The organism is Curtobacterium sp. P97 (assembly GCF_023712445.1).
GTDB lineage: Bacteria > Actinomycetota > Actinomycetes > Actinomycetales > Microbacteriaceae > Curtobacterium.
Genome location: NZ_JAMAYF010000017.1, coordinates 1 through 57,489, shown reverse-complemented (window position 1 = coordinate 57,489; position 57,489 = coordinate 1). Strand labels below are relative to the sequence as shown.

Below are 57,489 nucleotides of genomic sequence, written 5' to 3'. Positions count from 1 at the left end.
CCTGCGTGTCGAACAGGATCGCGGTGTGGAAGAGCCCGGCCTCGTGCGGAGCGGCGTGCCGCATCGCGGGGGCGTGCTCGAGGACGACGATCGGCGTCGACCCACGACCGAGCACGGCGGTCCCGCCCGCGTTCGTCAGCACCGTCAGGCCGACGCCGTCGCGGTAGTAGGCGACCATCGTGTCGAGGTCGGCGACCCGGAGCGTGACGGCGCCCATCCCGGTGTCCGCGGCGAGGAGGTCCTGCGTGTGCATGGCACCAGTGTGCGCCGATTTGGTTGACGCGTCAACCAAATCGGTCCGCGCGCTACTTCGCGCTGAACCCGCCGTCCGTCTTGAGCAACTGGCCGTTCACCCACCCGCCGTCCGGCCCGAGCAGGAACCCGACGAGCGCCGCGGTGTCGGTCGGCATCGACGGGCGCCCGAGCGGGGTCTGCGCGACGGCGGCCCGGCGGATCTCGTCGGTCATCCACCCGGTGTCGTTCGGGCCCGGGTTCACCAGGTTCGCACTCACCCGCACGTCACCGAGCTCGAGGGCAGCCCCGACGATCAACCGGTCGAGTGCGCCCTTGCTCGTGCCGTACGGCAGGTTGAACCCGACGTGGTCGCTCGTCAGCGCGACGATGCGACGGCGGTCCTCCGGTACGGCTGCACCCTCGCGGAGCCGCCGCGCGTACGCCTGCACGACGAGGAACGGCGCGCGCACGTTCACCGCCAGGTGCCGGTCGAACGACTCCACCGTCGTGGTCGCGAAGTCCGAGTCGACCGACTCGCAGTGCGACATCACCACGGCGGTCACCGGCACGCCGGCCTCTGCCTCGGCGCGGCCGACGAGCGCGGCCGCCTGCTCGGGGTCGGCCAGGTCGACCGGGAGGCGCGTCACCCGTGCCCCCGCACGCTCGGCCTCCGCGACCACCGCGTCCACCCCGTCGGGGTCGGCCGCGCCGTGCACGCGCGCGTCGTACGGCCCCCACCACGAGAGGGCGAGGTCCCAACCGTCGGCGGCGAGCCGCGTCGCGATCGCGGCACCGATCCCGGCGCGGCGGCCGACGCCCGTCACCAGGGCGAGCGGTCTGCTGGTGAGCGGTCCGTGGGTCATGGGTCGTGCCTCCCGTCCGGGCGACGCGTCGGTGCGTCGCCCGACCAGGATGGCATCGCACACGGGATCCCGTCGGCCCGGCGCGGCGCGGCAGGGCCAGGATGGGAGCATGCCGCCCTCCCGCCGACCCGACCTGGCGACCTTCCCGGTCGACCGTCTGCGCGACCGCATGTCGTCGTACATCTACGGCAACATCACCGTGCTCGCGGTCGCGATCGCGGTGGGGCCGGAGCAGATCGAGCACGGGGCAGCGGTGCTCACGGTGCTCGCGACGGCGGTGCTGACGTACCTGGCGCACGTGCTGTCCCACCTCGTGGCGCACACCATCGGCGACACCGGTGACGACGCCGAGCACCGGGAGACGATCGGGGCGATCCTGCGCGACGCGAACCCGATCGCGACCTCCGGCCTCATCCCCGCGGTGCTCTACGCCGTCGCGTGGGCGGACTGGCTGCCGGCGCAGTGGGCGCAGACCGCGGCGATCGTCATCCTCGTCGTCCGCATCGGGATGGTCGGGGTGTTCCTGCAGCGGTTCAGCGGACGGCGTCCGACGTTCCTCGGGCTCTGGGGTGGCATCGTGCTCGCCGCGGTGGCCTTCGTGATCGGCCTGGTGAAGGTGGTGGTGACGCATTGAGCGAGCAGACCGACGAGTCGCGTGCCGGACGACCGGTGCGGTCCGGGTGGCGCTTCGTCCGCGACCTGGCGGTCATCGTGGTCGTCGCGCTGCTGGCGTCCTTCCTGGTGAAGGCCTACCTGGTGCGGGCGTTCTCGATCCCGTCGGGCTCGATGGAGCGCACGCTGCTGATCGGGGACAACGTGCTGGTGAACGAGCTCGTGCCGGGCGTCGCGCCGCTCCGCCGGGGCGACGTCGTGGTCTTCCGCGACCCGGGCGACTGGCTGACCAGCGAGCAGGGCGACGACCTCATCAAGCGGGTGATCGGGCTGCCGGGCGACCGGGTGTCGTGCTGCGATGCCCAGGGACGGCTGTCCGTGAACGGCCACGCGGTCGACGAGCCGTACGTGGTCCGGCCGTCCGACGTGGACCGTGTCTCGGCGGAGGACTTCGACGTCACCGTGCCCGCGGGGCGGATCTGGGTGATGGGCGACAACCGGTACGAGTCGGCCGACTCGCGCATCCACGGGACGGTGCCGACGGCCGACGTCGTGGGCCGGGCGTTCGTCGTGACCTGGCCGGTCACGCGGTGGAGCGTGCTCGGCCGGTACGGCGAGGAGTGGGACGCGGTGCCCGACCCGCGGTGAGGGATCCCGCGCAGCGCGGTGGACGGGCCTGCAGCCGGGTCGGCCGGACGCGGTGGCCGGTCAGCAGCCGGGTCGTGCTGAGCGTGACCCGCGTGACGTCGTCGCCCGACACCATCGTCCGGACGGAGCACAGGTCGCCGGCCCGCACCGTGACGTCGCCGAGCGGGACCCCGGCGAAGTCCGCGGTGCCTCCCGGGAACACCCGCTGGTGCTCGGACAGCTTGCCGGTCGCGGCGAAGACCTTCACCTCGTAGGGGCGATCCGCAGCGTTCGACGACACGGTCACCGAGATCTGCCCGGTCGAGTCGTGGGCGCCGCACCCCGTCAGCGAGAGCGCGGCGGCAGCGCCGAGGGCGAGCACGAGCGGAGCACGACGGATCACCGTGCCGAGGGTACGCGCGTCCGACGGAGGCGCGTGTCCGGCGGATCCGGTCGCGCGCTCCCGGGTCCACCGTTCTGGGGAGGGGCGCTCCCACGGCGGACCAGTAGCGTGGAGGGCATGCACCAGGGGACCTCACCGACCTCCGCCGGATCATCGCCCGACGCCGTCCGCCGCGCGGCCCTCGTCGCCGCGCTCGACGTCGTCGACGGCGGGCCCGAGGAACGCTTCGAGCGCATCACGCGGATCGCCCGCGAGGCGTTCGGTGTCTCGGGCTCCTTCCTCAACCTCGCCGCCACCGAGGTCCTCACCATCAAGTCGCAGCAGAGCGACGCCGTGTTCGGGCCGACCATCCCGCTCCGAGACACGTTCTGCGGCCGCACGCTCGACCAGGCCGGTCCGATCGTCGTACCGGATGCCCGCGCCGACGACCGGTACGCCGACATGCCGATGGTCGTCGAGGACCCCAACGTGCGTTTCTACGCCGGTGTGCCGCTCCGCGTCGGCGACGACCACGTCAAGGTCGGCACGCTCTGCCTGGTCGACCCGCAGCCCCGGACGCTGGAGCCCGACGACCTGGCGCTGCTCGAGGAGCTCGGCGTGTGGGCGGAGCGCGAGCTCGCGGCCGGCGCGGACGAGGACCGCCTCCGGAACGTCCTCGCCGGGCTGCAGCCCACGCCGGTCACGGTGCCGGGGTACCGGATCGGCGGCATGTCGGTCCCGCACGGGGTGGTCTCCGGCGACCTGCACGAGTGGCACCTCGCCGGTGACGCCCTGCACCTGACGGTCGCGGACGTGATGGGCAAGGGCATGTCCGCCGGGCTGCTGGCGGCGACGATCCGCGGAGCGCTCCTCGCGCGGCCGGACGAGGAGCCCGGGCGGGCGATCGCCGCCCTGGACGAGCAGGTCGCGCCGGACCTCGGCCGTGCCGAGTCGTTCGCCACCATGTTCCACGGCCGGCTCGATCCGACCAGCGGGCGGATGGACTTCGTCGACGCCGGGCACGGCCTCGTCCTGCAGATGCGTGCGGACGGCCGTGAACGGACGCTCCTGTCGAACGACCTGCCGATCGGCCTGCACCCGGCCGGGCTCACCCGGTCGTCGGGGTCGCTCGTGCTCGAGCAGGGTGACGTCCTCGTGCTCGTCAGCGACGGTGCGCTCGAACTCTGGGACTCGACGCTGCAGTCGCTGTCCCGGCTCGGGGCCCTGTGGCGCGAGGAGCCCGAGATCGACGCGTTCCTGGGTCGGGTCCGCGCCCGCGCGCTCGAGCACGACCCAGGTGACGACCTGACGGTCGTCGTGCTCGTCCGCGACTGAGCCACGGCGACCGGCGACCGGCGGTCGTCGGTCGTCGGTCGTCATGTGGTCGGACGGGAGGCGCGCGGCGGCCCCGCCACGCGCCTCCCGGCCGGCACCCGGTCACGTCGCGCTCCGCTGCGGACGACACACCCTGCTGTGGCGGGGCGCGACGTCCGTGCGAGGGCGCGACGTCCGTGCCGGGGCGCGATCCGTGATCGGCGGACGCGTGGCGGGACGCACCCGGCCGGGCCGCGACGCCGGCCCGGCGGTCAGGCGCCGAGGCGCTCGATGAGCTCCGCGTAGCGGGCGGCCGTGCGGTCCACGATCTCCGCCGGCAGCACCGGCGGGGTGCCCTGACGGTCCCAGTTCGCGCTGAGCCAGTCGCGCACGATCTGCTTGTCGAACGAGTCCGTGCGGCTGCCGGAGCGGGCGTCCCAGTAGCGGCTGGAGTCGCTGGTCAGGACCTCGTCCGCGATCCGGATCGTGCCGTCGGTGTCGCGGCCGAACTCGAACTTCGTGTCGGCGATCACGACGTCGTGCTCGAGGGCGATCGCCGCCGCCTCACCGTAGACGCGCAGCGACAGGTCGCGGAGGGCCTCGGCGTCCTCGCGCCCGACGAGCTCGACGGTCTGCTCGAAGGAGATGTTCTCGTCGTGCTCGCCCTGCGGCGCCTTGTAGGCCGGGGTGTAGATCGGCTCTGGCAGGCGGTCGCCCTCGGACAGCCCCGCGGGCAGGGGGACACCGCACACGCTCTGCGTCTCGCGGTACTCCGCCCAACCGCTGCCGACCAGGTACCCCCGGACGACGCACTCGACCGGGAACATGGCGAGCGGCAGCACGTGCATGGACCTGGCGGCCACGGACTCCGGCACCGGGGTCCCGCCGGCACCGGGGTCGACCAGGTGGTTCGGGACGTCCGCGATGCGGTCGAACCAGAAGCGCGACAGCCGTGTCAGGAGCTCGCCCTTGCCGGGGATCGGGGGTTCGAGTGCGAAGTCGTAGGCGCTGACCCGGTCCGAGGCGACGAGCAGCAGCTCCGACGCGCTCGCGACGTCGTCGACGCCCGCGGGCACGTAGAGCTCGCGGACCTTGCCCGACGAGACGTGCCGCCAGCCGGGCAGCTCGGACACGGCCGTCACCGTGCGACCTTCGCGGCGATGTCGGTGCGGTACTGCGCCCCCTGGAGCGCGATGTCGCCGAGTCCGGCGTAGGCGCGCTCCCGGGCCTGTGCGAAGTCGGTGCCCGTCGCGACGACGCTCAGCACCCGGCCGCCGGTGGCGACGAGGTCGTCGTCGAGCACGGCGGTCGCGGCGTGCGCCACGGACACGCCCTCGCGCGCCTCGGCAGCGTCGATGCCGGTGATGACCCGACCGGTGTGCGGGTTCTCCGGGTAGCCCTCGCTCGCGAGCACCACCGTGACCGCGACGTCGGTGCTGAACGCCGGTTGCGGAGCCGACGCGAGCTGTCCGGTCGCGGCCGCCGTCAGCAGGGCGCTGAGCGGCGTGGTCAGGCGGGGGAGCACGACCTGGGTCTCCGGGTCGCCGAAGCGGGCGTTGAACTCGATGACGCGGACGCCCTGTTCGGTCACGATGAGCCCGCAGTAGAGCAGGCCGATGAACGGCGTCCCCTCGTGCTCGAGTCGACGGACGGTGGGGAGCGCCACGAGCTCGGTGACCTCGGCGACGAACGCCTGCTCGGACTCCCACCGCTCGGCGAGCCACGGGAGCGGGGAGTAGGCGCCCATGCCGCCGGTGTTCGGACCGGTGTCCCCGTCGCCCAGGCGCTTGTGGTCCTGTGCGGGGCTGAGTGCCCGGACGTCGTGCCCGTCGCTCAGGAAGAACAGCGAGACCTCTTCGCCGTCGAGGAACTCCTCGACCACCACGCGGCCGTGCTGCAGCCAGTACGTGGCGTGGTCGACGGCCGCCTGCCGGTCCTCGGTCACCAGGACGCCCTTGCCCGCGGCGAGCCCGTCGGCCTTGACCACGTACGGTGCCCCGAGCTCGTCGATCGCGGCCACGGCCTCGTCCACCGTGCCGGCGTACACGGGGCGTCCGGTCGGGACCCCGGCCTCGGCCATGATGCGCTTCGCGAACGCCTTCGACCCCTCGAGCTGGGCGGCCGCACGGCTCGGGCCGAACACCGGGATGCCCCGGGTCCGGAGCGGGTCGGCGACCCCGGCGATCAACGGCGCCTCGGGCCCGACGACCACGAGCTCCACGCCGTTCTCGATCGCGTACTCGGCGATCAGCTCGCCGTTCGTGGGGTCGAGCGACACGGTCTCGACGTCGGCGGCGATGCCGGCGTTGCCGGGGGCCACCGTGATGACGTGTCCGGCCCGCTCTGCGAGGAGGGCCGTGATGATCGCGTGCTCGCGGGCACCGGAACCGAGGACGAGGATTCGCACGCGGCAAGCCTACCGAGCGCGACACGCCGTCCGCGATGCGACGGCTAGCCTGTGGACATGCCGCCGAAGAGGATCGAGGACGCCGCAGGACGCTCCGCGCTCGCCGCCGTGCGCGCGGGTTCGACCGTCCGGTCGGACGTCGCGACCGCGGTGCGGTGGACCCTGCAGCGCCTGGCCGACGACGTCCCCGGCAACAGCGTCGAGGTCCGCGTCCCGCCCTTCGCCGCGGTGCAGGCGGTCCCCGGTCCACGGCACACACGGGGGACCCCGCCGAACGTGGTGGAGACCGACGCCACGACCTGGCTGGCCCTGGCGCTGGGCGAGCTGCGGTGGGACGAGGCCCTGGCGGCGTCGCGGGTCAGCGCGTCCGGCTCCCGGGCCGACCTGACGGCGTTCCTGCCGGTCCGTACCGCGGTCTGACGCCGGTCGCGCCGCTGCGGTCGCGCGGCCGGGTGACCCGGCAGCCGGGGCGCTCGGCCGGGTCGTACAGCCTGACTCACCGACTTAGGTAGGTCCTACCGATGTGACCGACAGGACCACCCGCGTAACGTCGAAGTCGCCGGGATTCGGACCCGACCCGAACGGGTCCGAACCCGGCGACAGGGTTCAAGGTACGCGACATGCTGCCTTCGTTGTCAACCGGTACGGCGAGTCGTGCTGCAAACCGCAACGATCGCGGTCCCATCGGGGACCTTTCCTGACCCTGCGTCAGCTTCCGAGGCGGTTCAGGACGCCGCCGGACGACCATCAGGACGCCGACGCGTGGTCAGCGGGCGCCGAGCAGCTCCACCAGCTCCGACCGCGCGTGCACGTCCCACTTCGCGAAGATCCGCGACATGTGCGCGTCGATCGTCCGCACGCTCAGGCTCAGCGTCTCCGCGATCCGCCGGTTGCTCAGGCCCTGCGCCGCGAGTTCCGCGACCTCGTACTCCCGGTTCGTCAGCGGTGGGCGGACCAGACCGGCGGACACGGCCATCCCGTGCGCGGCGAGGACCCCCTGCGCCGCCACGACCCGCGTCCGGTCGCCGGCGAGCTCGGCGTCCGCGTACTCGACGACCGCGCGGGCGAGGGGACCGTCGACGCGCGCTGCGGCTTCGCGCATGCGGGCGAGCGACGCGGTGGTGTCCCGCCCGGACGTCATGTCGTGCGTGTAGTGCTGCGTCACCGCGTACATCACGTGCAGCCACGACCCGTCACGGGTGCTGCGCTCGATGATCTCGTCCGCGTGTCGGAGTCCGGCCGGGTTGCCGAGCACCGTCTCGGTCCAGGCGATCGACACCGCCACCTGCTCGCCGGTGATCCGCATCGCGCGGCCCGGTGTGGTGCGGGCGCGCTCGAGCGCCGCCGCTGCGCGCTCGGTGTCGCCGGCGTACGCGTACGCCATGGCCAGTCGTGCCCAGGGGTAGGCAGCGAACCCGCCGTGGTCGGCCACGTCGTAGCGCTCGCACGCCGCCGAGAACGCGGCGATCGCGTCGTCCCACCGTCGCTGGCCGATCGCGTGGTTGCCCAGGCCGATCAGCTCGAGCGTGAAGTCGTACTTCAGGAACGGGCTGCCGCGTCGGACCGGGATCTCGGTGACCAGGTCGGCCATGTCCCCGCGCCAGACCTGCACCTGGTGCAGCACCGAGACGTTCTCGCCGACGCCCCACGGGGCGGCCTCGACGTGCTCGACGGCGGTGGCGATCGCCCGACGCGCGAACGCGGCGGCCTCCTCGAGCCGGCCCTCGGTCGCGAGTGCCATGGTGACGCACGGCGCGAGGCACAGGAGCGACACGGGCACGGTCGGCTGCTGGAGGATGCGCGACCGCTCGATCTCCGCCCGGACCTCGGCGAACCGACCGCCCCAACCCAGGTGGGCGAGCCGGAGCAGCCGGACGTGCTCGGCCGTCTCCGGACCGACGAGGGGCGCCAGGGCCTCGGAGAGTGCCACGGCGGCGTCGACGTCGTCGTCGTGGAACTGCCGGATGTTCGCCAGTGTCTCGCACGCCTCGACCACGACGGCGTCGTCGATCTCGCCGGCGCGCTTCCGGGCGAGGTCCCACGCGGCCTCCGCGTCGGCGCGACCGGCCTCACGACCCGTGCTGTACGAGTGCGCGATGGACCGCAGGCAGAGGGCGGTGACCCGCTCGGTGGCCGTGAGCGCGGTGCGCAGTGCGGCCGAGGCCAGGGCGACGGCGCTCTCGTGCTCCTGCAGCCGGACGGCGACCTGGGTGGCGTCGATGAGCTGGCCGACCGACGGCAGCACACCGCACTCGAGCGACCAGAGCGCGGCGCGGAGCCGGGCGGCGGGCGGCGCTCCCTCCGGCCGGGCGGTCCGGAAGGCGTTGGCGCGCGCGAACAGTGCCGTGCGCCGCGCGACCGGCACGAGGCCACGGACGACCTCGCCCACGAGCGGGTGGGACGACCGGACGATGCTCGTGCCGTCCTCGGCGGAGTCGACGGCGACCAGGCCCAGCGCGACGACCCGGTCGACATCGCCGCCGGACACCATCCCGAGCAGTCGGACGAGCGGGATCGGGTCGGCGAGCGCGACGATGTCGACGACGTCACGGAGGTCCTCGGGCAGCGCGCCGAGCTCGGTGCGGTACATGTCCGCCAGGCTGTTCGACGCGGTGACCCGGCCGCGCCAGTACCAGCCCGTCGCGGTCTGGTCGAGTGCCCCGGACGTCAGTGCCGCGCGGACGACCTCGCGCAGGTACAGCGGGTTGCCGGCGGTCGCCCGGTGCACGCGCTCGGTCGAGGCGGTCTCGAGCTGCGCGCCGAGTGCCTGTGCGACGACCTCGCCGGTCTCGTGCAGGTCGAGCGGGGCGAGGTCGATGCGCTCGAGCAGGTCGTCCTGCCACAGTGCGCGGAGCGGCTCCGACAGTGCGGTGAAGTCGCGGCACGTCAGCACGAGCCGCGCACCCTGGTCGCGGACGAGCCAGGCGACGTACCGAGCCGAGATGGCGTCGAGGTGGTCGGCGTCGTCGACGCGCAGCACGACGTCGCGGTCGGCCAGGTCGTCGGTCTCGCGCAAGCGGCGTGCGGCCGAGGCGTCGTCGACCAGGTCCGCCAGGGCCGCCGGCAGCTCACCGAAGCGGTCCGCCACGGCACCGAACGGCATCGAGCGACCGGCTTCGACCGCGGTGATCGGCACGACGACCGTGCGACCGGTGGGGTCACGGCGAGCGACGCGGTCGGTCACACGGGCGGCGGTGGAGGTCTTGCCGAGCCCCGGTGCGCCGACGATCGCGACGCTCCAGCGGTGCTCGGCGACGACGGAGACCGCGCGGTCCTCCTCGCGGCGCTGCACGATCGGCCACGGGACACGTCCGGGCGTGCGGGGGCGGCGACGCCCACGGACGGACTGTTCGTGCACCCCGTCACCTCCCGTTCCTGGTCGTCCGCCTGCTCCCCCCGGCTCACGGATCCCGTTCCCGGGCTCCGACATCGTCCTCGACCGGGTGGTCGGTGTCCGACGGACTGCGTTCCGTGGATACCGACCGGTAGGGACATCATGCCCTGGATCGGTCGACGCGCAACAGGCCGACGGACGTCCCACAGTGGGGGACAATGGTCGGGTGAGCGACACCGACCGACCCGAAGACCGCCCGGCAGCGCCGGCCGCGACGCCGGCTCCGAGCGCCGTCAGCTCGGCGGACGAGGTCACCATCCGCCGCGCACCGAAGTTCGGCGTGTTCATCGTCGGCGGCGCGGTGCTCGGCTTCCTCGCGACCCTGCTGGTCGTGACGCTCACCATGGACATCGACCGCGGCGACCAGCAGGACGCCGACTTCGGCACGCTGGTCGGCTACTTCTCGCTCTGGGGTGTCACGATCGGCGCCTTCGTCGGGGCCGTCGTGGCGATCGTCCTCGACCGCGTGTTCGCCCGCCGCGCCGCCCGCCTGACGGCGGAGCGCGTCGAGGTCGAGCCGGCCGAGGAGACCGTCGACGGCGAGGTCGAGGAGCACGGTGACGCGGGCGGACCCGCGGAACGTACCGACCACTGACGGTCTGCACCGCACGACGGACGGGAGGCTCCCCACCAGCTGGTGGGGAGCCTCCCGTCCGTTCCGTGGTCGCCGTGGCGACGCGACTCAGCTGAGCTGGTTCGCCTCCACCCACGACAGGTACTCCGGGCTCACCGTGCCGGTGACGTACTCACCGGTGAAGCAGCTCATCTCGAGGTCGGTGACGTCCGAGCCCTCGATGATCGCGTCACGCATGTCCGCGACCTCCTGGTAGATGAGGTGGTCGCTGCCGAGCACGCGGTTGATCTCCGGGATCTTCCGGTCGTGCGCGATCAGCTCGGCGCGGGTCGGCATGTTGATGCCGTACACGTGCGGGTACCGGACCGGGGGAGCGGCGCTCGTGAACGTGACCTCGTTCGCACCGGCTGCTCGCGCCATCTCGACGATCTCGCGGCTCGTGGTGCCGCGGACGATCGAGTCGTCGACGATCAGGATGTTCTTGCCCTTGAACTCGGACGACATCGCGTTGAGCTTCTGGCGCACCGAACGCTTGCGCTCCGCCTGCCCGGGCATGATGAACGTGCGGCCGACGTAGCGGTTCTTGAAGAAGCCCTCGCGGTAGTCGATGCCGAGCTTCTGCGCGACCTGCATGGCCGCGGGTCGGGACGAGTCCGGGATCGGCATGACCACGTCGATGTCCCCGGTCGGGGCGTACTGCGCGATCGTGTCGGCCAGGCGGTTGCCGAGACGGAGGCGGGCGTCGTACACCGAGATGCCGTTCATGACGGAGTCGGGACGCGCGAGGTAGACGTACTCGAACGAGCACGGCACCAGGCGCGGGTCCTTCGCGCACTGGCGGGCGTGCATCTGGCCGTTCATCTCGATGAACACGGCCTCGCCCGGAGCGATGTCGCGGACGACCTCGTAGCCGCCGGACTCGAGCACGAGGGACTCGCTCGCGACGACCCACTCCGGCTGCCCGGCCTCGTCGAACTTGTGGCCGAGGATCAGCGGTCGGATGCCGTACGGGTCGCGGAACGCCAGCAGGCCGTGTCCGGCGATCGTGGCGATCGTGGCGTAGGAGCCCTCGACGCGCTCGTGCACGCGCTCGACCGCGTCGAACACCTGACCGGCGTCGAGCTCGCTGCCGCGGACCTGGCCCTGGAGCTCGTGCGCCAGGACGTTGACCAACAGCTCGGTGTCGCTCGTCGTGTTGAGGTGACGGCGGTCGATGTCGAACAGCTCGCGGGTGAGCTCGCGGGTGTTCGTCAGGTTGCCGTTGTGCACGAGCACGATGCCGTAGGGCGCGTTCACGTAGAACGGCTGGGCCTCTTCCTCGTTGCTCGCGACGCCCTTCGTGGCGTACCGGACGTGTCCGAGGCCCATCGTGCCGAGCAGGGCACGCATGTCGCGGGTGCGGAATGCTTCACGGACGTGCCCACGCGTCTTGTGCATGTGGTGGACGCGACCCTCGACCGTGGCGATGCCCGTCGAGTCCTGGCCCCGGTGCTGCAGGAGCAGCAGGGCGTCGTAGATGGATTGGTTGACGGGCCCCTGCGCAACGAGGCCGACGATGCCGCACATTCGCGGAGTGCTCCAGACCGTAGGATCGGGTGGTACCGAACAAGTCTGCCATGCTCCGCGGAGGACCACGCATGCCGAACCCGTACGCTGCCGCCGGTGTCGACACCGCCGCCGGTGACCTGGCCGTCGAACTCATGAAGTCCGCCGTCTCGGCGACCCACAACCCATCGGTGCTCGGTGGTGTCGGCGGGTTCGCCGGGCTCTACGACGTCTCGTTCCTCAAGGACTACGAGCGTCCGCTGCTCGCGACGTCGACCGACGGCGTCGGCACGAAGGTCGCCATCGCGCAGGCGATCGACAAGCACGACACGATCGGCCAGGACCTCGTCGGCATGGTCGTCGACGACATCGTCGTGGTCGGCGCGAAGCCGCTCTTCATGACGGACTACATCGCCTGCGGCCGGGTCGTGCCGAACCGCATCGCCGACATCGTCGCCGGCATCGCCCGCGGCTGCTCGGCGACCGGGACCGCCCTGGTCGGCGGCGAGACGGCGGAGCACCCGGGGCTGCTCGGGCCGGACGACTACGACGTGGCGGGTGCCGCGACCGGTGTCGTCGAGGCCGGACGCCAGCTCGGCGCGCACCTCGTCGAGGACGGCGACGTCGTCGTGGCGATCGAGTCCTCCGGGCTGCACTCGAACGGGTACTCGCTCGTCCGGCACATCCTGTCCGGCAAGGGCATCGGCTACACCGACCAGCTGCCGGAGTTCGGAGCGGGGGTCTCGGTGGGCGAGGCCCTGCTCGAGCCCACCCGGCTGTACACCGCGCAGCTGCTCGACCTGCTCGACGCCCGACCCGGCGTCGTCCACTCGCTGTCCCACGTCACCGGTGGTGGCATCGCCGCGAACCTCGCGCGGGTGCTGCCCGTCGGCACCTGGGTCGAGGTCGAGCGCTCGACGTGGACGCCCCCGACGGTGTTCCGGGTGCTCGCGGACATGGCGGGGACACCGGTGGAGGACACCGAGGGCACCTGGAACCTCGGCATCGGGATGTTCGCGGTCGTCGCGGCGTCCTCGGCATCGGCGGTGCTCGACGACCTGCGGGCCGCAGGGCTGCCCGCGTGGACGGTCGGCACGGTGTCGACCTCGGCGCGGGACCTGGACGGGTTCGAGCAGGGCGCCAAGGGCGTCGACGGGGGAGCGGTCCGGCTCGTCGGTTCCTACGCGGGCTGAGGCGCACCGCCCCGACCTCGTCGGCCGCGCGGCGTCGTACGGTCGCGCCGAGCTGACGGCGTCGTGCGGTCGCGCGGCGTCACCGTCTGCGCCGAGCTGACGGCGTCGGCGATGTTCCACCGGTACCGGAGCGGCCGTCCTGGTCGCACGACCTGCCGCGTGCGGTCGTTCCGGTCGCGCGAACTGCCGCTCATGTCGAAGGTGAGCGGCAAGTCCTGCGACCGAAGCTCGCCGCCGCGTGCGGTGGTGCGGCGAGGTCGACCCGCTCGGGCCGGCGTCGGCGATGTTCCACCGGTGCCGGCGCGGCCGTCCTGGTCGCACGACCTGCCGCGTGCGATCGTTCGGGTCGCGCGAACTGCCGCTCATGTCGAAGGTGAGTGGCAAGTCGTGCGACCAGGGCTCGAGCCCAGCGAGCTGGACGTGCCCGCCGACCGCCGGAGCCCGCGCACACGACGACGCCGCGCGACCCCGGAGGGTGCGCGGCGTCGACGGTCCGGGTCAGGCGGACTTGTCCTGGTCCTGCTGGGGCTCGAACTCGTCCTCGTCGTCGCCCGGTTCCTCACCGTACTGGTCAGCCCAGCGGTCGACGTAGGAGTTCTCGTCCGAGTGTTGCCCGGCGGAGAGCTCTCGCTCGAGCGCACCGTAGTTCGTGTCCGGACTGAAGTACTTCAGCTCCCGGGCGACCTTGGTGTGCTTTGCCTTCTGACGGCCGCGCCCCATGCGTGACCCCCTCGTGATCGGCTCTGGTCCGGTCCTGGCGGGTGCATGGTTGCCACCCGGGGAACCGAACGGTTCGTGGTTTGAAATCTGCCGATCACTCTACCATGTACCCCGTTCCCCACCTGCCCATCGGCGTCCCCCGTCGGCCGGTCGGAGAGGTGACCAGGGCTCACGCCGCGAGCGGCTCCGGCACGCCCCGCTTCCGCCGTGCCGAGCGCAGGACGAGGGCGTCGAGCGAGAACTGCCCGGGCCCGGTCAGGGCGATCGCGAGCGAGGCGACGGCGAGCACGAGCACGTACTCGAAGCCGCCGTCCTGGGCGAAGAACCCCGCGGTCGCGTGGGCGAGCAGGCCCGCGACGACCATGTCGACCGCGAGCAGCAGTCCGACGACCCGAGTCGCGACGCCGACCACGAGCAGGATCCCGCCGACGAGCTCGAGGCCGGCGACGAGGGGTGCCGCGACCTCGGCGAGCGGGACGCCCATGCCCGAGAAGCCCTGCGCGACGCCGGGGATCCCCTGCGCGAACTTCTGGGCGCCGTGCGCGGTGAACACCACGCCGAGGACGATGCGGAGCGCGGTCAGGCCGATGGAGGTCGATGTCGTTCGCATGGCGACGACGCTATGCGGTGACGTGTCATCGACCCGAGGCCCTCGGGGGATTGTCCGCACTCGGCCAGGGGTCACCCAGACGTCGGTCCGCCGAATCGGGGACCGACGCTCAGGAACGACCGACGCCGGTCCACCACAGCGGGGACCGGCGTCGGGCGACAGGGTGTCGCGTCAGGAGTCCGCGCCGCGCCCGGTCTGCTGCTGCAGGCGGTCGATGTGCTCGGACGCCTCGGCCTTGCTGAGGTCCGCGGGGAGCTCCTCGCCGGCCTCGCGGGCGAGGGTGTCGAGGTAGCTGCGCTGTGGTCCGGTCATGGGCTCGTCGCCGGTCACCCACTGCTCCGGGTCCTTGCTCGCGGTCGTCGAGGGGTCGGGACGCTCGCCGCCCAGGGTCTCGCCCTGGTGCGACTCGTCGGGGGTCTGGTCTGCTGCGTCGGTCATGGCGCTGAACCTACGCGCGACGCCGGACACGACACGCAGCGAGGGCGTCCCCCAGGGGACGTGCGCCGGCACGCGGACCGGGCTCCCGACCAGGCGGACGGCGGCGCTCAGACCGGCGTCGCCGTGTAGCGCACCAGGTCCGGTCCGACGCCGCTCGTCGCGATCGGCACCTCGTCGCCGCCCTGCTCGATCCAGATCGTCGCCGCCCGCTCGTCGATCCGGACGACCTCGTGCAACGACCCGTCGATGAGCACCGCCGCCCGCACGGACACCTGCCCGGTGGACGCCCGGGGCGGCAGCCCGACCACCTCGGCGTCGTACGCGGCGTACCGACCGGGGGAGAGGAACGGCGAGACCGGGGTGGTCACGACCTCGAGACCACCCTCGACGGCGCGCACGGCGACCAGGCGCACCGCCTGGTCGGTGGGCAGGGGGACGTCGACCACCGGGGCGTCGACCGGACCGGCCAGTGCACGGAAGGCGGGCCGACCGTCGGGGGCGAGCAGTCCCTCCAGGCCGTCGATCCGCACGCGACCGCGGCCACGCGAGTCGGCGTAGAGCCCCGACTCGAGCCCGGAGCGGCGTGCCTCGAGCCGCGTGACCACGACGCGGTCCGGTCGGTACCAGTCGCGGAGCGTGGCCGGGTCGACCCAGCCGATGCTGGCGACCCCGCGGGCGAGGTCGGCGCGGTCGTCGGCGGGGCGTTCGTCGAGGGCTCCGAGCGGGTGCTCACCGCGCACGGCGACGAGTCCGGCGTACGGCCCGGCCACCGGTGGTTCGTGGTCGAGCACCTCGACGCGCTTCGACACCTTGCCGCCGTGGCCGTCGAAGGTCGCGAAGGTGCGCAGGTCGGAGATCGTCATGTCGCCGACGATGCTACGACCGGCCGCCGTCACGGCGTGCAGGTGTGGGGACGAGGAGGTGCACCTCGCCCGTGCACTGGGTCGGGTCGACGCCCTCCGCGGGACCGGCGGGACGCGACGCCCGCCGCGGCTGCAGGCCGTCGCGCTGCACCGGCGATCCCACCGGCTGCAGGCTGTTCCGCTGGACGGACCGGAGCAGACGGTCCTCCTGTGCGTCGTGGTGGGACACGCCCTGCGGCGAGCGGCGGAGGGCCGGCCGGACCGGCTCACCGCGGCGTTCCTGCCCCGGCAGCGGACGGGAGCGTCGGCCGTAGAGCAGTTCTGACGAGTCGAGCAGCCACGGCACCAGGGCCACGGTCACCCCGTGCACCAGCAGGAGCTTCTTGCGGATCCGGCGCCCGCGGTGGTTGTGCAGCAGGGTCTCCCACCAGTGCCCGACGACGAAGACCGGCGTGTAGACGGTGACGACCTCGGACCCGTGCTCGGCCCGATGCGCCTTGATGTACCGGATCAGCGGCATCGAGATGTCGCGGTAGGGACTCGGCACGACGGTGAGCGGGACCTCGATCCCGTGCTCGACCCACTGCTCCTGCAGCCGGCGGGCCTCGGCGTCGTCGATCGCGACGTGCACCGCCTCGAGTCCGGCGTGCTGTGCCGCGATGGCGTAGTCGATCGCCTTGAGCACCGGCTTCTGGAGTGTGTTGACGAGGACGATCGCGTGGTCGCCGGTCGCGCCGAACTGCGTGTCGACGTCCGCCTCGACCTCGTGCGAGACGTCGCGGTAGTACCGGTTCACGCCGAGCATGAGGACGAACAGCACGGGCATGATCACGAACACGAGCCAGGCGCCGTGCGTGAACTTCGTGATGGTGACGACGACGAGCACGACGAAGGTGGAGGTCGCGCCGATCGCGTTGATCGTCAGCGAGCGCCACACCTGTCCGCGGTCGACGGGCTCGTCCGCGCTGCCGTCGCGGTCCGAGCGCAGCAGGCGCAGCCAGTGCCGGACCATGCCGGTCTGGCCGAGCGTGAACGACACGAAGACGCCGATGATGTACAGCTGGATGAGACTCGTGACGTTCGCGCGGTAGACCACGAGCAGCGCGACCGCGACGAGCGCGAGCACGATGACGCCGTTCGAGTAGATGAGGCGGTCGCCGCGGGTCGACAGGGCCTTCGGCGCGTAGGAGTCCCGCGCCAGGATCGAGCCGAGCAGCGGGAAGCCGTTGAAGGCCGTGTTCGCGGCGAGGAGCAGGACCGCGGCCGTCGTCGCCTGGACGACGAAGAACAGCACGCTGCCGCCCCCGAAGGTCGCGGCGGCGATCTGCGCGATGAGCGAGCGCTGCGGTGTGGTCGCGCACGCGGTGAAGCCCTGCAGGTCGCACGCGCGCTCGGCGTAGTGCACGTGCGAGACGAGCGCGAGCGTGATGAGCCCGACGAACAGCACGATCGCGATCGAGCCCATGAGCACCAGCGTCGTCTGGGCGTTGCGGATCTTCGGGCGGCGGAAGGCCTGCACGCCGTTCGCGATCGCCTCGACACCGGTCAGGGCCGAGCAGCCGGACGCGAACGCGCGCAGGAGGAGCAGCACGAAGGCCGCCTGCGTCGTGTGCTCGACGTTGTCGATCGTGTACGCGGCGGACTCGGCGACGGGGGCGTTGCCGAGGGCGGTGCGGACCAGGCCGGTGACGACCATGACGAACACCGAGCCGACGAACAGGTAGGTCGGCACCGCGAACGCCTTGCTCGACTCGCGGACGCCGCGCAGGTTCACCCCGGCGAGCAGCACGACGAAGGCGACCGCGAGCTCGACGCGGAACGTGTCGAGTCCCGGCAGGGCCGAGATGATGTTGTCCACGCCCGAGGCCACCGACACGGCGACCGTCATGACGTAGTCGACGAGCAGCGCGCTCGCCACGACGAGGCCGGCCTTCTCGCCGAGGTTCCGGTGGGCGACCTCGTAGTCGCCACCGCCGGACGGGTAGGCCTTGACGAGCTGCCGGTAGGACGCGACCACCACGACGAGCAGCAGCACCACCACGGCCGCGACCCACGGGGCGAAGGTCAGGAACGCCATCCCGCCGAGCAGCAGGATCATGAGGAGCTCCTGCGGGGCGTACGCCACGCTCGACAGCGGGTCGCTCGCGAAGATCGGCAGCGCCAGGTGCTTCGGGAGGAGCTGTCCCTCGAGCTTCTCGGAGGGCAGGGGATCGCCGATCAGTCGCGCCTTGAGCGACCGGATCTCGTTCGTCACGAGCGGCAAACCTACTCAGTTGCGCGCCCGAGTCAACACTGTGGGAACGGACAGGCGGCGACGGCCGTGCGCCGGACGCACGCCGACGGGCAGCGGACGGGAGGCGCGGCTCGCCACCACCCGTCCGCCGGCGGCCGTCAGACGGAGCGGCGCAGGGCCTCCAGGCCGTCCCGCAGGCGCGTCACCGTGTCCTCGGTGAGCGTCCCGCGCGTCGCGCGGCGACGCAGGTCCGCCCGGACCTGCTGCCGGAACGCGGCGATCGCCATCTCGACCTCGCGCAGGGCGCGGATGCCATCCGTCGGGACGTCGACGGGCTCGTCGGCGGTCTGACCGCGCGTGGCCTGGGCGCTCGCGGCGAGGTCCGCTCGGAGCGAGCGCATGGCCTCGCCGACCGAGGCGCGGACGCCGTCGGCCAGGGACCGCACCGAGTCGGCGACCCCGGACTCGACCGCGGCGAGCTCCTCGGCGCGGGCGTCGAGCTCGGCACGGCCGGCGTCGGTGATCGCGTACACGGTCTTGCGGCCGTCGACGGTCTTGGTGACGAGCCCCTCGGACTCGAGCTTGGCGAGCCGCGGGTAGACGGTGCCGGCGCTCGGGACGTACGCGCCGCCGAAGCGCTCGCCGAGGGCCTGGATGAGCTCGTAGCCGTGCATGGGGCGGTCGGCGAGCATGGCGAGCAGTGACAGGCGCAGGTGACCGTGCGCGAAGACGGGGCTCATTCGGACGCCTCCGCGCCGGTCGGGGCGTCCGTCGGGGCGGCCGGGGCGGGCGGGGCGTGCAGGACCGCGACGTCACCCGAGACCGAGTTGACCTTGAGGTCGAGCCACTGCCCGCTCAGCTCGCCGCCCTGCTTGACGTACGAGCCGCGGACGCCGCGGATCTCGGAGTCGTCGAACTGCAGCTTGCCGGACGCGGTGCTGACGGTGCAGCGGTACGGGACGCCGTCCTCGAGCCGGACGCTCACCGAACCGGACACGGTGTTGATGCGTGCGGCGTCCGGGGTGCCCTGCAGGTCGAGCACCACGTCGGCGTTCACCCCGTCGGCCGTGAGGCGCGGGATCGCGCCCGTCGCCACGACGTCGCCCGACACGGTGCGGACCGTCAGTGCGCCGTCGAGGTCGCGGACCGTGGTCGCCCCGGAGACGGCGTGCACGGCGAGGTCGCCCGCGAGCCCGTCGACGACGACGTCGCCCGAGACGGTGTTCACCGAGGCGCCGCGGTTCGTGCCGGAGAGCAGCGCCCCCGCGGAGACGACGCCGACCGTGACCCGTGCGTCGCGGGGGACCAGCACGCTGACGTCGGCGGTGGCGCGACCGCGGAACGACCTGAGGAAGCCGAGCGGGTCGTCCCACCGGACCTGCGGGTGGTCGATGGTGAGCGTGTCGCCGTCCAGCTCGATCTTGAGCGGCTTGCCGGACACGCCGTGCACCTCCACCCTGGCGGTCGGTTCGTCGTGGGCCACGACGTCGACCTGCCCACCGGCGAGCCCGACGCGCAGGGCGCGGACGATGCCGGTGTCGATCACCTTGGGCTCCTCGACGAGCCACTTCTCCTGGGCCATGTTGCCTCCTCGAACTCGCGATGTATCGCGTGTGTGGAGTCACGGTACATCGCGAGTGGCCGGTTGTCACCAGGCCAAGGATGCAGGACGGCCCCGCTCCCGGTGGGGAGCGGGGCCGTCCTGCGGAGCGGGCCTACTTCGCGGCGTCGTCCAGCGCCGCCTGTGCCTTCTCCGCCGCCGCGTCGAGGGCCTCCTTCGGGCTGGTCTTCAGCAGCATCGCGGACTGCAGCTGCGTCGACAGCGCCGCGCTCACCTCGCCGTACGCGGTGATCGACGGACGGGCCTTGGCGTACTCGAGCTCGTCGGCGAAGGCCTTGAGACGCGGGTTCTCGTCCAGGTACTGCTTCCACGTCGCGTTGTCCGCCGTGGCCTGGTTCGCGGGGAGCAGGCCGGTCGCGATGTCCCACTTCGCCTGGGTGTCCGGGCTGAGCCACCACTGCAGGAACTTCCACGAGGCGTCCTGCTTCGCGGTCGTCGTCTCGATGATGTACGAGTTGTTCGTGCCGAGGTTCATCGCCGGCTCCTCGATGCCCGGGAGCGGGAAGACACCGACGTTCTCCTTGCCGAGCGTGCTGTCGATGGTCGACAGGTCGTACGCGCCGGTGATCGCCATCGCGGCCTTCTTCGACGTGAGCGCGGGGACGGCGCCGTTCGTCGAGGTGGTCAGGAGCGACTGCGGGTAGGCCGAGCCGTCCTGCAGCATGTCCGTCCACGCGGTGAGGGCCTTCACGCCCGCGTCGCTGTTGAACTCGACCTTGGTGTTGTCCTCGTTGAGGAAGTCGCCGCCGGCACCCCAGAGCATCGACTGCCACGTGAAGACCGGCCACTCACCGGTGCCGATCGGCAGGTAGGCACCGTACTGGGTCGTGCCCTTCGTCAGCTTCTTCGCGTCGTCCTGGAACTCCGCCCACGTCGTCGGGGTGTCGGTGATGCCCGCGGCCTTGAACATCTCCTTGTTGTAGACGACGGCGTAGTCGCCGATGTCGGTCGGCAGCGTGTACTGCTTGCCGTCGAACTCGCCGGTCGAGAGCATGCCCTCGGTGAAGCTGTCCTTCGTGACGTCACCGCTCGACAGGTGGTCCTCGAGCGGCAGGACCTTGCCGGTCTGGATCACCTCGCCGGTCTGCTGCGGGGTGCTGTCACCGAGCACCATGTCGGGCCCGGTGTCGTTCTTCAGCGCGTTGATGAGCTTCGCGTCGAACTGGTCGGACGAGGCCGCGTACTGGGGCTGGACGTCGATCTCGTCCTGCGAGGAGTTGTACTCGTCGATGAGCTTCTTCACCTCGGTGGCCTGCGGCCCCGTGTAGTTGTGCCAGACCGTGATCGTGGTCTTGCCGCCGCTGCCGCCGGAGTTGCCGGTGACGGAGCCGCCGGAACACCCGGACAGGGCCAGTGCAGCACCCACGGCGAGGGCCGTGGCGCCGAGCAGTCGCTTGCGCATGAGTCGTCCTTTCTCGGACTTCGGGTGGAGCGAAGGGTGCCTCCGCGTGGAGCGGAGGGCGATGAGGAGGAGTGGAGCGAGGGGCGGTGCGGGATCAGCGGAGTCCGCCGGCCATGGCCGACACGATCTGCTTCTGGAAGATGATGAAGACGATGAAGACCGGCAGGATCGCCAGCGTCGAGCCGGCCATCAGCAGGTTGAAGCTCTGGCTCGCGTTCGCGGACTGCAGCTGCGTGAGGCCGACGGAGACGGTGAAGAACTCGGTCCGCGACGCCACGAGGAACTGGAAGAAGAAGTTGTTCCAGTTGTAGACGAACGACAGGACCGCGAAGGACCCGATCATCGGGGTCGCCATCGGCGTCACGACGGACCACATCCGCCGCCACACCCCGGCACCGTCCACCCGGCTGGCGTCCTCGATCTCGCTCGGGAACGACGTGAAGAACTGCCGGAAGAGGAAGGTGCCGAGGATCGACGGGATGTTCGGGACGATGAGGCCCTGGTAGCTGTTCAGCCAGTGCAGCGAGGACAGCAGGGTGATGAGCGGCGTGAACACGACCTCGAACGGCACGAGGAGCGCGGCGAGCAGGACGACGAAGACGATGTTCTTGCCGGGGAACTTCAGGCGCGAGAACGCGAAGCCCGCAGCCAGGCTCGTCACGATCTGCCCGAGGGTGGTCGCGATCGCCACGACCGTCGAGTTGAAGAAGTACAGCCCGAAGGGGGCGACGGTGAAGATGTCGGTGTAGTTCGACAGCTCCCACTGCCGCGGCAGGAAGGTCGGCGGGAAGGCGAGTGCCTCCTCCGAGGACTTGAAGCTCGTCAGCAGCATCCAGAGGAACGGGCCGAAGAACAGCACGACCGCGACGAGCAGGATGACGTGCCGCAGGACGGCGGGTGAGTGCTTGCGGAACAGCACGCCGAACGGGCGGCTGCGGTGCGGACGGGAGGCGCGGTGTGCGTCCGCCGGGAGGGTGCGGGAGGTGATCTGGGTCACGGTGGCGGTCCTAGTTCAGCTCGACGGGATCGCGGCGGTTGATGACCCGCAGCTGGACGACCGCGACGAGGATGCCGACGATGAGCAGGAGCACGGCGGCAGCGCTGGCCGAGCCACCGTGGAAGAACACGAAGCCCTGGTTGTAGATGTAGTAGAGGATCGTCTCGCTCGAGTTGATCGGGCCGCCCTGGGTCAGGACGTAGACCTGCGTGAAGACCTGCAGCGCGCCGATCACGCCGGTGATCGCGAGGAAGCCCGTGGTCGGGGCGACCAGGGGGAGCGAGATCCGGAAGAAGCGGCGGATCGGCCCGGCGCCGTCGAGCGTCGCGGCCTCCATGTAGGACGCCGGGATGTTCGTGAGCGCGGCCGAGTAGATGATCATCGTGTAGCCGACGCCCTGCCAGATCGAGAACACGATCACCGAGACCAGGGCCCACGGCTCGGACGTCAGGAAGCCGATCGGGGGAGCACCGAGCGCGGTGACCACGCCGTTCACCAGACCACCGAGCGGCGACAGGATGAAGCTGAAGATCAGCGCGCTGCCGACGATCGGGGCGATGTACGGCACGAAGAGCAGTGCCCGGTAGACGCCGCGACCGCGGAACGGCTGCGCCAGCAGTGCCGCGAAGAACAGCCCGAGGGCCATCGTGATCGGCACCACGACCACCACGTACAGCGCCGTGTTGCCGGCCGCCCGGACGAACTCGCCGTCCTGGAACAGCCCGGTGAAGTTCGACAGGCCGACGAAGCCGTTCGTCTCGCCGGACGCGGGGTTCCAGTCGGTGAACGAGTAGAAGACGGTCTGCGCCAGTGGGTACAGGTAGAACAGCGCCAGCAGCACCGTCGTCGGGGCGATGAGCACGTAGCCCGCTCGGCCCTCGCGTCGTTCCATCCGGCTCGCGTCCGCAGTGGACGACCGTCGACCGGGGACACGCACCCGGGCCGGGTTCTCAACCGCACTCGTCATGCGGACCTCCTCTTGGCTCGTCGTTGAACGCTAGGAATCGGCTGTTTCGAGCAGATTACCGTTCGATCACCAAAAGTAAACAGTCGAATCTGCAACGACTTCGTTCGATAATCGACCGTTTCGTCGCTACAGTGTCGGCATGCACGAGCAGCACTTCCAGGACATGGACCGGAACCCCGGGTCCGTCGGGGACGTCCTCCGACTGATCCGCGTCTCGGACACGACCTCGCGCTCGAGCATCGCCAGGAGCACCGGACTCGCACCGTCCACGGCCTCGGCCCGGGTCGACGCCCTGATGGCCCTCGGTCTCGTCCGCGAGAGCGGCGCCGAGGGGTCCCGCGGCGGCCGGCGTGCCCGGCGGCTCGAACTCGTGGCGGACGCCGGCTTCGTCGCCGCGGCCGACCTCGGCGCCCACCACGTGCGCATCGTGCTCACCGACCTGGCCGGCCGGATCGTCGCCGACACCGACGCCCTCGAGCACGGCGCCGCAACGGTGCCCGTCGCCGCCGGCCCGCGGGCGTCGGTCGCCGCGCTGTGGGACCGGTTCGTCGAGCTCGCCCGCGACGCCGGCCTCGACACGACCCGCTTCCGCGGCGCCGCGATCAGCGTCCCCGCGCCCGTGTCGTACCCGGGCGGCAGCATCGCGACCCCGTCGTTCGAGCCGTCGTGGCACGGTGCCGTGCTGCCCGAGCTCTTCGCCGAGCACACCGACGCCCCCGTCCTCGTGGAGAACGACGCGAACCTCATCGCCCTGGCCGAGCGTCCGGGCCCCGACCGCACGGGCACGCTCGTCGCGGTGAAGCTCGGCACCCGCATCGGCTCGGGGGTGCTGCTCGACGGGCGCCTGCACCGCGGGGTGAGCGGTGCCGCCGGCGAGATCAGCCACACCCCGGTCGACGGCGAGGCCGCGATCGGCTGCACCTGCGGCGTGCCGGACTGCCTCGAGTCGGTGGCGTCCGGGGGAGCGATCGTGGCGCGGCTGCGCGCGGGCGGACGGCAGGTCGGCGGGACGAGCGACGTGCTCGCGCTCGCGGCGCAGGGCGACGCGGTCGTCCTCGACGAGCTCCGCCGGGCGGGGGAGCACATCGGCCGCGTGCTCTCCGGCATCGTGAACTTCTGCAACCCGAGCGAGGTCGTGCTGGCGGGGGCGATGTCGGCGTCGTCCGTCCTGGTCGCGACGATCCGCGGGGAGCTCTACCGGTCGTGCCTGCCGATGGTCGCGGACGCCCTCGACGTCCGGGCGAGCTCGTCCCCGCGCGACGCCGGCATCCGCGGGGCGACGGTGCTCGCGATCGACGAGGTGCTCGCACCGGCACGCGTCGACGAACTCGCCCGCGCGGCGACGGAGCGGACCGCATGAGCGCCGCGGGCACGGGCTCGCACGGCGGCCGGGAGGCATCGGGCGCGGTCGTCGCCGTCGACGTCGGCGGCACCACCGTCAAGGGGATGGTCCGGGTCGGTGACGTCGTCCTCGACCGCGCGGTCGTCCCCACCCTGGCGCCGGTCGCGGCGACCGACGCGCACGCGGCGGCCACGGACGCCGCCGTGGGCGGTCCGGCGCTCGCCGCCGTCACCGCCGTCGTCGACCGGCTCGCCGCAGCAGCCGCCGCCGCCGGGCACCCGCTCGCCGCCATCGGTCTCTGCACGCCCGGGGTCGTCGACGCCGAGACCGGGACGGTGGTCGTCGCGGTCAACCTCGACTGGCACGACCTGCCCCTCGCCGGACTCCTGCGCGACCGGTACGGCGTCCCCGTCGCCGTCGCGCACGACGCCCGCGCTGCCGCGACGGCCGAGATCGCAGCACGCACCGCGGCGGGCCGGGACGTCGCCGAGCTGGTCTTCATCCCGATCGGGACCGGCGTCTCCGCGAGCCTGGTCGTCGACGGGCGCCTGGTGGTCGGGGCAGCCGGAGGTGCCGGCGAGGTCGGACACGTGTGCGTCCGACCGGGCGGCGAGCCCTGCACGTGCGGGCAGCGCGGGTGCGTCGAGGTGTACGCCTCCGCACGGAACATCCGACGGCGCTACCGCGCGGCCGGCGGCACGATCGACGGCGCGACCGAGGAGATCGTCGCCGCCGTGGACGCCGACCCCGTGGCCGCCGCGGTCTGGGCCGACGCGGTCGACGCGCTCGCCGCCGGGATCGCGATCCTGTCCGCCGTGCTCGACCCGGCGGTGGTCGTCGTCGGCGGCGGACTCGGCGAGTCCGGGGAACGCCTGCTCGCCCCGCTGCGCACCGCGGTGGACGCGCGGCTCGGCTGGCGTCCCGCGCCCCGCATCGAGCAGTCCCTCGCGGGCGCCGGTGCCGGCCTGGCGGGAGCAGCCCTGCTCGCCCGCACCGCTGCGCAGTCGACCGCAGCGCAGTCGACCGCAGCGCAGTCGGCCCCTGCGCCGCCTGCCGCCACCACCGCTGCCCACGGCGCCGAACCCACCACGGACACCGCACCACCACGAACCAGGAGGACCCCATGACCGCTCAGCGACTCCGGATCGGCCTCGTCGGCGCGGGGGTGATCGCCCACGCGCACCTGCCGAACCTGCTCCGGATCGGGGACGTCGTCGTCTTCTCCGAGGTCGGCGCCGAGGACCTCGTCGCAGCACACGGCGGCGAGGTCGTCGACTCGCTCGACGAACTCCTCGCCCGCGTCGACGTGGTGGACGTCGTCGTCCCCACGTACGCCCACGCCGAGGTCGTGCGCGCGGCGCTCGCCGCCGGCAAGGACGTCATCAGCGAGAAGCCGCTCGCCCGCACCGACGCGGACGCCGACGACCTGGTCCGGCTCGCGCACGAGGCAGGTCGCCAGCTCTACCCGGCACACGTGGTCCGCTACTTCCCCGAGTACGTCCGTCTCAAGGCCGCGGTCGAGGCCGGGCAGCTCGGCGAACTGGCCGTCCTGCGGTTCGTCCGCTCGGGTGCGTTCCCGACCCGCTCCGCCTGGTTCGCCGACCCCGAGCTCTCGGGCGGCATCATCATGGACCAGATGATCCACGACCTGGACATCGCACGGTGGATCGCCGGCGACGTCGTCCGGGTCAGCGCGGTGCACGTCCGCAAGGGCACCGTCGACCACCCGGTCGAGGCGGCGCACGTGCTGCTCACCCACGCGTCCGGGGCGATCAGCCACGTCGCGGGCATCTGGGGGCCGGCGCACCTGCCGTTCGTCACCGAGTTCTCCGCCACCGGCACCCTCGGGTCCCTGTCGCACGACTCCCGCGCCGAGCGGAACTACACGGCGGAGCTCCTCGACGAAGCCGGGGTCGGCGGCGACCTGCCCGAGCTCGACCCCGCCGAGGACCCGTACTTCCTCGAGATCCGCGAGTACCTCGGGGCCTTCCGTGGCGGCGTGGTGCCCCGCGTGTCCGCCGAGGACGGCGCCACCGCGGTCCGCATCGTCAACGCCGCGCTGCGGTCGGTCGCGACGGGGCAGCCCGTCGACCTCGAGCCCGCCCCGGCGGCCGGGACGCACGAGGGGGCGACGGCGTGACCGCCCTGCGCATCGGCGTGCTGTCCTTCGCGCACACGCACGCCCTGTCCTACCTGTCCGCGCTGCAGGCGATGCCCGACGTCGAGGTCGTCGGCACCGACCCGGACGGCACCTCGACGGGCACCGACCTGGTCGACCTGCGCGGTCGTGCACTCGCGGATGCCCTCGGGGTCGCGTACGTCGACACCGTCGAGGAGCTGCTGGCGAGCGGGGTCGACGCCGTGGTGGTCACGAGCGAGAACGCCCGGCACCGTGCCCTGGTCGAACAGGCCGCCGCCGCCGGGGCCCACGTGCTGTGCGAGAAGCCGCTCGCCACGACCTGGGAGGACGGGCTCGCGATGCGCGCCGCCGCCGAGGCCGCCGGCGTGCTGCTCATGGTCGCCTTCCCGGTCCGCTTCGCGAGCACCTTCGCCCGGCTCGCCGCGACGAAGCGGTCCGGCCGCCTCGGCGAGGTGTTCTCGGTCCGCGGTGCCAACAACGGCATGCTGCCGCTGACCCGCTCGTGGTTCACGGAACCCGGACTGTCCGGCGGCGGCGCGATCGTCGACCACGTCGTGCACATCGCGGACCTGCTCGACGAGCTCCTGGACGGCACGCCGGCCGAGACCGTCACGGCGGTCACGAACCGGGTGCTGCACGCGTCGCGCGCGCAGGCCGAGACCGCCGGTCTGGTCACCATCACCTACGCCGACGGCACGATCGCGGCGATCGACTGCTCGTGGAGCCGTCCGGACACCTCGCCGACGTGGGGTGGGCTGGCCCTCACCGTCGTCGGGACCGAGGGATCGGTGGACGTCGACTTCTTCCGGCCCAGCGTCCGCGGGCTCGACGCCGCGAGCGGCCGGTCGGTCGTCCTGCCCTACGGGCCGGACTTCGACGCCGCGATGCTCGACACGTTCGTCGCCGCGGTGCGCTCCGGCGAGCAGCCCCAGCCCGACGCGGCCGTGGGACTGCGCACCCTGGCGATCGTGCTGGCAGCGCAGGAGTCGGCCGCGACCGGCGAGACGGTGCGGGTGCGGCCCGACCGCCGGGCGGTCGCGTCAGGAGCCACCGGCCGCCGCCCACAGGCGGCGTGCGTTCGCGAGTCCGCGCTCGACCGCGTCGACGTCGTCCTCGAGTCCCTCGAACTCGATCGACACCGGCCCGTCGAACCCGCTGGCGACGATCCGCTCGACGATCCGTCCGAGCGGCAGGTCGCCGTGCCCGACCACCGTGCCGAGGACGGCGCGACCGGCCAGCGTGGTGAGCCACCCGTCGGCCGCCGGCGGGGTCTCGCGCACCAGGAAGTCCTTGAGGTGCACGACCGCCGCGACCGGCAGCACCCGCTGCACCGCGCGCAGCGGGTCGTCGTCGAGGCAGACGAAGTTGCCGACGTCGAGCAGCGCGCGGAAGCCCGGGTGGTCGACCTCGTGCACCAGCCGCAGGATCCGCTCGCTGTCGTTGAAGGCGAAGCCGTGGTTCTCGACCATCGTCGTGATGCCGAGCGTCGCGGCGTGCTCGGCGACCGCGCGGCAGACCGGCACCACCTGCGCGAGCACCCGCTCGAACTCCGCGTGGTCGGCGTCCCGCCAGGCCCAGGGGACGACGTCGTGGCGGAGGTGCGTGATCCCGAGCCGGTGTGCGACGTCGAGGTGCTCGTGGACGCGGGCGACCTCGGCGTCGACGGTCGCCGGGTCCGAGAAGTCCGCACCGATCACGTGGTTCGCGAGCCCGATCCCGCGGGCGGCGGCGTGCTCGCGCAACCGGTCGACGAGCTCGGGCTGCCGGGGGAGGTCGTCGCCGAACCCGCCCGCGGCGATCTCGAGGTGCTCGCCACCGGCGTCCGCGACCCGGTCGACGACGTCGAGGATCGTCAGTGCACCGCGCTGGAGCGAGCGGGCGTAGCTGTAGGAGGACACTCCGAGTCGCATGGCGCGACCCTAGCCGCAGTCGGTGCGCCGCCACCAGGGGTGCTGCCCTGGCGTTGCGGGGACCACGGCAGGCGGCGGAAGAGCGGCATGAGCGGCTGCACCATCGGGCCGATCGCGAACGCCGCGACCACCGTGCCGGCCCCGACGTCGCCGCCGAGGAGCCATCCCACCACGACGACGGTGACCTCGATGACCGTGCGGGCGAGCCACAGCGGCCAGCCGAACCGCTCGTGCACGCCGACCATCAGGCCGTCCCGGGCGCCGGTGCCGAGCCCGGCGCCGATGTAGCAGGCCGTCGCGACGGCGAGCAGCGCGAGCCCCGCGGCGAACAGCAGGATCCGGGGGACCAGGCCGTCGGGCTCCGGAACGAGCCACAGCACCAGGTCGGCCGACGGGCCGATCGCCAGCACGTTGCAGAGCGTGCCGATGCCGGGCTTCTGGCGGAGCGGGATCCAGAGCAGCAGGATGACGACGCTCGACGCCACGGTGATGACGCCGAACGACCAGGGCAGCACGTTCTCCAGGCCCTGCGTCAGGACCGTCCACGATCCGACGCCGACCACGGCGCGGACCTGCAGCGCGGTCGAGGCGCCGTAGAGGAAGAGCCCGACGGCGAGCTGGACGGAGCGGAGCACGAGGGCGGTGGAGCGGCGCATGCACCGATGCTCCCGCCGGATTGGCCTGGCCGTCGAGAGCCAATCGGGCTAGCGTGGCCCCGTGCCCCCGGTCTCCCTCAGCGCCCGTGCCGCCGCCCTCCTGCTCGCCGACTGGCGCGACGGCACCGACGCCCCCGCCTACGAGGCCCTGTCCGACGCCGTCCGCGTGCTCGTCATCGACGGCCGGGTGCCGCTGGGCGTCCGGTTGCCCGCCGAACGCGGGCTCGCCGAGGCCCTCGGCGTCTCCCGGACGACCGTCGCGAACGCCTACGCCCGGCTGCGGGACGACGGGTTCGTGGTGTCGCTGCGCGGGTCCGGCAGCGTCGTGCACCTGCCGCGCGACCTGGCCGGTCGGCCCGACCCCGAGCGACTCGGCGGCGTGGTGCCCGGGGACCTGCTCGACCTGCGGAAGGCCGCCCTGCACGCCGCACCCGAGGTCGCCGACGCCGTCGAGCGGGCTGTCCGGTCCGTGCCCGCCGCGCTCGCCGGCATCGGCTACGACACCGTCGGTGACCCCGGGCTCCGCGCGGCGATCGCGGACCGGTACACCGAGCGCGGGTTGCCCACCGACCCCTCGCAGGTGATCGTCACGATCGGTGCCCAGCACGCGATCGCACTGCTCGCCCGCGTCCTCGTGCGCCGCGGCGACACCGTGCTCGTCGAGTCGCCGACGTACCCGCACGCGCACGAGGCCTTCCGCGAGGCCGGTGCGCGACTCGTCGGTGTGCCCGTCGACGCCCGCGCCGGCTGGGACGCGGCAGCGCTCGAGACGACCCTGCGCCGGACGGCCCCGGCGGTCGCCTACGTCATGCCCGAGCTCCACAACCCGACCGGGGCGACCATGACGGCCGACACCCGGCGGCTGCTGCTCGACGTCGCCGCGACGACCGGCACGACCGTGGTCGCCGACGAGACGATGGGGGAGCTCCGCATCGACGGGGACCCCGCGCCGCCGCTCGCCGCGGCCGACCCGTCGGGCGCCTCGGTCGTGATGATCGGCTCCGCCGCGAAGGTCTTCTGGGGCGGCCTGCGCATCGGTTGGGTCCGGGCCGCACCGGAGCTCCTCCAGCGCCTGCTGCTCGCCCGCCCGACGGGCGACCTCGGCACGCCGGTCCTCGACCAGCTCGTCGCGCGCGAGCTCGTGCCGCGCACAGCGGCCGTCCTGGAGGGGCGGCGCACCTTCCTGCGCGCCGGTCGCGACGAGCTCGTGGCCGGCCTGCGCGCCCGGCTGCCCGAGTGGGACGTCCCGTCGCCGGCAGGCGGGTTGACGACGTGGGTCGGGCTCGGCCGTCCGGTGTCGAGCGCACTCGTCCTGGCCGCGCGGGCCGAGGGGGTGCTCCTGGCATCGGGTGGGGTGTTCGGCCCCGACGGCGGGTTCGAGCGGTTCCTCCGGGTGCCCTGGACGACGGCCGCGGCGGACCGGGAGCGCCTGGTCGACGTGCTCGGGCGCGCGTGGTCGCGGATCGGTGGCGAGGCAGCAGGCGCCCGGGGGTCGCTCGCCGCGGTGGTCTGAACGCCCGGTCGTCCACAGGTGCACGTTCGTCCACGGACCTGCGCCGGGCGGTCTGGTTCGCAGGTGGAACTGCGAGGATCGGCACGTGCACCTCCTCTCGGTCTTCAGCCTCCGGAACCGCGCCCTCATCGCGCTCGTCACGATCGTCGTCGCGGTGTTCGGCGGCGTCGCCCTGACGAACCTCAAGCAGGAGCTCATCCCGAGCGTCCAGTTCCCCCAGGTGGCGATCGTCAGCGCCTACCCCGGCGCGACGCCGGAGGTCGTGTCGAACGACGTCTCGACGAAGATCGAGCAGGCCATCCAGGTCGTGCCGAACCTCGAGTCGACGAGTGCGACCTCCTCGACCGGGCAGAGCGTGGTGTCCGCCTCGTTCGACTACGGGTCGAACCTGGCCAGCGCCGAGGACAAGATCCAGACCGCGGTGAACGCCCTGTCGCTGCCGGACACCGTGCAGACCCAGATCGTCACCGGGTCCTTCGACGACCTGCCCGTGCTGCAGCTCGCCGTCACCGCCTCGGGCAACCAGGAGCAGCTCGTCGACCGGCTGAACGCCACGGCGGTGCCCGACCTCGAGAAGCTCGACGGCGTGCGGCAGGCCGACGTCTTCGGCAACCCCGGCCGCCGCATCGTGATCACCCCGGACGAGGACGAGCTCGCGGCACGGGGGCTCACGACGCAGTCGATCTCGGACGCCCTCGACGACAACGGCACGCTGATCCCCGGTGGCACGATCACGCAGGACGGCACGACCCTCTCGGTGCAGACCGGGCAGCGCATCGCGTCGCTCGACGACATCCGCGGGCTGCCCCTGACGGCGTCGAGCGGGTCCGGGTCGTCCGGCTCGTCGACCGGTGGATCGTCCGCGGGCGGTGCTGCGACGGACTCCGGCAGTGCCGCGGGCGCTCCCGGCAGCACCGGCACGGCCACCGGCTCCGCGGGTTCCGGGGACGGCACCGCGGGCGGGACGGCCGCGGGCCAGGGCCAGACCGGTGCGACCGGCACCGGGACGACCGCGACCGGCGGTGCGGGCGGGAGCACCGCCTCCACGCCGACCTCGCTCGGTGACGTCGCGACGGTGCAGATCGAGGAGTCGCCGCGCACCTCGATCAGCCGCGTCGACGGCAAGACCGCGCTGACCATCGCGATCACGAAGACGCAGGAGGCGAACACCGTCGACGTCTCCGAGACGGTGAAGGCCGCACTGCCCGGCATCGAGGCCAAGGTCACCGGCGACCCGCAGTTCACCGTGGTGTTCGACCAGGCGCCCTACATCCAGCAGTCCATCGACTCCCTGGCGGAGGAGGGCCTGCTCGGCCTCGGGTTCGCGGTCGTCGTCATCCTGGTGTTCCTGCTGTCGTGGCGGTCGACGCTGGTGACCGCGATCTCGATCCCGACCTCGGTGCTGCTCGCCGCGATCGGCATGCAGGCCGCCGGCTACACCCTCAACATCATCACGCTCGCCGCGCTCACCATCGCGATCGGCCGCGTGGTCGACGACTCGATCGTCGTCATCGAGAACATCAAACGGCACCTGCAACCCGGCGTCGACCGCGGGCGGGGGGTGCTCGACGCCGTGCGCGAGGTCGCCGGGGCGGTCACCGCCTCGACGCTCACGACCGTTGCGGTCTTCCTGCCGGTCGCGTTCGTCGCCGAGCTCGTCGGCGAGCTGTTCCGGCCCTTCGCGCTCACGGTCACGATGGCGTTGCTCGCGTCGCTGTTCGTGTCGCTGACGATCGTGCCCGTGCTCGCGTACTGGTGGCTCCGGGCGCCGAAGACGCACCGGCACGCGGCGGTGCCGACCACCGGATCGACCGAGACCGGGTCGACCGAGACCGTGCCCGCGAGCTCGTCGGCACCGGTGTCGGCTGCGTCCGGGGCGGCTGGACCGACGTCGACCGGGGCGCTGACCTCGGCCGACGACCTGCACGACGCCGGGACGTCCGACCGGCTGCGTCGCGGGTACCTGCCCGTCCTCCGCTGGGCGGTCGGCCGCCCGGCGCTCGTCCTCGTGCTCGCCCTGGTCGTCCTCGGCGGCACCGCAGCGGCCGTGCCCTTCGTCAAGACGAACTACCTCGGCGACTCCGGGCAGAACACCTTCACCGTGACGCAGGACCTCGAGCCGGGCACCAGTCTCGACGAGCAGTCGGACGCCGCGCGCAAGGTCGAGCGGGTGCTGCAGGACGTCTCCGGTGTCGAGACCGTGCAGACCACGATCGGGTCGAGCGGCCAGTCCATCCAGGCCGCGTTCGGCGGCGGCGCATCTGCCTCCGTGCAGTACAACGTCACGACCGACGCCGGGGTCGACCAGACGACGATCCAGTCCGAGGCCCGCGACCGCATCGAGCGGATCGACGGCGTCGGCGAGGTCAGCCTGTCGAGCGCCGGTGGCGGCTTCGGCGGGTCGAGCGACATCGAGGTGGACGTCACCGCGCCGACCCAGGCCGAGCTGCAGACCGCGGCGGAGAAGGTCCTCACCGAGATGCGCGGCGTCGACGGCACCACCGCGGCGTCGAGCAACCTGTCCGCCGCCGAGCCGTACCTGGCCGTCCGGGTCGACCGGACGAAGGCCGCCGAGCGCGGGCTCACCGAGACCCAGGTCGGCGGGATCGTCGCCGCTGCGGTCTCGCCGCGGGACACCGGCAGCGTCGAGATCGACGACGCCACCCTCGACGTCTACATCGCCGACCCGGAGCCGCCGACCACCATCGACGCGCTGAAGTCGCTGTCGATCCCGACCGCGAGCGGCGAGGTCCCGCTGACCGACGTCGCGACGGTCGAGCAGTCCGACGGTCCGACCACCATCACCACGTCGAACGCCGTCCGCACGGCGACCATCACGGTCACGCCCGACTCGACGAACCTCGGACAGGCGGTGCAGAACGTCACGACGGCCGTCGATGCCCTCGACCTGCCGAAGGGTGCGTCGGCGACGATCGGCGGTGTGGCGTCGAGCCAGTCGTCGGCGTTCAGCCAGCTGCTGCTCGCCGTGCTCGTCGCGATCCTGATCGTCTACGTGATCATGGTCGCGACCTTCCGGAGCCTGCTGCAGCCGATCCTGCTGCTGCTCTCGGTGCCGTTCGCGGCGACCGGTGCGCTGCTCCTGCAGATCGTCACGGGCATCCCGCTCGGGGTCGCGTCGCTCATCGGCCTGCTCATGCTCGTCGGCATCGTCGTCACGAACGCGATTGTGCTCATCGACCTCGTCAACCAGTACCGCCGCCGGGGGCTCCGCGTCCGCGAGGCACTGATCGAGGGAGCGACCCGCCGCCTCCGGCCGATCCTCATGACGGCGCTCGCGACGATCTTCGCGCTGCTGCCGATGGCGGTCGGGCTGACGGGGAAGTCGGGCTTCATCTCGCAGCCGCTCGCCCTGGTGGTGATCGGCGGTCTGGTGTCCTCGACGCTGTTGACCCTCGTCGTGCTGCCGGCGCTGTACTCGGTGGTGGAGGGCTTCCGGGAACGCCGGGCCGACCGGCGGGCGGAGCGGGAGGCGGCAGCAGAGCACTGACACCGGGCGCCGGGGTCCGGACGCTCGAGGCGTCAGTCGCGGGTGCCGGACCGAGGGCGCCGGACCGCGGGCGCCGGGTGTTGGGCGTCAGACGGCGGACGCCGGGGTCCGGATGCCCGAGACCCGCGTCAGTCGCGGGTGCCGGACTCCTCGGCGTCGACCTGCCGGAACCACGACACGAGCACGCAGGTCAGGGTCACGAGGAACACGACGGCGGCACCCTGGGCGGCGATCGCCATGTGGCCGGTGGCCGCCGAGTATCCGCCGAAGGCCACGGCGGCGGCGAACGACAGCCCGAGCAGCAGCTCCGCGTACGTCCGGACGGAGGTCCGGGTGGGCCACTCGGTGACGGGGCGCGCGGGACGGCTCGTGGTGTCGGTCACCCCTCGAGTGTGCGCGGACGCCCCAGCCCCCGCACACCCGAGTCCGGGTGCCACCCGCACGGGGCACGGCCCGGCCGGACCCGTCAGCGGAGACGGTCGCGGAGGAACGCCACCACCCGCTCGCTCATCGCCCGGTCGAGCTGGGCGATCGAGTGCGCCGTCCCCTCGACCGCGACGAACGTCACGGGGACGTCGTGCTCGCGCAGGGTGGCGACGAACTCCTGCGACTCCCACAGCGGGATGAACTCGTCGGTGGAGTGCCCCACGAAGAACGGAGCGGTCTCGTCGGTGACGTGGTACCCCGGCGAGGCCGCCCGTGCCGCCGGGCACGTCGTGTAGTCCCGGCAACCGAGGTAGAGCAGCTGCTTCCGCTGGAACGACGCCGACACCCCGTCCGGCTCGGTCGACCGCGTCGTGAGGTCGGTCGGACCGCTGAGGTCGACGACCGCGCGGATGCGGTCACCGGCGGCCCACGCGGCCGACTCGTGGTCGGTCACCGCGAGCATCGCCACGAGGTTGCCTCCCGCGCTGCCGCCGAAGAGCCCGACGCGGTCCGGGTCGATGTCGTAGGTCCCCAGCGTCGCGGGTCGGAACACCCAGTCGAGCGCTCGGCGGACGTCGTCGAGCCCCGCCGGGAACGGGTCCGTCGGTGCGAGGCGGTAGTCCACGTTCACGGTGACGAAGCCCTCGGACGCCAGGTACTGGCACACCGCCCGGTAGGCGGCGGTCGCCTTGTCACCGTGCGACCAGCTGCCCCCGTGGACGAGCATCACGGCCGGTCGGCCGCCGGCAGCACGGGTGTCCCGTGCGTCCGCGCGCGCAGTGGCGTCACCGGCCGGCGTCGCTGGCGTCGACGTCGGGGCCGTCGGGGTCGCCGTGGTGTCCGGTGCGCTGTCGGGCGGCAGGCACACGTCGAGGCGCTGCAGCGGTTCCCGACCGTAGGGCACGTCGGCGACGACCTCGATGCCGGGGTAGCGCAGCGACAGCGGGTAGATCACGGGGTCGGCGGTGACGACGTCGTCACGGTCGCCCGCCGGTGTGCCGCTGCACGACCCGAGCACGGCCGTCGCCACGAGCGCGGTGAGGAGCGCGAGCAGGGTGCGGCCGGTCTTCATCGACGTCCACGCTAATCCCGCCCGCTCGGCGCTGCGTCCGCCGTCCGGACGAGCAGGCTCCTCCCTGCGGCCGAACCGGGCCCACCTGGTCCAACCGGGCGTACCTGGTCGAGCCGGGCGTACCTGGTCGAGCCGGGCACACCTGGTCGTCCCGGGCGTACCTGGTCGAACAGATCGACCAGGTACGCCCGATCTCGCCAGGTACACCCGAAGTCACCGGGCGCCCGGGCCGCCCGATCTCGCCAGGTACGCCCGATCTCGCCAGGGACGCCGGGATCCGCCGGGTGCCAGGATGGGCACGAGACCCGCAGGAGGACCCGTGAGCCGTCGCAAGGCCTGGAACACCGACCCCGAACCGCTGCTCCGCGTCGAGGAGGGTTTCCGCCTCGACCGCGTCGACCCCGACGGCACGCCGGGCTTCCCCGGCCGCAAGATCGACGGGCTCGAGGCTCTCGCCGCCGGTGCCGACCGCCTCGCCGCCCTGCAGGAACGCCTGCACGCCGCGAGCACCGCCGGCGACCAGCGTCGTGTGCTCCTCGTGCTGCAGGCGATGGACACCGCGGGCAAGGGCGGCATCGTCTCGCACGTCGTCGGCGCGGTCGACCCGAACGGCGTCCACTCCGCGGGCTTCGGGGTGCCCACCGCCGAGGAGCGCGAGCACGACTTCCTCTGGCGCATCGAACGGCAGCTCCCCGCGGCGGGGCAGCTCGGTGTGTTCGACCGATCCCACTACGAGGACGTCCTCGTCCAGAAGGTGCGCGCGTTCGCCCCGCCCGAGGAGATCGAGCGTCGGTACGGCGCGATCGTCGACTTCGAGGACCGTCTGGTCGAGCAGGGCACGACGATCGTCAAGGTCATGCTGCACATCTCGAAGGACGAGCAGCGCGAGCGCCTCGGCGACCGGCTGGACCGCCCCGACAAGCACTGGAAGTTCACCCCGGGCGACATCGACGAGCGTCTGCTGTGGGACGAGTACCAGCAGGCGTACCAGACGGTGTTCGAGCGCACCTCGACGGCCCGGGCGCCCTGGTACGTCGTCCCCGCGAACCGCAAGTGGTACGCCCGACTCGCCGTGCAGCAGCTCCTGCTCCGCGCGCTCGAGGACCTCCAGCTCACCTGGCCCGCCGCCGACTTCGACGTGGCCGAGCAGCGACGGCGGCTCGCGGAGTCCTGATCCCGCTCACGGTCTGGAGGCCCGGCAACCCTCCGCCCCGCGGCCGACGGCCCGCGCGCGGCCGGTAGCCGGTCGATCGGGGCTGGCCAGGCGGGCTCGTGTCACGTAGACTCGCTCGGTCGGCCTTCGGCACCGCGGCATGTGACCGCGGGTCTCGTTTGGGTGTGTGTGCGCTCGAGGGCTGGATTCACGTCGATCCGCGACGGGAAGAACCCCCTCCCCGCTGAAGAGCCCCCGCCGATGTCGCTGCCGGGCGCTGTGGGACGTCTGCACCCCGGAAAGTAGCAATGGCCCCGTACGACAAGGGCGCGCGTCAGCGTGCCGACGACCGAGTCCGCCACGCGAACGGCACGCCCGCCGCTCGCAGCAGCAAGCACCGCGGGTACCGCGCCGCCGACCCGGCCCAGCCGCGGCAGAAGCAGCGCTGGGACGCCGAGGAGCGTCGCGGCCGCGCATCGCAGGGCGAGCGCCCGGCTCGCCCGAACTGGGAGCCGCGCGACGGCGGCCAGCGCCGTGACGACCGCGGCGGACGCGGGTTCGACCGTGACCGTGGTGGTCGTGGCCACGACCGCGACGACCGTGCTCCGCGTCGGTTCGACCGCGACGACCGCGCTCCCCGTCGTGATGACGACCGGGCCCCGCGTCGGTTCGACCGTGACGACCGTGCTCCGCGTCGCGATGACGACCGTGCCCCGCGTCGGTTCGACCGTGACGACCGCGCTCCCCGTCGCTTCGACCGTGACGACCGTGCTCCGCGTCGTGACGACGACCGTGCCCCGCGCCGGTTCGACCGTGACGACCGTGCCCCGCGTCGGTTCGATCGTGACGACCGTGCGCCCCGTCGTGATGACGACCGTGCCACGCGTCGGTTCGACCGCGACGACCGTGCGCCCCGTCGCGATGACGACCGTGGTGCTCGTCGGTTCGACCGTGACGACCGTGCCCCGCGCCGGTTCGACCGCGACGACCGCGCTCCCCGTCGTGACGACGACCGTGGTGCCCGACGCCCCGACCGCGACGACCGTCCGCAGCGCCGGTCGTTCGACCGTGACGACCGTGCCCCGCGTCGCTTCGACCGTGACGACCGTGCCCCGCGCCGGTTCGACCGCGACGACCGCCCGCAGCGCCGCTCCTCCGACGACGACCGCGCGCCCCGCCGCGACCGCGACGACCCGCGCCCGGCCTACGTCCCCGCGGACGACGTCAAGCTCGAGAAGCTCCAGGCCGAGGCGACCGTCGCGGCCGACGTCGAGGGCGTGACCTTCGCCGACCTCGGCATCGGCGGCAACATCTCCCGCGCCCTGGCCGAGATGGGCGCCACGGCCCCGTTCCCGATCCAGGCGGCGACGATCCCCGACGTGCTGTCCGGCAAGGACGTCCTCGGCCGTGGCCGCACCGGTTCCGGCAAGACGATCGCGTTCGGTGCACCCCTGGTCGAGAAGCTCATGGAGCACGGCGGCGGGACGAAGCGCAAGATGGGCCGCGCCCCGCGTGCGCTCATCCTCGCCCCGACGCGCGAGCTCGCCCTGCAGATCGACCGCACGGTGCAGCCGATCGCCCGTTCGGTGGGCCTCTTCACGACGCAGATCTACGGCGGTGTGCCCTACGGCCGCCAGGAGGGTGCCCTCGAGCGTGGCGTCGACATCATCGTCGGCACGCCCGGCCGGGTGCAGGACCTCATGAACAAGGGGAAGCTCGACCTCAGCGAGGTCGTCGTCTCCGTGCTCGACGAGGCCGACCACATGTGCGACCTCGGGTTCCTCGAGCCGGTGCGCGAGATCCTCTCCGCGACGGCCGAGGTCACGCCGCAGGGCAACCGCGCCCAGAAGCTCCTGTTCAGCGCCACGCTCGACGCCCAGGTGGCATCGCTCGTGTCCGAGTTCCTGCACGAGCCGAGCGTCCACGAGGTCGCCGGCGAGGACCAGGCGTCCTCGACCATCGACCACCGCGTGCTGGTCGTCGAGCAGCGCCAGAAGGACCAGGTGCTCGAGGAGCTCGTCGCCGGCGACGGCAAGACGATCGTCTTCGCCCGCACCCGGGCCTACGCCGAGCGCCTGGCCGACCAGTTCGAGGACGCCGGCATCCGGGCGACCTCGCTCCACGGTGACCTCAACCAGTCGCGCCGCACGCGCAACCTGCAGCTGCTCACGAGCGGCCGGGTGAACGTCCTCGTCGCGACGGACGTCGCGGCGCGCGGCATCCACGTCGACGACGTGTCGCTCGTCGTGCAGGCGGACGCCCCGGACGACTACAAGGCGTACATGCACCGCTCCGGCCGCACCGGCCGTGCCGGCAAGGAGGGCACCGTCGTCACGCTCGTCCCGCGTGGCCGCGTCCGGAAGATCGAGGGCATCCTCGAGAACGCCGAGATCGAGGCGGACCTCGTGCAGGCCGCCCCCGGCGACGGCATCGTCGCGGAGCTCGCGGCGCGCTAGACGCGACCACCTCGACGGACGGGAGGCACGGAGCCAGCTGGCACCGTGCCTCCCGTCCGTCCGTCCCGCAGGACGCAACGTCGGCGGTCCCGCGCAGCGCGACGACGCTGCGAGCGACCGCCGACGTTGCGTTCCGCGGAAGGGGTCAGCGGCTGAAGAAGAGCAGGCCGCGCACGTAGCCGGCCTGGCCGGCGTGCTGCGTGCAGTCGTCGAGGATGCTGACGAGCCGTGCGCCGCGGGTCACCGGCGGGTCCCAGGCGTCGTCGACGACGGCGTCGAGGTCCTCCGGCGCCAGCGTCGCGACGTACGCGACAGTCCGCTCGTGGACCGCGCGGAGGTAGCCGTTCAACAGGTCCGCCGAGGCGCGCACGCGACCGACGTCGTCGCGCGACATCCCGTACCCGAGCGCGTCGGCCGGGAACGGCAGGTCGAACCGATCGACCCAGCCGTCCGCGGTCCAGACCTGCTCGGAGCCGGCGAGGTCGGCGACCTGCGCGTCCTGCCCGCGAGCGATGTGCCAGGCGAGCCACGCGAGGGTGTTCGCGCCGGCCGCCGGGCGAGCGGCGAGCTGGTCCGCGGACAGACCGTCGAGCGCACGCTCGACCGTCTCGGGGACGCGGGAGAACGCTTCGGTGAGGAGTTCGGCAGGGGTCATGCGGCCGACGCTACGCGGCGGGTGCGGGCCCTGCTCCAGGGCACCGGTCCGCGCTCAGCGGGCGGTGGCCGCGCGGTGCCGCCGGTCGAGCGCTGCGCCGATGTCCTCGAGGGCAGCCGCGACGCCGTTCCGCTCGGTGGCGGGGACGGCCTCGCTGAAGGCCGAGGCGTACGCGGCGCTGACGGCCCGTGCGACGGCTGCGCCCGACGGCGTCAGGTGCACGAGGATGCTCCGCCGGTCGCCCGGGTTCGGGCGCCGTTCGAGGTGCCCGTGGCGCTCGAGCCGGTCGAGCAGCGAGGTCATCGCACCGGTGCTCAGCTCGAGGACGTCGCCGGCCTGCTTCGGTGTCGTCGCCTGCCCCTCCGATGCCGCGAGGTGCACCAGGAAGCGCGTGTCGGTGATACCGAGGCCCTGCGCGGCGCTCTCGTGCGCGAGGACCCGAGCGTGCCGGACCTGCAGGACCCGGAAGGCCGCGATCATCCGTGCGAGCCCGGCGTCGTCCGCGGCCGTGCCGACACGGTGCGCCGGTGCCGGGTCGCCGATCGCGAGGTCGCTCTCGAGGTCGATCTCGACGTCGGGGGAGACCGGGGCCGGGGGGAGGCCGGTCGTGACGGTCAGGGCAGGCAGGGCGGGGGAGGTGTCCGTCACGGGGTGGCTCTTCTCGGGTGGTGATCGCGGCGGCGATCGACGGGACGCGGGCGGACCCGGGTCAGAGGTCCATGCAACAAGTATCTCAACGATTGAGACACCCCCCAACAATGGGGTCATTGCTTCTCTTGTCATCAACACGTTCGACAAGTAGCTTGATCGCCGTAGTACACAGGCACCGTAGCGCGACCAACCACCGCGGGTCCGGAGCCACCACCGATCAGAATCTCTCCTCCGGAGGACAACCATGTCCCGTGTGTCCCCTCGCGCCGCCCGTCTCGCCGCCTGGATCGCCGTGCCCGCCGCCCTCGTCGCCTCGGGCGTCGTCGTGTCGACCGCCTCGTACTCGGCCTTCTCGGCCACCACCACGAACCCCACCAGCAACTGGACAGCCGGCACCGTCGCGCTGTCGGACGACGACGCGAACACCGCGCTCTTCACCGCTGCGAACCTCAAGCCCGGCTCGACCGACAGCAAGTGCATCACCGTGACCTCCACCGGGTCGCTGCCGTCGACCGTGAAGCTCTACGCGACCTCGCCGTCGACCTCGAGCGTGCTCGCGCAGAACACCACGATCAAGATCGAGCAGGGCACCGGCGGCGGCTTCTCGTCGTGCTCGGGCTTCACCCCCGCGGCGACCGGCGGGACCCTCTTCGAGAACACGCTCCCGAACCTCGGGACGCAGGCGACGAACTTCGCCTCGGGCCTCGGTGCGTGGACCACGACCGGTGCCGCCAGCGAGACCCGGGTCTACAGGGTCACGTACACCGTCTCCGCGAACACCCCGAACGCGGCGCAGGGCACCAACGCCCAGATCGGTCTCACCTGGGAGGCCCAGAACAACTAGCAGGGCACCCCGCCCGTCACCACGCCCCCGCTCGAAGGCAGTCATGGTCAGCATCGCAGTGCACGGTGGTCACACCCCGCACGACGTGCTCCACGACGTCGTCGACTGGGGGCGTGTCGTCGTCGCGACCGCGGCCCGGGCCGTCGTCGCGACGCTCCTCGGGCTCGCGCTGTGGTCGGCCGCCCCGGCGCTCCTCGGCTGGCACCCGACCACCGTGATGACCGGGTCGATGGCACCGCGCCTCGCGCCGGGCGACGTCGTGGTGTCGAGACCGGTCGCCTCGGCGGAGATCCGGCCCGGGCAGATCCTGCTCGCGGACGACCCCGACCAGCCGGGACACCTGCGGATGCACCGGTTCGTCGAACCCGGCCCGGACGGCACCGTCGTCACGAAGGGCGACGCGAACCCGCAGGCGGACTCGACGCCGATCGAGCGTTCCGCCGTGCACGGGGTCGGCTTCCTGCGGGTGCCGTCCGTCGCCACCCCGGTGCTCTGGGTCCGCGAGGGCCGCTGGGTCGAGGTCGGCACCGTCGCGCTCGCGCTCGTCGCGGTGCTCCTGCTCTGCACGGTCGACGCTCCGCTCCGTCGACGCGGTCCGCGGCACCGCGGCGACGGTGGGCACGCGGGTGACGGCGGGGCCGCGGGCCACGGCCGGGAGGCACGGCTCGCCTCCGCAGCGCCGCCCGCTGCGGGCGCTCCCGGCGTCCCGGACCGCCGGTCGCCACGTGCCGTCCCGCGCCACGGCGACGAGCGCGGCCGCGCCGCACGCCGCGCGGCCGTGCAGCGCGTCCCTCGCGTGGGCCAGACCGGGGTCCTCGGGCTCGTCGCCGTCGTGGTCGGGGCGAGCGCCGTGCTCGTGCCGACGCAGGCCGATGCTGCACCGTTCGGTCGGACCACCGGCACGGCCGTCCAGCTCACCGCCGGGACCGTACCGGTCGTCACGACCCTCTCGTGTACGGACTCGAGCAACGGCTCGGTCGTGATCGGCTGGTCGTACGCCGGGGACCCGCCGAAGTCGTTCACCGTGACCGACGAGACCGGGGCGGTGCTCGCGACAACAGCCGACGGCCAGGCGCGGAGCGCGACCGTCAAGCTCAGCAGTGCGCTCGCCCTGGGCACGAGGCGCACCGTGCAGGTGCAGACCAACGCCGCCGCGCCGGGTGCCTGGACGTCGACGCAGAGCGCAGGGGTGCCCATTCAGTTCACGTCGCTCCTCGGGCTCGGGCTCGTCTCCGGCACGAGCTGCGTGCGCTGACGTTCCTGCACGGGCAGCGGCACGCGCCGGTCCTCCACAGGGCGGCACGGGCTCGCGGGTGATGTCCCCGGCCGCCGCTACCGTGGCGGCATGCGGATCCTCCACACCGGCGACTGGCACCTCGGCCGCACGCTGCTCGGTGCGGACCTGCTCGGACACCAGTCGACCTTCGCGGACTTCCTCGTCGAGACCGTCCGCGACCGCGCGGTCGACCTGGTCGTCATCGCCGGCGACGTCTACGACCGTGCGATCCCGCCGGTCGACGCCGTCCGGCTGCTCTCGCGGACGCTCGAACGCCTGGCCGAGACGGCGACGGTCGTGCTGACCCCGGGCAATCACGACTCCGCCGCGCGGCTCGGCTTCGGCGCGGGGGTCATGCACGACCGCGTGCGGATCCTGGCGGAGCCGACGGGCATCGGCACGCCGGTGCTGCTCGACGACGAGTACGGCCCGGTCGCCGTGTACGGGATCCCGTACCTGCACCCCGACCTGACGCGCTACGCCCTCGCGGACGTGCCGGACGAGCCCCTCGCCCGGTCCCACCAGGCGGTCGTCGGCGCAGGCACCGCACGGATCCGAGCAGACCTCGCCGAGCGCCCGGGCACCCGCAGCGTCGTCGTCGCGCACGCCTTCGTCGGCGGGGCTGCTCCGAGCGACAGCGAACAGGACATCCGGGTCGGCGGGGTCGACCAGGTCGCCGCCTCGGTCTTCGACGGCATCGACTACGTCGCGCTCGGACACCTGCACGGACCGCAGCGCGTGGGCGCGGGGGACCGCATCCGGTACGCCGGGTCCCCGCTCGCGTTCTCGTTCGGGGAACGGCAGCAGCGCAAGAGCGTCACCCTCGTCGAACTGGCGGCCGACGGTGGGGTCTCGGTGGAGCTGGTACCCGCTCCCGTGCCCCGGCGCCTGGTCGACGTCCGGACGAGCATGGGGGCGATCGAGTCCGGCGCGCACCGCGGGGACGCCGACGCCTGGGTCCGCGTCGCGGTCACCGACACCGTCCACCCCGAGCGGCTGTACGCCCGGGTGAAGGACCACTTCCCGCACGCGCTGGCGATCACGCACGAGCCCGCCGACCGCCCCGACCGGCAGGCGGCGCGGGCGGTCACGGCGACCTCCGACCCGGTCGAGGTCGCGGCCGACTTCGTCGCGTTCGCCACCGGCGCGACGCCGGGCGAGGACGACCGCGCGGTCCTGACCGAGGCGTACGAGGCAGCGGTCCTCGCGACGCACGACGACCGGGGGCGCTGATGTACCTGCACCGACTCGAACTCCGGGCGATCGGGCCCTACCCCGAACTCGTGACGATCGACTTCGCGGCGCTCGCCGCCTCCGGGGTGTTCCTGCTCGAGGGCCCGACCGGCTCCGGCAAGTCGACCATCATCGACGCCGTGGTGTTCGCCCTGTACGGCGGGCTCGCGGGCGAGGGATCGACGCACGACCGCCTGCACAGCCAGCACGCCGACCCCGGGGTGGAACCCTTCGTGGAGCTCGTGTTCGAGACCGGTGCCGGCGTGTACCGGGTCCGCCGGACGCCGCAGTACGACCGGCCGAAGCAGCGCGGCGCAGGGACGGTGCGACAGCAGGCGTCGGCGCAGCTCTTCCGGCTCGCACACCCCGGCGACGTCGTCGGTGAGCCGGTGTCCTCGCGGATCCCGGAGATCGGGCTCGAGGTCGCCCGGGTCGTCGGACTCGACCGTGCACAGTTCCTGCAGACGGTCGTGCTCCCGCAGGGCGAGTTCGCTCGCTTCCTCCGGGCACCGGGCGAGGACCGCCGGAAGCTCCTGCAGTCGCTCTTCGGCACCCAGGTCTACGACCGCACGGCGGACGAGCTCGCCGCCCGCCGCCGCGAGGTCCAGGCCGAGGTGGAGTCCGCCGACGCCCGGGTGCGGGACGCGCTGAGCCGTTTCGCCCAGGCCGCCGGTGTCGTCGACGCCGACGAGGCCTCGGTGCCGGGGACCCTCAACGCGCTGCGGATCGTGGCCGAGGCGACCGCGGCAGGTCGCACCGAGGCGGTCGCGGCGGCGGAACGCTCCCGGGTGTACGAGCACGACGTGGCCGCGCGACTGCAGGCCAGGGCACGACGTGCCGCGCTCCTCGATCGTCGCCGCGCCCTCGACGACGCCGCACCCCGGGTCGAGGCCGCCCGCGCCCGGCTCGCGCTCGCCGAACGGGCCGTCCGGGTCACGACGTCGGCACAGGGGCTCGACGCCGCCCGGTCCCGTGCTGACGAGCACCGTCGCCGAGCGCACGACCTCCGTGCGCTCCTCGGTGTCCCGTCGGACGTCGACACCGCCGCACGCCGCACCGACCTGGCCACCTGCGTCGCGGCGGTCCGGCACCTCGTCGCGGTCGAGGCCACGCTCGACGACCGCCGACGGGCCCGCACGGACGCCGCCGACCGGGCCGCACTGCTCGTCCGACGGGTGGCCGAGCTCGACCGTGCGCTCGAGGCGCGTCCCGCCGGTCGGGCCGCGCTCGTCGAGGAAGCCCGGACCGCGGCCACCGCCGCGGGCGACGCCGAGGCCGCCCGAGCCGAGGTCGAGCGCCTCCGGCAGCTGCGCGCAGACCTCGACGCCCGTGACGCCGCAGCCGACGCCGTGCACCGGGCGGAGCAGGTGGTGGCGGACCGCCGCGTCCGCGCCGAAGCGCTCCTGCGGACCGAGCAGGCCCTGCGTACCCGCCGCATCGCCGGACTGGCGGGCGAACTCGGCGCGGCACTCGTCCCGGGCGACCCCTGTCCCGTGTGCGGCGCGCTCGAGCACCCGGACGTCGCCCTGCCGCAGGACGACCACCCGGACGCAGCCGCCGTCGACGAAGCCGCCGACGCATCACGTGTCGCCGACGGCGCCCTCGCCGAGGCGGCGTCCGCGCTCGCCGTCGAGCGTGCCGCCCTCGAACGACTGCGCGCCGCCGTCGGGGAGACGGACGCCGACGCCCTGGCGACCCGAGCCGCGGCCGCCGACGCCCGCGTGCGGGCAGCCCACGCTGCGGCAGTCCGCGTCGCCGAGGTCGAGCAGCAGCGGACGGCGTACGACGACGAGACCCGGGCACTCGAGCGCGAGCACAACACCGTGCAGGCCGACCACGCCGTCCTCGTGGCGACGAGCGGGGCAGAGGGATCGCGGCTCGATCAGGACACCGCTGCCGTGACGGACGCCCGACAGCGTGCAGCGACCCTCGCCGCAGGCTCCTGGGACCTGTCCGCCGACACCGCCGGCCGCATCGGTGCGACGTCGGACGACCGCTCCCTCGCGCAGCTGGTCCGGCAGCTCGACGACCTCGTCGCACGAGCCGACGAGGTCGCCGTCGCCGAGTCGCAGGCGACGACGGCGGCACAGGCCGTGCGCGAGCGGTCCGCCGAGGTCGACCTGGCGCTGACCGAGCAGGGCTTCGACACGCTCGACGCGGCCCGGGCAGCACTGCTCCAGCCGGATGCGTCGGCCGCGCTGCAGGCCGAGGTCGTCGCCGCCGAGCGGGAGCGTGCCGTCGTCGACGCCGGGCTCGTCGAACCGGCGGTGGTGGCGGCCGCCACCGACGAGGGCTCCGCCGCCGCCGGCTCTACCGTCGCGCTCGACCTGGACGCCACCCGCACCGCGACCGTCGCCGCTGCCGAGCGTGCGGACGAGGCCACCCGCGCGGCGGTGTCCGCGTCCGACCGGTCGGAGGCCGCAGCCCGCTGTGCCGCCGAGGTGGTCCGGGCCGTCCGTGCTCGCGACGACACGTCGGCGCGCAGCCGCGCCGTGGTCCGCCTGGCCGACGTCGCGAACGGTGTCACCGCGGTGAACCCGAGCGGGATCACCCTCGGCACCTACGTGCTCATGCGGCGCTTCGAGGACGTCGTCGCCGCGGCCAACGACCGGCTGCGGGGCATGCTCGGAGGGCGGTTCACCCTCGAGACGTCCGACGAGCGCGAGGCCGGGTCACGAGCCCGCCGGACCGGCCTCGCGCTGGCCGTCCACGACCACACCACCGACACCCGGCGCGCTCCGGGGAGCCTGTCCGGCGGCGAGACCTTCACGGTGTCGCTCTGCCTGGCACTCGGGCTCGCCGACGTCGTGCAGGCCGAGGCCGGCGGGGTCTCGCTCGGCACCCTGTTCGTCGACGAGGGGTTCGGCACGCTGGACCCGGAGACGCTGGACGACGTCATCGGGCAACTCGCACGCCTGACCGCCGGCGGACGGCAGGTCGGCATCGTGAGCCACGTCGAGGAGCTCAAGCAGCGCATCCCCGAGCGCATCGCCGTACGGCGCACCGCCGAGGGCGGCTCGCGGGTCACGACCACGGTCTGACGGTCCGCGCGGGCAGCGGGCGGCGGGCAGCGGGCAGCAGACGTCGGACCGCAGACCGCCGCTGCGGACCTCGCGGGCGGTCGACGGACGGCTGTGGTCAGGGCGACGGCGGCGCGTCCACCGTGCCGTCGGGCGGCGGCAGGATGTCGGCGGCGATCCACGGGAAGACCCACGTGAACAGCGCGTACACGATCACCGCGAGCAGCACGAGCAGCTCGAGGACCTTCAGGGCAGCAGGGCCGGGCAGGATCCGCCAGACGAACGGGAAGATCACTTCGGCGTCTCCGAGAGTTCCTTGGGGGTGCCCTCCGAGACGGGCATCCAGTAGTCGAGCTTGGCGTGGGTCACGTAGCGCTCCTTGGCGGACCACATGGGGTGGCACGCGGTCAGGGTGAGCCAGCGGTCCTCGGCCGAGGGCGTGACACCCGGCTGGTTCGGCACCGGCGCGATCGTCTCGATCTTGTCCGGCGTGACGATCTGCGAGTCGGTGACCTTGTAGACGTACCAGACGTCGAAGTCCTTCTCCTCGTCGGTCACCCGGACGACGATCGCGTCGTCGGTCTTGAGCTCCGCGATCTGGTTGAGCGGCTTGCCGTACGTCACGCGGTGCCCGGCGACGGCGAAGTTGCCCTCGGCGCCCGGCATCGCGGTGTCCTGGTAGTGCCCGAGCCCGATCGTGTTGAGCACGCGCTCGCGGTCGGTGCCCTCACCGATCGGACGGAGGTAGTCGGCGCCGAAGCGGGGGATCTGCATCGTGCCGAACACGCTCGTGACCTCCGGGGGTTCAGCGAGCACGGGCGCCTCGCCCCGGTGCTCCGAGCCCTCGACCTTCGGCGCCGCGCGCTGCCCGAGGTCGTCGACGAGCTTCGTCTGCTCGTTCACGGCGACGACGTCCGTCCACCACGCGGTCCACACCACGTAGAGGCCCGTGCCGGCACCGGCGATGATCAGGAGCTCGGCCAGCAGCGAGACGAGCGCCCCGCCGACGGTCTGACGGCGCCGAGGGCGTCGTGGCGGCCGCGTGGCCTCGTCCTCGCGCGCCGAGCGGCGCGTCGGGGCGGTGTCGTGTGCGGTCACGGTGCTCCTGATCCGGATGGGGTGGTCGGACAGGTCTATCAGACCACGCCGACGAACAGGTGACGAGTCCTCGTACCTGTGGATGCCCACGGGTCCCGCTAGCGTGGACGGATGACCCCGGTGTTCCGACCGTTCCGCCCCGACGACACCGAGGCGGTCGTCGCCCTGTGGGAAGCCTGTGGGTTGCTGCGTCCATGGAACGACCCGCGTCGTGACATCGCGCGGAAGGTCGCCGAGCAGCCCGAGCTCTTCCTGGTCGCCGAGCAGCCCGACCAACCCGAGCAGCCCGAGCACGACGACGAGCGCACGGTCGTCGGCGTCGGCATGGCTGGGTACGACGGGCACCGCGGCTGGGTGAACTACCTGGCCGTCCGTCCCGACCTGCAGGGCTCCGGGCTCGGTCGCGCCTTCATGGCCGAGTTCGAACGGCTGCTCACCGAGCGCGGGTGCCCGAAGGTCAACGTGCAGGTGCGCGAGGGGAACGAGCAGGTCCTCGGGTTCTACGCCTCGCTCGGGTACGCCCCGGACCGCGCGGTCTCGCTCGGCAAGCGCCTCATCGCCGACGACTGATCCCGACGCCGGGCGCCGGACCACGGACGCCAGCCCCGGACCAAGGGCGCCGGACGCCCGCTAGGCCAGCGCCAGTCCGACCGCGGCCGCGAACGCGAGCACGATCCCCGTCCACTGCACCGCGGTCAGCCGTTCGCACAGCACGACGCCGGCGAGCACCACCGTGCCGATCGGGTACAGCGCGTTGAGGACGCTCACCACCGGGAGCGTGGTGTCGCCCGAGCCGACGTGCAGCGCCGCCTGGATGCAGGTGTTCGCGAGGGCGTCGAGCACCCCGCACGCCACCACGGCGACCACCGTCGGCCGTGACCAGCGCGGCCAGCGGAACGGACCCCGCCACCGCGACGGACCCGACGAGCCGGGTCGGCGCGACCGGCCCGGTCGACGCACCGCCCTCGCGTCAGCCGCGCCAGACCGCGCGGCCGGTGCCGGCGGACCGACGCGATCCGTGCCTCCCGGTCGACCGGACCGTGCCGGCCGCACCGGCCCCGACCGCGCCGCCACCGCGACCGCCACGGCGCCGAGCAGCACCGTCTGCACCACCCGCCCGACCAGGAGCGTCGCGACCCCGGCGTCCCCGGGTGCCGCGTCGTACGCGAGCACGATCCCGCCGAACCCGCACCCTGCCACCGCAGCCGTCGCGACCCCGACCGCGGTCACCCGCGCGCCCGAGGAGTCCCGCACCGCCGCGACCAGCACGACCGCGAGCACCGCGACCACGAGCGCGACCGACGCCGCGAACGACAGCACCGTCCCGCCCAGCAGCGCGACGACGACCGGGGTGAGCGCGGCGAACACCGCCGTCAGCGGCGACAGCACGCTCATCGGGCCGACGGCCAGCGCCCGGTACAGCAGCAGCACCGCCACGGACCCGGAGACACCCGCGGCCGTCCCCGCGACCACCGCGCCGGTCGAGAACGTCGCGCCCACGAGCGGCACCCCGGCACCGAGCGGGACCAGCCCGACCGCCGCAGCGGCGGCCGCGACGACCACGGCCCGGACCCGGCGTGCGGCGAGGCCGCCGAGGAAATCGGCCGCCCCGTAGACGACCGCACCGGTCAGGCCGAGCAGGACGGAGAGCACGGCTCCCATCCTGCCCGTGCCGGTAGCCTGCGCGGGTGAGCGTTCCCTACCACCGCCTGCCCCGTGTCGATGCCCGTTGGCGCTGGTGGCGTCCGCTGGTCGCGCTCGCGTTCCTCGTCGGGTACTACGTCGTGACGCAGATCGTCCTCGCGGTGGCGTACTTCGTGCCGATCGGTGCGACGCAGGGCGCCGAGGGGCTGATCGGGTTCCAGGACGACCTGACGAGCGGCGCCCTCGACCCCACGGACCCGCTCATCCTGTCGCTGACCCTGCTGTCGCTCGTGGTGCTGCTGCCCGGCATCCTGCTCGCGGTGAAGATCGCCCGGATCGGCCCGGCGGGCATCCTGTCGTCGACGCGCTTCCGGGTGCGCTGGCGGTGGACGCTGTGGTGCCTGCTCCCCACGCTCGTCATCGCGATCCCGATGTTCCTGCTGCAGACGTGGGGGATGTTCTCGTTCGACGGCGGCTTCGGCTGGAACCACGACGCCATCGGGCAGTCGACGGTCTCGCCCGCCACCCTGACCTTCACGATCGTGATGGTCCTGGTGCTCGTCCCCTTCCAGGGTGCAGCGGAGGAGTACGTCTTCCGCGGCTTCCTGATCCAGACCATCGCATCGTGGATCCCGGTCCGGATCGTCGGCGTCGTCGTCGCCGTCGCGGTGTCGACGGTCGTGTTCGCCGCGGGGCACATCCCGAACGGCTACAACGTGTGGGGCATCCTCGACGTCGGCTCGTTCGGGCTGATCGCAGCGATCATCGTGCTGCGGACCGGCGGCATGGAGGCCACCGTCCTGCAGCACGCCTTCAACAACATCATGATCTTCGTGCTGCAGGCCCCCGGCTGGTCGAAGGTCGACCTCGACGCCTCGGACGGCACCGCGGGTGGCTTCCTGGTCACGCTCGCGACCTCGCTCGCCTTCTGGGGCATGATCGAGCTCCTCGCGTGGTGGCGGGGGCTCGACCGTCGCTTCCCGGGACACGAGGCGCCCCGCTTCCGCGGTCCGGCTCCGGTCTGGGCGGGCGGTCGGCAGTGGACCCTGCCGGGAGGCACGGGCTGGGCAGCCGCACCGGCCCGCGGTCCCGAGACGGACCGGGACACGTCGGCGGCCGGCCCGGACGACGCGGTGCCTGTGGACGAGACGGTGGGTGTCGCCCCGCGCTCGTAGGCTGGGTGCATGAGCACGACGACCACGACCTCGCCGTCGCGGGCTGCCGCGCTCGACGTCCTGCACCGCGTGTGGGGGTACGACGCCTTCCGCGGCGAGCAGGCCGCGATCATCGACCAGGTCGTCTCCGGCGGCGACGCGCTCGTGCTCATGCCGACCGGTGGCGGCAAGTCGCTCTGCTACCAGGTGCCCGCGCTCGTCCGTGACGGCGTCGGCGTGGTCGTCTCGCCGCTCATCGCCCTCATGCAGGACCAGGTCGACGCCCTCGCCGCCAACGGTGTCCGCGCCGCGTTCCTCAACTCCACCCAGGGCCCCGACGAGCGCGCCCGGGTCGAACGGGCGGTCGTCTCCGGCGAGGTCGACATGCTCTACCTCGCGCCCGAGCGCCTGCGACTCGAGTCGACCCGATCCCTGCTCGACCGCGCACGCATCGCCCTGTTCGCCATCGACGAGGCACACTGTGTGGCCCAGTGGGGCCACGACTTCCGCCCCGACTACCTCGAGCTGAGCGTGCTGCACGAGCGCTGGCCGACGGTGCCGCGCGTCGCCCTCACCGCGACCGCGACACCGCAGACCCACCGCGAGATCTCCGGCCGACTCGGGCTCGACGACGCCGCGCACTTCGTGGCCGACTTCGACCGGCCGAACATCCAGTACCGCATCGAGCCGAAGACCGGCGCGCTGCAGCAGCTGCTGACGTTCATCCGCACCGAGCACAGCGGCGACGCCGGGATCGTCTACTGCCTGTCCCGCAACTCGGTCGAACGCACCGCGGCCGCCCTCGCCGACCAGGGGATCCCGGCGCTGCCGTACCACGCCGGCCTCGACGCGAAGGTCCGTGAGCGCAACCAGTCGACGTTCCTGCGCGAGGACGGCATCGTCATGGTCGCGACGATCGCCTTCGGCATGGGCATCGACAAGCCCGACGTGCGGTTCGTGGCGCACCTCGACCTGCCGAAGTCGGTCGAGGGGTACTACCAGGAGACCGGACGTGCGGGTCGTGACGGGCTGCCCTCGACGGCGTGGCTGGCCTACGGGTTGAACGACGTCGTGCAGCAGCGCCGGATGATCGACCAGTCCGAGGGCGACGCGGCGCACCGGCGGCAGCTCAGCGCCCACCTCGACGCCATGCTCGCGCTGTGCGAGACGATCGAGTGCCGCCGGGTCCGGTTGCTCGCGTACTTCGGGCAGGAGTCCACGGCCTGCGGGAACTGCGACACCTGCATCGCGCCGCCCGAGCCGTGGGACGGCACCGTGCCCGCGCAGAAGTTCCTGTCGACCGTGGTCCGGCTGGAGCGTGAGCGCGGCCAGCGGTACGGCGTCGCGCACCTCGTGGACATCCTGGTCGGCAAGCAGTCGCCCCGCGTGCAGGAGCTGCGGCACGACTCCCTCGCCACGTTCGGCATCGGCAACGACCTGGGCGAGGGGGAGTGGCGTGCGGTCGCCCGGCAGCTCCTGGCGCAGGGCTACGCGGCGGTGTCGGGCGACGGCTTCGGCACGATCGTCCTCAGCCCGACGAGCGCCGAGGTCCTGAGCGGTCGCACGCGCGTGCTGATGCGTCGCGACCCGGTGAAGGCTCCGCGGAGTCAACGGGTGCGACGTCAGGCGGTCACCGACGTGCCGCAGGAGGCCCTAGGCCTGTTCGAGGCGCTGCGTGCCTGGCGTGCGGCGCAGGCCCGTGAGCAGGGGGTCCCCGCCTACGTGGTGTTCAACGACGCGACGCTGCGGGGGATCGCTGCGGTGAAGCCGGCGGACGAGGATGCTCTCAGCGAGATCTCCGGCATCGGCGGCGCGAAGCTCGAGCGGTACGGGCGCGCGGTCCTCGACGTGGTCGCAGCGCACGCGGACTGAGCCGGCGACCCACCCGAACCCGCCTACAGAACGCCCCGCCGGTCACCGACCGGCGGGGCGTTCGTCGTCTGCGCGAAATATCGTATTGCGCCATCGTCGGGCTGTGACGTATTGTGTATTTCACATCTTGTCCACAACCCGACACAGAGAGCAGTATGTCCGCAGCAACGACACCCCTTGCGAAACGACGCCCCGTGATACGCGTCGTGCTCGTCCTCGTCACTCTCGTCACCGCGTTCCACGTGTTCGCGCAGTTCCTCTGGATCGCCCCGGCCTCCGCCCTCCGCGAGCTCGTCCCCGGCAACCTCCTGTACTCATGGCAGATCCCGTGGTTCGGCCAGAGCTGGTCCGTCTTCGCGCCGAATCCGATCAACGGCAACTACCACCTCAAGGTCCGCGCGCTCGTGAAGGACGGCTCTGGCGAGCACGTCACGCAGTGGATCGACGCGACCGATGCTGAGTACCGGATGCAGTACCACAAGCTCCTCCAGCCGCGAGCGGCATCGCTCGCATCAGAGCAGGCCTCCGACTACAAGACCGCGTGGGACGACCTGACCAAGCGTGAGCAGGAGATCGTCTCGTGGGGCTACTGGAAGGGGGACGTGCCGAAGGGCCGCTTCGAGAAGGCGCTCCGCGGGGCAGTCGGTGACGACGAGGACGCCAAGAAGGCAGCCGGCCGCTTCATCTCGAAGCATGCCTTCACCCTCGCCTACGCCACGCAGGCCGCGCGAGCCGTGTGGGGCGACGACGTGGTCCGCGTGCAGTTCCAGGTCTACCGGCAGAACGCGATCCCGTTCGCCGAGCGGCAGGACCCGGCGGCCCAGGAGCCGCCGAAGCAGCAGGCGCCGACCGGCTGGCGTGCGCCCTTCGTGATCGCCGGCCAGTCGCAGGAAGCCTTCACGAAGGTGTTCCGCCCGCTCGTCGAGGACCAGCTCCACGACGAGGACGACGCCCCGGTCAACCGGAAGTCTCCGGCGCCGACCGCACCGCGGACGACGGGCCCGGCAGAGCCGGCCGCGCCGGCTGACGCAACCACCCCGGAACCCGCTCCGGCCGCGACCCCGGCCGAGCCCGTCCCCACCAAGGAGCAGCGCTGATGGTGACCACGATCATCCAGTCCACCCGACGTGCTGGGGGTGTCCTCCGCAGCCTGTCCGCCGAGTTCCTCGACCTGGTCCTGGGCATCGTCCTCCGCGCCGCGACGTTCAGCGAGCAGTGGCTGACCGGCCGAAAGAAGGCCCTGTACGGCCTCGCGGTGACCCGCTTCCTGCTGGGTGTCCTCGGCGCGGGCATGGTCCTGACCAACTGGTCGACCCGGTACTACGCCTACGGTGCTGGATCTGCTTGGACCGGCGAACACCTCTGGCCAGGCAGTGACTTCGCCACCCTGTGGCTGACGCGCTTCTTCCACGACATCGGCGAGCAGGACTTGCTCCTCAGCCTGGCGATGGCGGGGCTCCTGCTCGTGTCGATCGCCCTCATGCTCGGCTGGCACACCCGCATCGTGATGCCACTCTTCCTGCTCGGGTACGTCTCGTGGATCGAGATGAACGACCTGCTCAGCGATCAGAGCGACAACCTCGTGCGGATGGTCCTCATCTACATGCTGTTCGCCGACCCGGCGGCCAGGCTCTCGCTCGATGCCCGGCGTCGCGCGAAGAATCGCACGGCGGTCCGACGATGGTCCCGCTGGCGCTCGCGGCTGCACCCGTACGACACGATGTTCAACAACCTCGCCGTCGTCGTGCTGGTGCTCCACGTCGCGTTCATCTACATGTCCGGTGCGCTGTACAAGGCGCAGGGTGACACCTGGTCCCACGGCTACGCGGTGTACAACCCGCTGCACGTCGATCGCTTCTCGGTCTGGCCGGAACTCGCCGACGCCATCACCTGGTGGGGGCCGGCGGTGGTCGCGATCTCCTGGGGCACGATCGTCATCCAGATGATGTTCCTGCCGATGCTGGCAACGCGCACCACCCGAATCCTCGCGCTCATGGGCGTGATGACGTTCCACCTGGGCATCGGCATCCTGATGGGTCTGCCGTTCTTCTCGCTCGCGATGATCGCCGTCGACGCCGTGCTCGTCCGTGATCGCACCTGGCGGGCGATGGGCCGTGCGATCCGCGACCGTTGGCGCGCCCTCGGCGCTGGCGAACCAGCCCGGAGTCCCGCCAAGCCGGTGTCCGGACGACGTTCTGCCGGCGCTGCCCCGACACCCGGGTCACCCGTGCGCGTTGACGACGAGGCCGAGGTGTCCCAGGACGCCGACCTCGTGGGGAGTCGGTGAAGGCGTACGTCGTCGGCAGCGGTCCGAACGGTCTCGCCGGTGCGATCGAGCTCGCTCGGAACGGTTTCGACGTGACCGTGCTCGAGGCCACCGCGCACATCGGTGGTGGCCTCGGGGCCGCGGAGCTGACCGAACCGGGGCTAATCCACGACCTCGGTGCCGCGTTCCTGCCGATGGCCGTCGCCTCGCCGTTCTTCCGGAGCCTCGACCTCGAGGCCCTCGGCGTCCGCTTCCGACACGCCCCGATCGCCCTCGCCCATCCGCTCGACGACGGCACCGCCGGTCTGCTCCACCGCGACCTCGGTACGACCGCCCGTGGTCTCGGCGCGGACGGCGGTACCTGGCGCGCGCTGTTCGAGCGGTTCTCGGAGTCGTTCCCCGAGCTGCTCGACGACGCGATGCAGCCGATGGTCCACCTGCCCAGGCACCCGCTGCTCATGGCCCGCTTCGGGTCGGTGGCCGCACAGTCAGCAGCACGTGTCGCCGGCACCTTCCGCACCGAGCAGGCGCGGGCGCTCTTCACCGGCGTCGCCGCGCACGCGTTCGGAGCGCTCGACAGGCCGTTCTCGGCCGCGGTCGGCGTGATGCTGACCGCCGCGGCGCACGCCGTCGGGTGGCCGGTCGTCGAGGGGGGCGCGCAGGTGCTCGCGGATGCTCTCGTCCGGCACCTGGTCGACCTGGGCGGCACCGTCGAGACGCGGCGCGAGGTTCGGACGATCACCGAGCTCGGCGATGCCGACGTGGTCCTGCTCGACACGACGCCCGCGGCGGCCGCCGCGATCCTCGGCGACACTATGCCGCGGCGCTTCCGTCGAGCGTACGGCGCCTACGTGCACGGGCCGGCGGCGTTCAAGGTCGACTTCGCGGTCGAGGGGGACATCCCCTGGACAGCGGAGGGTGTCCGCGACGCGGGGGTCGTGCACGTCGGCGGCAGTGCCGCAGAGGTCTCGGCCGCGGAGGCGCGGATCGCCTCCGGCGCGTCGGCCCGCCAGCCCTTCGCGCTGGTCGGGCAACAGTACGTCGCCGATCCGGGACGATCCCGGAACGGCGTCAACCCGGTGTGGGCGTACGCCCACGTGCCGTACGGGACGACCGTGGACGCCACGGAACGGATCGTGCGCCAGGTCGAACGGTTCGCACCCGGCTTCCGGGAGCGGATCGTCTCGACGCACACCACCGGGGCCATCGGTCTGGCGGCAGCCAACGCGAACTACGTGGGCGGCGACATCAACACCGGAGCCACCGGGTTCCGGCAGCTCGTCGCTCGTCCGATCGCGGGGCGCAGGCCCTACCGGACCGGTGTGCCGAACGCGTACCTCTGCTCGGCGGCGACGCCGCCGGGGCCGGGGGTGCACGGTATGGCCGGCGCGAATGCTGCGAAGGCTGCCATGACAGGACCCGACATAACTTGGGATGCGCTTCCCTCCTCGTGAGGGAGGTGTTTCTGAAGCGTCACGGGAAAGGCGTTGAGTATTAGTGCATTGTGCCAGCGTCATCGAGATTCGGCACTCGGACTGTGTCTCATCAAGAAGGAAATGGAAGAGTGAATGAATATCCGCAATAGAACGTTTTGTGTTCGCGACGTGGTGGCGCTGGCGGCAGCCGGTGTCCTCGCGGCTGGAGTCATCGCCATGGACGATTCGGCAGCCCTGGCTGGTGGCACTGGATCGGTTAAGGCTCAGCCAGTGAAAAAGAGTGAGTCGCGGCGGATCATCTGGAAGTCTGGGTCGACTTATTATGCACTCGGTACAAGTGTGCATGTCGGGACGCATGAGCACATCACAGCCGATTCGTTCAAAACGTTGGAAGATGCTCAGAAGAACGCACAGCTATGGGATGTGCCGGCTCCCGGCGAGACGGGTCACATTGGCCCTACTGGCAAGGGCTACTGCGCGTACACATGGCTTGGAGTCCAGCAGCTCAATGGTAAGTGGAATCCCAACCACTGGCATCTTGAGGGCGAGGGTAGTTGTCAGCGCGAGGATTGGATGGATGACAAGGTAGCGTATTTGGCTTCCTTCAAGATGAGTGACGACGGCAAGCAACTGATGCCAGCGAAGGCTCTGCCCACCTCCACGCCCGTAGGCAACCTATTCCGATCCCCGGCAATCACAGAGACTGGTGGAACAAGCGGGCCTGTGGTTGGCTTCATCCCCGCTGGGAAAACCGAGCTGCAACCCGGTGACGATGCCGGCGGTGGCACCGACAACGGCACCGACCAGACCGGTGGGGCTGACCAGGACAACGGCACCGACAACGGCACCGACCAGACCGGTGGGGCTGACCAGGACAACGGCACCGACCAGACCGGTGGGGCTGACCAGGACAACGGCACCGACAACGGCACCGACCAGACCGGTGGGGCTGACCAGGACAACGGCACCGACCAGACCGGTGGGGCTGACCAGGACAACGGCACCGACAACGGCACCGACCAGACCGGTGGGGCTGACCAGGACAACGGCACCGACCAGACCGGTGGGGCTGACCAGGACAACGGCACCGACAACGGCACCGACCAGACCGGTGGGGCTGACCAGGACAACGGCACCGACCAGACCGGTGGGGCTGACCAGGACAACG

The 57,489-nt window shown here is 72.4% G+C and carries 49 protein-coding genes and 2 pseudogenes; 25 read left to right on the top strand and 26 right to left on the bottom strand.

The window, feature by feature from the left end; genetic code table 11:
* The coding region (locus M3677_RS15665) for a VOC family protein (protein WP_368859916.1) at window positions 1–253 on the bottom strand (253 nt) is incomplete at its 3' end.
* A 52-nt stretch (window positions 254–305) separates the two neighbouring features.
* A complete protein-coding gene (locus M3677_RS15660; RefSeq protein WP_066652145.1) occupies window positions 306–1,097 on the bottom strand; it encodes an SDR family oxidoreductase in 792 nt (263 codons plus the stop codon).
* Between the two features lie 109 nt (window positions 1,098–1,206).
* Here M3677_RS15660 and M3677_RS15655 point away from each other — a divergent pair, with 109 nt between their 5' ends.
* Entirely contained in the window at window positions 1,207–1,731 is a 525-nt protein-coding gene (locus tag M3677_RS15655) for a hypothetical protein (RefSeq protein WP_209684029.1), read from the top strand.
* Window positions 1,728–2,357 carry a signal peptidase I gene (gene lepB / locus M3677_RS15650; protein ID WP_066652147.1) on the top strand — a complete coding sequence of 210 codons (630 nt, stop codon included), beginning with the start codon at window positions 1,728–1,730 and terminating at the stop codon, window positions 2,355–2,357. The genes M3677_RS15655 and lepB overlap by 4 nt, the downstream gene beginning before the upstream one ends.
* Here the strand turns inward: lepB and M3677_RS15645 are convergent.
* On the bottom strand, window positions 2,293–2,739 hold the full coding sequence (locus tag M3677_RS15645) for a hypothetical protein (RefSeq protein WP_251160999.1): 447 nt from the start codon (window positions 2,737–2,739) through the stop codon (window positions 2,293–2,295). The two genes, lepB and M3677_RS15645, sit on opposite strands and share 65 nt — an antisense overlap.
* Before the next feature lie 117 nt (window positions 2,740–2,856).
* Here M3677_RS15645 and M3677_RS15640 point away from each other — a divergent pair, with 117 nt between their 5' ends.
* Window positions 2,857–4,053, top strand: a complete 1,197-nt coding sequence (locus M3677_RS15640; protein ID WP_251160998.1) for a PP2C family protein-serine/threonine phosphatase — start codon at window positions 2,857–2,859, stop codon at window positions 4,051–4,053.
* 251 nt (window positions 4,054–4,304) lie between these two features.
* Here M3677_RS15640 and M3677_RS15635 read toward each other — a convergent pair whose 3' ends face one another.
* Both M3677_RS15635 and purD read right to left on the bottom strand, forming a co-directional pair.
* Entirely contained in the window at window positions 4,305–5,165 is an 861-nt protein-coding gene (locus tag M3677_RS15635) for a phosphoribosylaminoimidazolesuccinocarboxamide synthase (protein WP_066657742.1), read from the bottom strand.
* Window positions 5,166–5,170: 5 nt separating this feature from the next.
* On the bottom strand, window positions 5,171–6,439 hold the full coding sequence (purD, locus tag M3677_RS15630; protein ID WP_251155374.1) for a phosphoribosylamine--glycine ligase: 1,269 nt from the start codon (window positions 6,437–6,439) through the stop codon (window positions 5,171–5,173).
* A 57-nt stretch (window positions 6,440–6,496) separates the two neighbouring features.
* On the opposite strand from purD, the gene M3677_RS15625 reads away from it, so the two are divergent.
* Window positions 6,497–6,859, top strand: coding sequence for a sterol carrier family protein (locus tag M3677_RS15625; RefSeq protein WP_066657743.1), 363 nt, complete (start codon window positions 6,497–6,499; stop codon window positions 6,857–6,859).
* A gap of 346 nt (window positions 6,860–7,205) precedes the next feature.
* On the opposite strand, the gene M3677_RS18515 is transcribed toward M3677_RS15625, so the two are convergent.
* Window positions 7,206–9,797: a LuxR C-terminal-related transcriptional regulator gene (locus M3677_RS18515; protein ID WP_251160997.1), complete on the bottom strand. Its 2,592-nt coding sequence runs from the start codon at window positions 9,795–9,797 to the stop codon at window positions 7,206–7,208.
* Window positions 9,798–9,999: 202 nt separating this feature from the next.
* Between M3677_RS18515 and M3677_RS15615 the strand changes: the two genes are divergently transcribed.
* Window positions 10,000–10,428, top strand: coding sequence for a hypothetical protein (locus M3677_RS15615; RefSeq protein WP_251160996.1), 429 nt, complete (start codon window positions 10,000–10,002; stop codon window positions 10,426–10,428).
* Window positions 10,429–10,515: 87 nt separating this feature from the next.
* Here the strand turns inward: M3677_RS15615 and purF are convergent, their stop codons facing one another.
* On the bottom strand, window positions 10,516–11,973 hold the full coding sequence (gene purF, locus M3677_RS15610; protein WP_066652154.1) for an amidophosphoribosyltransferase: 1,458 nt from the start codon (window positions 11,971–11,973) through the stop codon (window positions 10,516–10,518).
* Window positions 11,974–12,044: 71 nt separating this feature from the next.
* Between purF and purM the strand changes: the two genes are divergently transcribed.
* Window positions 12,045–13,145 (top strand): phosphoribosylformylglycinamidine cyclo-ligase, encoded by a 1,101-nt coding sequence (gene purM, locus M3677_RS15605; protein WP_251160995.1) that lies wholly within the window; start codon window positions 12,045–12,047, stop codon window positions 13,143–13,145.
* A 498-nt stretch (window positions 13,146–13,643) separates the two neighbouring features.
* On the opposite strand, the gene M3677_RS15600 is transcribed toward purM, so the two are convergent.
* From M3677_RS15600 to M3677_RS15555, 10 genes are all read right to left on the bottom strand, one after another.
* Entirely contained in the window at window positions 13,644–13,865 is a 222-nt protein-coding gene (locus tag M3677_RS15600) for a DUF3073 domain-containing protein (RefSeq protein ID WP_066652157.1), read from the bottom strand.
* 169 nt (window positions 13,866–14,034) lie between these two features.
* Window positions 14,035–14,475 (bottom strand): DoxX family protein, encoded by a 441-nt coding sequence (locus M3677_RS15595; protein ID WP_251160994.1) that lies wholly within the window; start codon window positions 14,473–14,475, stop codon window positions 14,035–14,037.
* Window positions 14,476–14,646: 171 nt separating this feature from the next.
* Window positions 14,647–14,913 carry a DUF3072 domain-containing protein gene (locus M3677_RS15590; RefSeq protein ID WP_066652161.1) on the bottom strand — a complete coding sequence of 89 codons (267 nt, stop codon included), beginning with the start codon at window positions 14,911–14,913 and terminating at the stop codon, window positions 14,647–14,649.
* Window positions 14,914–15,020: 107 nt separating this feature from the next.
* Window positions 15,021–15,776 carry a hypothetical protein gene (locus M3677_RS15585; protein WP_251160993.1) on the bottom strand — a complete coding sequence of 252 codons (756 nt, stop codon included), beginning with the start codon at window positions 15,774–15,776 and terminating at the stop codon, window positions 15,021–15,023.
* A gap of 13 nt (window positions 15,777–15,789) precedes the next feature.
* Window positions 15,790–18,039 (bottom strand): APC family permease, encoded by a 2,250-nt coding sequence (locus M3677_RS15580; protein WP_251160992.1) that lies wholly within the window; start codon window positions 18,037–18,039, stop codon window positions 15,790–15,792.
* Window positions 18,040–18,167: 128 nt separating this feature from the next.
* On the bottom strand, window positions 18,168–18,749 hold the full coding sequence (locus M3677_RS15575; RefSeq protein ID WP_251160991.1) for a PadR family transcriptional regulator: 582 nt from the start codon (window positions 18,747–18,749) through the stop codon (window positions 18,168–18,170).
* On the bottom strand, window positions 18,746–19,591 hold the full coding sequence (locus M3677_RS15570; RefSeq protein WP_066652169.1) for a DUF4097 family beta strand repeat-containing protein: 846 nt from the start codon (window positions 19,589–19,591) through the stop codon (window positions 18,746–18,748). The genes M3677_RS15575 and M3677_RS15570 overlap by 4 nt, the downstream gene beginning before the upstream one ends.
* 133 nt (window positions 19,592–19,724) lie before the next feature.
* Window positions 19,725–21,032, bottom strand: a complete 1,308-nt coding sequence (locus M3677_RS15565; protein ID WP_066652171.1) for an ABC transporter substrate-binding protein — start codon at window positions 21,030–21,032, stop codon at window positions 19,725–19,727.
* A gap of 94 nt (window positions 21,033–21,126) precedes the next feature.
* The gene (locus tag M3677_RS15560) at window positions 21,127–22,029 is read right to left on the bottom strand and encodes a carbohydrate ABC transporter permease (protein WP_209684009.1); all 903 of its coding nucleotides are present in this window, start codon (window positions 22,027–22,029) and stop codon (window positions 21,127–21,129) included.
* 10 nt (window positions 22,030–22,039) lie between these two features.
* Window positions 22,040–22,996 carry a carbohydrate ABC transporter permease gene (locus M3677_RS15555; protein WP_081984625.1) on the bottom strand — a complete coding sequence of 319 codons (957 nt, stop codon included), beginning with the start codon at window positions 22,994–22,996 and terminating at the stop codon, window positions 22,040–22,042.
* A 139-nt stretch (window positions 22,997–23,135) separates the two neighbouring features.
* On the opposite strand from M3677_RS15555, the gene M3677_RS15550 reads away from it, so the two are divergent.
* The 4 genes and pseudogenes from M3677_RS15550 to M3677_RS15535 all read left to right on the top strand — a co-directional run.
* Complete coding sequence (locus tag M3677_RS15550; RefSeq protein WP_251160990.1) at window positions 23,136–24,356, top strand: ROK family transcriptional regulator; 1,221 nt, start codon at window positions 23,136–23,138, stop codon at window positions 24,354–24,356.
* The gene (locus M3677_RS15545; RefSeq protein WP_251160989.1) at window positions 24,353–25,465 is read left to right on the top strand and encodes an ROK family protein; all 1,113 of its coding nucleotides are present in this window, start codon (window positions 24,353–24,355) and stop codon (window positions 25,463–25,465) included. Before M3677_RS15550 ends, M3677_RS15545 begins: the two co-directional genes overlap by 4 nt.
* The gene (locus M3677_RS15540; protein ID WP_066652184.1) at window positions 25,462–26,478 is read left to right on the top strand and encodes a Gfo/Idh/MocA family protein; all 1,017 of its coding nucleotides are present in this window, start codon (window positions 25,462–25,464) and stop codon (window positions 26,476–26,478) included. Before M3677_RS15545 ends, M3677_RS15540 begins: the two co-directional genes overlap by 4 nt.
* Before the next feature lie 71 nt (window positions 26,479–26,549).
* Window positions 26,550–27,431, top strand: a pseudogene (locus M3677_RS15535) (Gfo/Idh/MocA family protein); the annotation flags it as partial.
* An 87-nt stretch (window positions 27,432–27,518) separates the two neighbouring features.
* Here M3677_RS15535 and M3677_RS15530 read toward each other — a convergent pair.
* Both M3677_RS15530 and M3677_RS15525 read right to left on the bottom strand, forming a co-directional pair.
* On the bottom strand, window positions 27,519–28,388 hold the full coding sequence (locus M3677_RS15530) for a sugar phosphate isomerase/epimerase (protein WP_209684002.1): 870 nt from the start codon (window positions 28,386–28,388) through the stop codon (window positions 27,519–27,521).
* Entirely contained in the window at window positions 28,331–29,044 is a 714-nt protein-coding gene (locus tag M3677_RS15525) for a YitT family protein (protein WP_245171599.1), read from the bottom strand. The genes M3677_RS15530 and M3677_RS15525 overlap by 58 nt, the downstream gene beginning before the upstream one ends.
* A 61-nt stretch (window positions 29,045–29,105) precedes the next feature.
* Here M3677_RS15525 and M3677_RS15520 point away from each other — a divergent pair, with 61 nt between their 5' ends.
* On the top strand, window positions 29,106–30,557 hold the full coding sequence (locus M3677_RS15520; protein WP_251160988.1) for a PLP-dependent aminotransferase family protein: 1,452 nt from the start codon (window positions 29,106–29,108) through the stop codon (window positions 30,555–30,557).
* 85 nt (window positions 30,558–30,642) lie between these two features.
* Complete coding sequence (locus M3677_RS15515; protein ID WP_251160987.1) at window positions 30,643–34,065, top strand: efflux RND transporter permease subunit; 3,423 nt, start codon at window positions 30,643–30,645, stop codon at window positions 34,063–34,065.
* 128 nt (window positions 34,066–34,193) lie between these two features.
* Here the strand turns inward: M3677_RS15515 and M3677_RS15510 are convergent, their stop codons facing one another.
* Together M3677_RS15510 and M3677_RS15505 are read right to left on the bottom strand one after the other, a co-directional pair.
* Window positions 34,194–34,448, bottom strand: a complete 255-nt coding sequence (locus tag M3677_RS15510) for a hypothetical protein (RefSeq protein WP_066652192.1) — start codon at window positions 34,446–34,448, stop codon at window positions 34,194–34,196.
* An 83-nt stretch (window positions 34,449–34,531) separates the two neighbouring features.
* On the bottom strand, window positions 34,532–35,563 hold the full coding sequence (locus M3677_RS15505; protein WP_066652193.1) for an alpha/beta hydrolase: 1,032 nt from the start codon (window positions 35,561–35,563) through the stop codon (window positions 34,532–34,534).
* 319 nt (window positions 35,564–35,882) lie between these two features.
* Between M3677_RS15505 and M3677_RS15500 the strand changes: the two genes are divergently transcribed.
* Window positions 35,883–36,737, top strand: a complete 855-nt coding sequence (locus tag M3677_RS15500; RefSeq protein WP_251160986.1) for a PPK2 family polyphosphate kinase — start codon at window positions 35,883–35,885, stop codon at window positions 36,735–36,737.
* Between the two features lie 287 nt (window positions 36,738–37,024).
* Window positions 37,025–39,172 (top strand): DEAD/DEAH box helicase, encoded by a 2,148-nt coding sequence (locus M3677_RS15495; protein ID WP_251160985.1) that lies wholly within the window; start codon window positions 37,025–37,027, stop codon window positions 39,170–39,172.
* 145 nt (window positions 39,173–39,317) lie between these two features.
* Here M3677_RS15495 and M3677_RS15490 read toward each other — a convergent pair whose 3' ends face one another.
* Window positions 39,318–39,827, bottom strand: a complete 510-nt coding sequence (locus M3677_RS15490; protein ID WP_066652197.1) for a DUF664 domain-containing protein — start codon at window positions 39,825–39,827, stop codon at window positions 39,318–39,320.
* 54 nt (window positions 39,828–39,881) lie between these two features.
* Window positions 39,882–40,475, bottom strand: a complete 594-nt coding sequence (locus tag M3677_RS15485) for a MarR family transcriptional regulator (RefSeq protein WP_251160984.1) — start codon at window positions 40,473–40,475, stop codon at window positions 39,882–39,884.
* A gap of 247 nt (window positions 40,476–40,722) precedes the next feature.
* Between M3677_RS15485 and M3677_RS15480 the strand changes: the two genes are divergently transcribed.
* From M3677_RS15480 to M3677_RS15465, 4 genes are all read left to right on the top strand, one after another.
* The gene (locus tag M3677_RS15480; protein ID WP_251155358.1) at window positions 40,723–41,322 is read left to right on the top strand and encodes a CalY family protein; all 600 of its coding nucleotides are present in this window, start codon (window positions 40,723–40,725) and stop codon (window positions 41,320–41,322) included.
* A 43-nt stretch (window positions 41,323–41,365) separates the two neighbouring features.
* Entirely contained in the window at window positions 41,366–42,577 is a 1,212-nt protein-coding gene (locus tag M3677_RS15475) for a S24/S26 family peptidase (RefSeq protein ID WP_251160983.1), read from the top strand.
* 90 nt (window positions 42,578–42,667) lie between these two features.
* Window positions 42,668–43,831, top strand: coding sequence for an exonuclease SbcCD subunit D C-terminal domain-containing protein (locus M3677_RS15470; protein ID WP_251160982.1), 1,164 nt, complete (start codon window positions 42,668–42,670; stop codon window positions 43,829–43,831).
* Window positions 43,831–46,872, top strand: coding sequence for an AAA family ATPase (locus tag M3677_RS15465; protein ID WP_251160981.1), 3,042 nt, complete (start codon window positions 43,831–43,833; stop codon window positions 46,870–46,872). The genes M3677_RS15470 and M3677_RS15465 overlap by 1 nt, the downstream gene beginning before the upstream one ends.
* 97 nt (window positions 46,873–46,969) lie before the next feature.
* On the opposite strand, the gene M3677_RS15460 is transcribed toward M3677_RS15465, so the two are convergent.
* Both M3677_RS15460 and M3677_RS15455 read right to left on the bottom strand, forming a co-directional pair.
* Window positions 46,970–47,146: a hypothetical protein gene (locus M3677_RS15460; RefSeq protein WP_158407726.1), complete on the bottom strand. Its 177-nt coding sequence runs from the start codon at window positions 47,144–47,146 to the stop codon at window positions 46,970–46,972.
* On the bottom strand, window positions 47,143–47,949 hold the full coding sequence (locus M3677_RS15455) for a class E sortase (RefSeq protein WP_235426468.1): 807 nt from the start codon (window positions 47,947–47,949) through the stop codon (window positions 47,143–47,145). Before M3677_RS15455 ends, M3677_RS15460 begins: the two co-directional genes overlap by 4 nt.
* A gap of 111 nt (window positions 47,950–48,060) precedes the next feature.
* On the opposite strand from M3677_RS15455, the gene M3677_RS15450 reads away from it, so the two are divergent.
* The gene (locus tag M3677_RS15450; RefSeq protein ID WP_066652210.1) at window positions 48,061–48,519 is read left to right on the top strand and encodes a GNAT family acetyltransferase; all 459 of its coding nucleotides are present in this window, start codon (window positions 48,061–48,063) and stop codon (window positions 48,517–48,519) included.
* 60 nt (window positions 48,520–48,579) lie between these two features.
* On the opposite strand, the gene M3677_RS15445 is transcribed toward M3677_RS15450, so the two are convergent.
* Window positions 48,580–49,602, bottom strand: a complete 1,023-nt coding sequence (locus M3677_RS15445; RefSeq protein WP_251160980.1) for an EamA family transporter — start codon at window positions 49,600–49,602, stop codon at window positions 48,580–48,582.
* 35 nt (window positions 49,603–49,637) lie between these two features.
* Between M3677_RS15445 and M3677_RS18510 the strand changes: the two genes are divergently transcribed.
* The 6 genes and pseudogenes from M3677_RS18510 to M3677_RS15415 form a co-directional block, all read left to right on the top strand.
* A complete protein-coding gene (locus M3677_RS18510) occupies window positions 49,638–50,768 on the top strand; it encodes a CPBP family intramembrane glutamic endopeptidase (protein WP_251160979.1) in 1,131 nt (376 codons plus the stop codon).
* Window positions 50,769–50,777: 9 nt separating this feature from the next.
* Window positions 50,778–52,619, top strand: a complete 1,842-nt coding sequence (gene recQ, locus M3677_RS15435) for a DNA helicase RecQ (protein ID WP_066652214.1) — start codon at window positions 50,778–50,780, stop codon at window positions 52,617–52,619.
* A gap of 194 nt (window positions 52,620–52,813) precedes the next feature.
* Window positions 52,814–53,716, top strand: coding sequence for a DUF5819 family protein (locus M3677_RS15430; protein WP_251160978.1), 903 nt, complete (start codon window positions 52,814–52,816; stop codon window positions 53,714–53,716).
* Window positions 53,716–54,906 (top strand): HTTM domain-containing protein, encoded by a 1,191-nt coding sequence (locus tag M3677_RS15425; RefSeq protein ID WP_251160977.1) that lies wholly within the window; start codon window positions 53,716–53,718, stop codon window positions 54,904–54,906. The genes M3677_RS15430 and M3677_RS15425 overlap by 1 nt, the downstream gene beginning before the upstream one ends.
* On the top strand, window positions 54,903–56,339 hold the full coding sequence (locus M3677_RS15420) for an NAD(P)/FAD-dependent oxidoreductase (RefSeq protein WP_251160976.1): 1,437 nt from the start codon (window positions 54,903–54,905) through the stop codon (window positions 56,337–56,339). The genes M3677_RS15425 and M3677_RS15420 overlap by 4 nt, the downstream gene beginning before the upstream one ends.
* 114 nt (window positions 56,340–56,453) lie before the next feature.
* Window positions 56,454–57,489: pseudogene (locus M3677_RS15415) on the top strand (MSCRAMM family adhesin SdrC); the annotation flags it as partial.

Coding starts and splice junctions, on each gene's coding strand:
- M3677_RS15540 (WP_066652184.1), top strand. CDS start 25,462: ATGACCGCTCAGCGACTCCGGATCGGCCTCGTCGGCGCGGGGGTGATC.
- M3677_RS15550 (WP_251160990.1), top strand. CDS start 23,136: ATGCACGAGCAGCACTTCCAGGACATGGACCGGAACCCCGGGTCCGTC.
- M3677_RS15655 (WP_209684029.1), top strand. CDS start 1,207: ATGCCGCCCTCCCGCCGACCCGACCTGGCGACCTTCCCGGTCGACCGT.
- M3677_RS15505 (WP_066652193.1), bottom strand. CDS start 35,563: ATGAAGACCGGCCGCACCCTGCTCGCGCTCCTCACCGCGCTCGTGGCG.
- M3677_RS15640 (WP_251160998.1), top strand. CDS start 2,857: ATGCACCAGGGGACCTCACCGACCTCCGCCGGATCATCGCCCGACGCC.
- M3677_RS15425 (WP_251160977.1), top strand. CDS start 53,716: ATGGTGACCACGATCATCCAGTCCACCCGACGTGCTGGGGGTGTCCTC.
- M3677_RS15465 (WP_251160981.1), top strand. CDS start 43,831: ATGTACCTGCACCGACTCGAACTCCGGGCGATCGGGCCCTACCCCGAA.
- M3677_RS15480 (WP_251155358.1), top strand. CDS start 40,723: ATGTCCCGTGTGTCCCCTCGCGCCGCCCGTCTCGCCGCCTGGATCGCC.
- M3677_RS15470 (WP_251160982.1), top strand. CDS start 42,668: ATGCGGATCCTCCACACCGGCGACTGGCACCTCGGCCGCACGCTGCTC.
- M3677_RS15660 (WP_066652145.1), bottom strand. CDS start 1,097: ATGACCCACGGACCGCTCACCAGCAGACCGCTCGCCCTGGTGACGGGC.
- M3677_RS15590 (WP_066652161.1), bottom strand. CDS start 14,913: ATGACCGACGCAGCAGACCAGACCCCCGACGAGTCGCACCAGGGCGAG.
- M3677_RS15475 (WP_251160983.1), top strand. CDS start 41,366: ATGGTCAGCATCGCAGTGCACGGTGGTCACACCCCGCACGACGTGCTC.
- M3677_RS15490 (WP_066652197.1), bottom strand. CDS start 39,827: ATGACCCCTGCCGAACTCCTCACCGAAGCGTTCTCCCGCGTCCCCGAG.
- M3677_RS15525 (WP_245171599.1), bottom strand. CDS start 29,044: ATGCGCCGCTCCACCGCCCTCGTGCTCCGCTCCGTCCAGCTCGCCGTC.
- M3677_RS15600 (WP_066652157.1), bottom strand. CDS start 13,865: ATGGGGCGCGGCCGTCAGAAGGCAAAGCACACCAAGGTCGCCCGGGAG.
- recQ (WP_066652214.1), top strand. CDS start 50,778: ATGAGCACGACGACCACGACCTCGCCGTCGCGGGCTGCCGCGCTCGAC.
- M3677_RS15585 (WP_251160993.1), bottom strand. CDS start 15,776: ATGACGATCTCCGACCTGCGCACCTTCGCGACCTTCGACGGCCACGGC.
- M3677_RS15595 (WP_251160994.1), bottom strand. CDS start 14,475: ATGCGAACGACATCGACCTCCATCGGCCTGACCGCGCTCCGCATCGTC.
- M3677_RS15625 (WP_066657743.1), top strand. CDS start 6,497: ATGCCGCCGAAGAGGATCGAGGACGCCGCAGGACGCTCCGCGCTCGCC.
- purM (WP_251160995.1), top strand. CDS start 12,045: ATGCCGAACCCGTACGCTGCCGCCGGTGTCGACACCGCCGCCGGTGAC.
- purF (WP_066652154.1), bottom strand. CDS start 11,973: ATGTGCGGCATCGTCGGCCTCGTTGCGCAGGGGCCCGTCAACCAATCC.
- M3677_RS15450 (WP_066652210.1), top strand. CDS start 48,061: ATGACCCCGGTGTTCCGACCGTTCCGCCCCGACGACACCGAGGCGGTC.
- M3677_RS15575 (WP_251160991.1), bottom strand. CDS start 18,749: ATGAGCCCCGTCTTCGCGCACGGTCACCTGCGCCTGTCACTGCTCGCC.
- M3677_RS15570 (WP_066652169.1), bottom strand. CDS start 19,591: ATGGCCCAGGAGAAGTGGCTCGTCGAGGAGCCCAAGGTGATCGACACC.
- M3677_RS15495 (WP_251160985.1), top strand. CDS start 37,025: ATGGCCCCGTACGACAAGGGCGCGCGTCAGCGTGCCGACGACCGAGTC.
- M3677_RS15565 (WP_066652171.1), bottom strand. CDS start 21,032: ATGCGCAAGCGACTGCTCGGCGCCACGGCCCTCGCCGTGGGTGCTGCA.
- M3677_RS15545 (WP_251160989.1), top strand. CDS start 24,353: ATGAGCGCCGCGGGCACGGGCTCGCACGGCGGCCGGGAGGCATCGGGC.
- M3677_RS15555 (WP_081984625.1), bottom strand. CDS start 22,996: ATGACGAGTGCGGTTGAGAACCCGGCCCGGGTGCGTGTCCCCGGTCGA.
- M3677_RS15530 (WP_209684002.1), bottom strand. CDS start 28,388: ATGCGACTCGGAGTGTCCTCCTACAGCTACGCCCGCTCGCTCCAGCGC.